Source organism: Mesorhizobium sp. M0145 (assembly GCF_040322355.1).
GTDB lineage: Bacteria > Pseudomonadota > Alphaproteobacteria > Rhizobiales > Rhizobiaceae > Mesorhizobium.
Genome location: NZ_JAMYTK010000020.1, coordinates 57,672 through 104,618, shown reverse-complemented (window position 1 = coordinate 104,618; position 46,947 = coordinate 57,672). Strand labels below are relative to the sequence as shown.

Genomic DNA, 46,947 nt, shown 5'->3' with positions numbered 1-46,947 from the left:
AGCCAAACCTGCTACCCAACCAAAACTCCCTTGACACCTCTCCGAAGCAGATGTGTGCGCACGCTAGCCCACAAGGGGAGAAGGGGGGCTGCGCTTGAACGTCAGTCGTTGCGCCTGAAATTGCGGATGCGGTCGAACAGGACCGCCAGTAGGATGGCGCCGCCGATGAACACGCCTTGCCAGAAGGCATTGATGCCGAGCAGGCCGAGGCTGTTGCGGATGACTTCGATCAGCGCCGCGCCAACGACCGCGCCGAAAGCCGTGCCCATGCCGCCGGCCAGGTTGGCGCCACCGATGACGGTGGCGGCGATCACCTGAAGCTCCATGCCGTTGCCGAGATTGGTGGTGACCGCGCCCAGCCAGCCGGTCTGGATGATGCCGGCAAGGCCAGCCGCCAATGCCGAGATCATGTAGACGACGACCTTGATCTGGCGCACCGGAACGCCGGTCAGCGTTGCCGCATGCTCGTTGCCGCCGATGGCGAAGATGTGCCGGCCGAATTTGGTCCAGCGCAGCACAAAGCCGGTGATCAACGCCAGCACGATCATGTAGAGCACCGGATTGGCGATGCCGAACACCCAGGCGCCGCCGCCCAGCGCCAGCAGCTTGTCGTGGTCCGGCCCGAACTGGAAGACGACGGTGTTGTTGGAGGCGACCATGGCTAGGCTGCGCGCAATCGACAGCATGCCGAGCGTCACCACGAAAGGCGGAAAGCCGAGATAGGCGATCAGAACCCCGTTGAAGGCGCCGATGATCAGCGCTGTGGCGATCGCAGCGCCAATGCCGATCTCGATGCCGTAGCCGGCATGCATGGTCACGGCCAGCACCATCGAGCACAGGCAAAGCACCGAGCCGACCGACAGGTCGATACCGCCGGTGATGATGACGAAGGTCATGCCGAGCGCGACGATGGCGACGAAGGTGACGTTGCGGGTGATGTTGTAGAGGTTCTTGGTCGTGGCAAAGGAATCCGTGACCACCGACAGGAACAGGCAGGCGAGGATGACCGCGATCACCACCCAGAAGGTCTGGCTGGCAAACACCTTGCTCAGCAAGGTGTGCTGCTTGTGCGCAATCGTCTGATCAAGGGTGACTGCCATTATCGACCTTTTTTACTCATGGTTGAGGCGTCAATCATACCTGTTCGATGGCGCCGGTGATGAGTCCGGTGACTTCTTCCGGCGAACTCGATGCGATCGTCTTGTCGGCGACCTTGCGGCCGCGCCGCATGACGATGACGCGGTCGGCGACGTCAAAGACGTCGGGCATGCGGTGGCTGATCAGCACGACGGCGATGCCCTGGTCGCGCAAATGGCGGATCAGGTTCAGCACCTCGGCGACCTGGCGCACCGAGATCGCCGCCGTCGGCTCGTCCATCAGCACGATCTTGGCCTGCGAAAGCATGGTGCGGGCGATCGCCACCGCCTGCCGCTGGCCGCCCGACATTTGCTTGACCAGGTCGCGCGGGCGCGTTTCGGATTTCAGCTCGGCGAAGATCTGGCCGGCACGCTTGTACATCGCGGCATAGTCGAGGATACGAAGCGGCCCGAGGCCGCGGCGCAATTCACGGCCGAGATAGACGTTGGCGGCGGCCGTAAGATTGTTGCACAGTGCCAGATCCTGATGGACGATTTCGATGCCGTGCTGGCGCGCCTCGACCGGCTTGTGCAGGATCAGCTCCTTGCCGTCCATCTGCATCGTGCCATGGCTCGGTGGGAAATTGCCGGCGATCATCTTGACCAGCGTCGACTTGCCGGCGCCGTTGTCGCCCATCAGACCGACAACCTGTCCGGCCTCGATCGACAACGAAACGTCGTTGACCGCCTGGATGGCGCCAAAATGCTTCGAGATTTTGGTGAGTTCGAGAACCGCCACCAGCCTTCTTGCCTCCCCGTGCTTTGCGGCCTGCGGTTCTGCCGCGGCCATTCGCTCTCCCCAGTTCCTCCCGGAAGCAGCGATTTTGCCCATTTACGCATAAGCCTCCTTGGCGTCAACCACGGCTTCTTTCGAAAAATCAGTTTTGTAGGACAAATAGCATTGACGTCGGTGACAAGGCGATATTAGCTAAGTGTCGGAGGAGCTTGCGCCGAGCCCCCGGGTTGCCGGAAGGAATCGGTGAGGGTTTGTCGGTCAGGGATTTGGTAACCAGCGATATCTGTCGGTGCCGGTCTGAGACTGAATATGAAAATGCTTATCGACCTGGCTTGGCGACACGAGTGCGACGTCCTCTGTCATCTTGCTCCGGGTCGATCTGTGTGTGGCGGGCACGCGGTGTCCGTTTGTTTCAAAAGGGAGGACTGACATGAGGAAATCACTATTGCTCGCTGCCGCCGCCGTCATGGCGTTGGGTGCCGGGCCGGCTATGGCCAAGAAACAGCTCGTCATCGTGGTGAAGGGTCTGGACAATCCATTCTTCGAGGCCATCCACCAGGGTTGCGAGAAGTGGAACAAGGAAAACGCCAGCTCGGAATATGAGTGCTTCTACACCGGACCGGCATCGACCTCGGATGAGGCCGGTGAAGCCCAGATCGTCCAGGACATGCTGAGCAAGCCCGATACGGTGGCAATGGCGATTTCGCCATCGAACGCGCCGCTGATCGCGCAGACGATCAAAAGCGCCAATCCGTCGATCCCGATCATGACCCTCGACGCCGACCTCAGCAAGGAAGATGCGGCGCTGCGCAAGACCTATCTCGGCACCGACAATTACCTGATGGGTCACAAGATCGGCGAATACATCAAGAAGGCCAAGCCGAATGGCGGCAAGATCTGCACCATCGAAGGCAATCCGGCCGCCGACAACATCCTGCGCCGCGCGCAGGGCATGCGTGACGCGCTGTCGGGCAAGGACGGCCTCGCGGCGCTGGCGGGCGAAGGCGGCTGGACGGAAGTTGCCGGCTGCCCGGTGTTCACCAATGACGACGGCGCCAAGGGCGTGCAGGCGATGACCGACATCCTCGCCGCCAATCCCGATCTCGACGCCTTCGGCATCATGGGCGGCTGGCCGCTGTTCGGTGCTCCGCAGCCCTACCGCGACCTGTTCAAGCCGATGGCCGACAAGATCGCCAGCAACGCCTTCGTCATCGGCGCCGCCGACACGATCGGCGACGAGGTGGCGATTGCTCGTGACGGGCTGGTGACCGCGCTGGTTGGCCAGCGGCCGTTCGAGATGGGCTACAAGGCGCCCTCGGTGATGATCGACCTGGTCGGCGGCAAGCCGGTCGCCGATCCGGTGTTCACCGGCCTCGACGAATGCACCAAGGACACGGTCGACACCTGCATCCAGAAGTAGGTCGGCAATTTCGGGGCGCCCTTCAACGGGCGCCCCGTTCGCACTGTCCATACAAAACGCACGAGGCGACGCTGCTTTGGAGCGTAGGCCGCTGCTTTGCCGTGCCCTGAGTTCAGGCTTTCGACAAGCAGTTGCCGGGGAATACCAATGCCGGACGCGACATCAAAAAAGCGACCCGCCAAATTCAAGGCAGAGGCTGAGCGGCCGGCAGGCGTTCGACGTGCCGATGCCGCACACTTTCCCGGCTCGAGTGTGCATGCGTCGCTGGCCAACGAAATCGGGCTGAGGATCGTGCGCGGCGACTATCCGCCGGGAACCATCCTGCCCAACGAAGCCAAATGGTCCGAGACCTTCGACGTCAGCCGCTCGGCGGTGCGCGAAGCCATAAAAATGCTGATGGCGAAGAGCCTATTGGCGTCACGCCCGAAAATCGGCAGCTGGGTCGAGCCGAAGGAGCGCTGGAACCTGCTCGATCGCGACGTGCTGGCCTGGTATGCGACCTCGCCGGACCGCGAGGTGTTCCTCAGGACCGTGCAGGAATTCCGCCACATCATCGAGCCGGAGGCCAGCGCCTTTGCCGCGATGCGGCGCACCGACGAGCAGATGGCCGAGATCAGTCAGGCCTGCCGCGAGATGGGCGAGGCAACCAATCTGCAGGAGCGCACGCGCGCCGACACGCGGTTTCACCTCGCCATCCTGCGCGCCTCGGGCAACGATCTGCTGGTGCCGCTCGGCGTGCTGATCGAATCGGCGCTCGACCATTTGTTCCAGTTCGTCACCCGCGAGACCAGCGATCAGCGGCGGGCGCAGGCACTGCACGAGGCGATCGAGAAGAACATCCGCCTGCAGCGGCCCGCCGCAGCCCGCGCCGCGGTGCACAGGCTTCTTGCCAACACCGACGATGTCATCGGCCGGTCGCGGCGGTGATTTATGCGCCAGGGCTGGCGTTGCTCCGAACGATTGCAAAACTCGCCTTCCTTCGCGCCCCTCTCTGTCCTGCCGGACATCTCCCCCACGAGGGGGGAGATTGGATGCCACTTCGGCTTTCGCTGATCATCAACGCTAGGCAATGAGGGCGGCGACCTCGGGTGGGAAAGGAATTCGGACTTTTTGCCGTCGCAGCTATTTTGTTCTTGCTTTGTGCCGGCAGCTATGCTACTAATTTCGGTATGGTGCTAATTGGCTCCAACGACCCGCCTCCCGAGGCGGGTTTTTTGTTTCTGGCGTTGCGCGTGCTGCCGATACCAACGTCGGATGGAACCCATTCTGCCCTGCCGGACATCGCCCCAACAAGGCGGGGCAATCGCATAGGGAGTTCCCCTCATCCGGCCGCGGAGCCTGTCCTCGGGCTTGCCGGAGGCAAGACCCGTGGGCGGCCACCTTCTTCCCGCTGGGGAGAAGAGGCTGACGCCGGCGCTGGCGACCTCCTCTCCCCTCGGGGAGAGGTCGGATTTCCCCCAATTTGCCGTTTGAATTGTGTTGGCAAAAAGGGTGAGGGGGCACCTGCCTACATGCGATTGCACTGCCTCAGGGGAGGTCGGCAGCTTCGCCAGTGGCGCTTACGCCTCGGAATGAAGTGAGCTTGCGTGGCAGAGAGCTGATCGGCCGCCTCAGATCGTCTGCTTCTTGCCATCCCTGGTCGGCATCAGGTCGACGCCGTTGACCTTGCCGATATGCGTCGCCAGCATCGGCACATACTGGTCGGCGGGGCCGGCCGCGAAGGCGCCGGCGAAGGCGTTCTTGGTGGCGTTGCCGAGCGGGTTGGCGATGCCGGCGGCACCCGCCATCGATTCGAGATAGGTGAGGTCCTTGAAGGCATTGGCGATGGTGAATTTGTGCGCGTCGCGGTCGCCTTCCAGCGTCCAGCGCATGAAGGTCTGGTAGAAGCCGCAATCCATGCGGCCGTTGCGGATGACGCTGTCGAAGCGCGGCGGCGAGATGCCGACCTTCTGCGCCAGCGCCAGCGCCTCGGAATAGATCGCGGCGTAGCCGAGCGAGATGAAATTGTTGAGCAGCTTCATGCGATGGCCGTCACCGGTGTCGCCGATATGGACGATACGCCCGGCCCAGGTTTCGAGCACCGGCTTCAGCCGGGCAAAGACCGCATCGGGCGCGCCGACCATGGCATCGAGCGTGCCTTCCCAAGCCTCTTTCGGGGTGCGGCTGAGCGGGGCATCGACATAGGCGACGCCGAGCGCCTTGAGTTCGGCGGCCAGCGCCACCGTCGAAACGGGATCAGAGGTCGAGCAATCGACGACAACCGATCCCGGCTTCAGGCCTTCCTTGAGACCGCCTGGGCCGCGAATGATGGCTTCGACCTCGCGCGAGCCGGTGACGCAGATGAAGACGATATCGGATGCCGCCGCGACGTCGCGCGAGGTCGCCGCTTCCCTGGCACCGCGGCCGAGCAGGTCTTCCGCAGGCGTGCGGTTCTTGCGGCCGAGAAACGTCAGCGGATAGCCCTTATCGACGATGTTCTTCGCGATCCCGTGCCCCATCAGGCCAAGCCCGATGAAGCCGATCTTTTCGCTCGCGGCAGTCGTGTTCATGTCGTTTCGTCCTATTTTGCAATGATGGATGACGGCGCTGCACCTTGCCGGCGAATTGTTGAAGCGGGTTTTTGCCGCACGCCATGGCAGGCGATTGCAGAGTTCGATATTGTCTGACAATACACATGAATCTTAGGGAGAGCAAAATGACGAAGCGGATCATGTTCACCGGCGGCAGCGGCAAGGCCGGGCGCCACGTCGTGCAGTATCTGGTCGAGCAGGGCTGCCAGGTGCTCAACATCGACACCAAGCCGCTCGACAATCCCAAGGTGCGCACGCTGATCACCGACATCACCGACAGCGGGCAGGTGTTCAATGCGCTGTCGAGCTATATCGGCCTGCACGAATTCGACCCGTCGCTGCGTACGCAGCCGGTCGATGCCGTGGTGCATTTCGCGGCGATCCCGCGCATCATGATCACGCCCGACAATGAGGTGTTCCGCATCAACGCGCTCGGCACCTACAACGTCATCGAGGCCGCGGTGAAACTCGGCATCCGCAAGGTGGTGATCGCCTCCAGCGAAACGACCTACGGGCTGGTATTCGCCAACGAGCCGCGCAACCCGACGCATTTTCCGCTCGACGAGGAGTACGACGTCGACCCGATGGACAGCTACGCGCTGTCCAAGGTCGTCAACGAGAAGACCGCGCGCGCCTTTGCCCTGCGCAGCGGCTTCGACATTTATGCCTTGCGCATCGGCAACGTCATCGAGCCGCATGAATATTCGCTGTTTCCGAAATGGTTCGCCGATCCAGGTTTCCGCAAGCGCATCGCCTGGAGCTATATCGACGCGCGCGACCTCGGCCAGATCACGCTGCACGCCATCGAGAAGGACGGGCTCGGCTATCAGGTGTTCAACGCCGCCAACGACGACACCTCGTCCGACCTGCCGACAGCCGAACTCCTGAAGCGGTTTTACCCCGATGTGCCGGTCAAGGGCGACCTTGGCGACTACGAGACGCTGCTCTCCAACCGCAAGGCACGCGACATGCTCGGCTTCCGGCCGGAGCACAGCTGGCGGAAATACGTCAAGACGAGCTGACGGGCGCAGCTGACGCGATGGCGGCACTGGGCCAGCCCCGACGCGCAACGTTGAGAAGGGCTCTGTCGTCTCGACCGACGAACTCATGTCCTATGGGTTATAGAGGGTGACGGGTACAAGCTCGGCACCGTGAGGCACTGCAAAAACATTTGATCGACGTTCTACAACGCCACCGGCGAATTCCTTTCGACCAATTATGTTGAGATTTTTTGGAGCCTGTTCAAGAACTCGGTTCGCTCGACCACATTCACGCGCCGGCCAAATACATGGATCGCTACCTTGCCGAATTCACTTTCCGGTCGAACTATCGCCTGATGCAGAACGCGATGTTGATCTGATCCTGTCTTGTGTTTGATGACTTTGGGATAAGAACGGCTTTATCCACAGGGCCAACGCCTTTGGCTTCCGTTGCTTGATGAAATCTTCCAATCGATTTGCTTGCAGGGCCTGACTCAAGCTCGAATCTGACATAGGCTATCTCCTGGCTGGTAATAACACATTTCCCCATTCGAGAGGAACGGTGCGGCCAGCGGGGGAAATTGTTGACTTTAAACGCAACTAACTCTATTTTGTATCGGGCGGTCGAAACCGGTCGGCTCGTCGCGCGGCCTGCGCTTAACCAGAAGGTGGAGGCCAAGCGGTTTCTGTATGTGACGCCAAATGTTTATAGAGGATTAGCTGGGAAGGATCCCGACTTAAGCCATTTGCCGATGGCGAAAATGGAAGAACTGATCGCGATTTTTTGTTTCGGTTGGTTCGTGACGGCAAGCCTCAAAGGAGACCCAGACGATCGGGGGCCAGACATCGAACGGCTGCATTCTGTTGACGAGGTCTGGGTAATTTGTGCGCGAAAGCCCAGGCATGTCCAAGTGCGTCTATTCGGTAGGTTCCTCGACGCCGGTGTATTCATAGGTTTAGGACTGCATTGCCGACACTGGCTAGGAATCAAAAAGAACTATAGCGAAACCGCCGCTGGAATCCCCGATCTTTGGGGCAACACCATGGGTAATGCGCAACCTTTTCGTGCAGCAACAGCGTTAGAGTACGTGAAGGGAATATGTCGAGATGTGGATGAAAAAATCTAATAAGGTTTCCGACCAAGCGTTCGTTCAAGAGTTCGAACGTGGGATGCTTCGTTCGGCTTTTGTGAGTGCCTTTTGGGCGGTCATCCAAGCCAGGAAAGCGGAAACAGGGCTCACCCTCAGTCAGCTTGCTGATCGCCTCGGAATTAACAAGTCTGCGGTCTCTCGCTGGTTTTCAGGAACAAAGCCGAACTGGGAAATAGACACTATCTCGGACCTCGCGATTGCCCTTGAGGTAGACGTAGAGGTTGTGGTCGTAGACAGAAAAATGAACCGTCGGTTTGGGCCCGCGGGCGAGATACAGCCGCTCACGCTCGGAGCGGGGACCACACCAAGTTCCGGGCAGCATCCCATCCTGCCGGGAACCGATACCGTCAGTGCGGTCTCAATACGCCTTGAGGCAGCATGATTTTGAACCCCCATGCTAGCGTCGTGTTTTGCGATGACCTTCGACAGGAGGCCAACGGGAAGCAACTGCACATAGGGGTCTATAATGATGCCGTTTTATTCGACGGACCTTTGCCGTGGGCGTTGCCCACTGGGCTATGGTGTCTGATTAAATACCTTGAGCCGTATCCAGAAACTTTGCCTACCCTCGCGATAAAAGTTCGTCTTGAATCCAAGGCCGGTGGGGTAGTTGATTTGATAGAAGCTCCAGTGCCGAAGACCGACATCATCCCCCAGAGAGGACCCCTCGAATTTGAGAAGGATGCAGTCAAATTATTGGCTCTTAGCATGAACATTCAACTGTCAACCTTGGTCTTCCAGGAGCCTGCAAAACTCGTGGTCGTAGTCGTTCGCGACGGGGAGGAAATCTCAGCTGGCCGATTGCGCATCTCGCAGTTGAGCAGGGATGGAACCGGCAACCCCATCCCCACTGCTCTTTAGGCCCAAAGGGGTTAAGGCTCCCCGATGATCCCCGCTTCACTTGTTTGAAGGGGACAATACTTTTAATCAATAAGTCCTGAGCCTAGCACTCACTCGTTTTCCCGCCGCGCGGCAATTGAGCTACTTGTCCTTCCAGAATTCGGCCTGGAGTTGCGCCGCTTCATCGGCAAGCAGCGGGCCGACGACTTCAGTCGGACGCTGCCCGGCTTCGAAGACGATCCTGCAGGGCAGGTCGAGCGTGGGATTCTCGACATGTGCGCCCGTCAGCCGCTTGAGGTCGTGTTCGCTCTGCCCAAAGACGACCCGTCCGATGCCCGCCCAATAGATTGTGCCGGAGCACATCGCGCAAGGTTCGGCCGAAGTGTAGAGGGTGCAAGAGGCCAGCTTTTCGAGACTGACATTCATCGCCGCCCACGAGGCCAGCAGCCTTTCGGCATGAGCGGTGCGGTCGCCCCCGTGGGCTTTGTAAGCGTTGGGCTGCTCGCGCAACACATTGCCGTCTTTGTCAGCGAGCAGCGAACCAAAGGGATGTTCGCCAGCATCGCGGGCCTTGCGCGCGACTTCGAACGCCTGACGGAGCAGGCGCTCATCATAGGGGCGTTGTGGCATCGGCGGATCTCCGGCAGCGCCGCTAGATCATAGTGCGGAACAATCCGCCGACTCAAGTCGGTAAGCGCGTCGCGTTCGACGGGCCTCGTACGACGCGCTTCAGGTGCCTGTTGTATGCATGTCGTTATCGCAAAACCGCTGCACACTTTGCGCGACATGCATTAGGCTCAAGCCTCGTTCCGACTAGGGCGTTGAGCCAGCCAGATGCTGCCGATGACGAAAACGACGCCGGCGATTTGAGGCAAGATCAGTGTCTGATCCAGGATTACCCATCCGAGCAGCACGGCGGTCACCGGGCTGAGGAAAAGCAGCGATGACGCCACCGAAGATTCGAGTCGCGCAATGCCCCGGAACCAGAGGACATAAGTCAGCGCCGCACCGATCAGGCCGAGCCACACCAGTCCAAGCAGGTTGGCCGCGGTCGGGAACGGGATGGGTGGTTCGAAAAGCAGGACCACCGGAACGAGAAGGAGACCACCGGCAGTCAGTTGCCATGCCGTAAAGGCGAGCAGCGATGCTGGCGGCTGCCACTTGCGGCTCAACACGCTGCCGAAGGCCATTGAGGCCGCCCCGGCGAGGCCGGCGGCAACGCCGACCGCATCGAGCGTCGCGTTCGGGGTCAGCACCAGCAATGCAACACCGGCTATCCCGACAAGGGCGGCGACAATCGCCAACCGGCGGACAGGGCTGGCAAGCAGGGCAGCGGCGAGGAAAATCACAATCAACGGCTGGACCGACAGCACGGTCGCCGCGACCCCGCCCGGAAGCCGGTAGGCGGCGACAAACAACATGCTCAGGAAGATCGAGATGTTGAGGGCTCCGAGGATGAAACTGCGCAGCCACCATATGCCCGTTGGCAGTTGCCGAACGATCGCCAGCAGCAGCAATCCGGCGGGCAGGGCTCGCAGCATTGCTACCGTCATCGGCGAGAAGTTCGGCAGGAACTGCGTGGTGACGATATAGGTGCTGCCCCATATCGCGGGTGCGATGGCCGTAAGCAACAGATCGGAACGGTGCGTTTTCATAAGATTTCCAGTACTTCGGCAAGAGGGCGGCGCGGCTTTTGCGGCCAGTTGCCGGGCGCGGCGCGGCCGACCGCGATGAGCATCACCGGCACTTCATTGCGCCCAAGGCCAAACTCGCGGGCCACGCCTTCGGCGTCGAAGCCGGCCATCGGACCGGAGCCGAGGCCCAGCGCTTCGGCCGCGAAAATCAGCGTTGCGGCGCCAAGCGTTGCCGAGCGCACCGCTTCGTCGCGGGCCGCTAGAGGATCGGCATATTGTGCGCGGGCGCCTTCCTGCCAGCCCGAAGCCATATCCACCGGCATGAAGCCGGCTTCCACGAAAGGACGCAGCCTTGCATTGAGGGCAGCGTGGTCGGGGAGTACGCCGCAGATGATGAAGGTGACCGCTGCTTCCTGCACCTTGACCTGGCCGTGGGCCAGGCTGCGCAACCGCGCCTTTGCTTCCGGCGTCCGCACGGCGATGAAACGCCAATTCTGAAGGTTGTAGGCGCTTGGCGCGCGCGTTGCGAGGCGTGCCAGTTCCTCGACCTCGGCATCCGTCAATGCATGCGAGGCATCGAACCGATTGGCCGACATGCGTCGCTCGATAAGGGAGATTGCGGGGTTGGTCATCATGTCATTCCGAAATTGAGCAAGCCGTTCGGATAGCAGATAGAGAATTTACCAATGAGCGATAATATGCGATAATTGAAAGACATTATTTACTAGAAGAGAATGGTGAGATGGATCGCCTGACTGCGCTGCAGGTTTTCCGCCAGGTGGCGGAACTGAACAGTTTTGCCGAAGCCGGACGGCGGCTCGGTCTCTCGCCTCCCGCGATCAGCAAGAATATCGCCGAGCTGGAGGCGGATCTGGGGGTGCGGCTCATCAACCGGACAACGCGGCGCATGGCGCTGACTGAAGAGGGCAGGATCTACCTGGAGCATGTCACGCAGGGGCTCGATGCGCTGGCCAGGGCCGACCAGGTGCTCGGCCCGATCAAGACGGCGCCGAGCGGCACGTTGCGGGTCAGCGCGCCGATGACTGTCACGTTGACGCGGCTTTCGGCTGCCATGCCCGCGTTTCTATCGCGCTATCCCGATTTGAAGCTCGATCTGCACCTTGACGACAGGCGCGTCGATATCGTGCGGGAGGGATTTGACCTTGCCATTCGCGGCAGCGACAATCTCGAGGATTCCAGCCTGGTCGCCCGAAAGCTTGCGATCATGCCGCATGTGATTTGCGCAGCTCCGTCCTATTTCGAGAAGCATGGCCGGCCCAAAACGCCCGCCGATTTGAAGGCGGCCAATTGCATCCGGTTCAGCCTCTCGGGGCATGCGGACATATGGGAGTTCCGCAAGGACGGCCGAGCCGAGCGGATCGCCATCGACGGACGATATTCGGTCTCGTCAAGCCTTGCCGTGCGCGATGCGCTGCGCGCCCGCTTCGGCGTCAGCCTGATCCCTTATCTCTATGTCGAAAGCGACCTGAAAGCAGGCCGGCTGCAATCGGCTCTGGATGACTGGGACAAGGTCGAAACCACGCTCTACGCGGTCTATCCGGCACGCCAGCATCTCGCCCCGAAAATCCGCGTCTTCCTTGATTTCCTGATCGAGGAATTCAGTCGGGACAAGGAGAAGCCGTTCGTGCCTCCCCGGCGTGAAGGCTCGGCAAAGCGCGGTGTCGGCGAGGCGACGGATGCGGAAAATCAAGCTGAGATATTGCCGGCGATTTCATCTCCTTGACACGCCTCCAAATCCGGACTTTGTGGAGCCATGCAGGACGCGAAGCCGAATAAGGGAAAGACAGCGGCCGAGGCGTTCGCCGAACGCACGAGCGGTATCCGCCGGGCCGATGCGGCGCGCATGCCGGGCTCGAGCGTGCATGCGTCGCTCGCCAACGAAATCGGGCTGAGGATCGTGCGCGGCGATTATCCGCCGGGAACCATCCTGCCCAACGAAGCCAAATGGTCCGAGACCTTCGACGTCAGCCGCTCGGCGGTGCGCGAAGCCATAAAAATGCTGATGGCGAAGAGCTTGCTGTCGTCACGTCCCAAAATCGGCAGCTGGGTCGAGCCGAAGGAACGCTGGAACCTGCTCGATCGCGACGTGCTGGCCTGGTATGCGACCTCGCCGGACCGCGAGGTGTTCCTCCGGACGGTGCAGGAGTTCCGCCACATCATCGAGCCGGAGGCCAGCGCTTTTGCCGCCATGCGGCGCACCGACGAGCAGATGGCCGAGATCAGCCAGGCCTGCCGCGAGATGGGCGAGGCGACCAACCTGCAGGAGCGCACGCGCGCCGACACGCGTTTTCATCTCGCCATCCTGCGGGCCTCGGGCAACGACCTGCTGGTGCCGCTCGGCGTGCTGATCGAATCAGCATTCGATCATCTATTTGCTTATACCACGCGGGAACTCGACGATTTGCAGCATGCGCAGAGGCTGCATGAGGCAATCGAGAAGAGCATCCGTCTGCAGCGGCCGGACGCGGCGCGCAATGCGGTGCGCAAGCTGCTGGCCAATACCGACAGCGTCATCAAGTCCAGATAGCCGCCGTTCGGCTACAGTGCTCAGTCGAAGGGTGCGGTCGCGAGATGCCGCCGGGTCAGCCCGATCAGCAGCGCCTGGTCGCGGGCGGCGTGTTCGGCTGGGTTGACGACCGCATCGCCATTGACGATCGCTGCCCAGAAGCCACGCATCTCTTCGACGAAGGCTTCGGCGTAACCGGCACGCAAATCTTTCTTCGACAGCGTGTGACCGTCCGAGGTCGTCACCGTCAGCCGGGTCGGATGATGGTTGAGCCAGGGCGAGGGGAATTCGAGCTCGAGGCTGGCATCGTCGAAGAACAGCGTGATCCGCTCCTTGTAGTCGGCGAGCTTGGGCACGGTGAGGTGGGTCATGGTCCACAGCGCCTGCCCATCCAGCAGCTTGACGGCGCCCTGGCCGCCGTCGCCATTGGCAAAGATCTGCGCGCCGACGACCTCGCCGTCCGGCACGCCGAGCGCGTCGAGCAGGCCGTGGACGGCATTGACGTCGTGAATCAAGGCCGAGCTGTAAGCACCGGTAAATCCACGGAAAGCGAGATCGGTCAGATGCACGCCGACGGCCTCTTCGACCTGGCGCTTCTGCTTGGCGGCGACAGTGGCGATCATGTCTTTGGGGATATCGGTACCGCGCCTGTAGGGCTGATGGGCGATGAACGGCCAGGCGTCGGGATCGTTTACCTCCACCGAGACCGCGCGCAGCGTGCTCGATGTTCCAGGCAGCGAAGCGAGCGCCAGCCGGTAGCTCGGGTCGAAGCGCTTCATATAGCCGACCTGAACGATTTTCCTGGCGGCATAGCGCGCGGCGATGATCTCGGCGATTTCCGCCAGCGAATAGCAGAGCGGCTTTTCGCAAAAGACATGCAGGCCGCGCGCCAGCGCCACCAGCACCTGTTCATGATGCAGCGGGTCCGGCGAGCCGATCACCACCGCGTCGAGGCGTTGGTCGAAGAGCTGGTCGATCGTTTCGAAATTGGCAATGCCATGGGTGTCGGTGACGAACTGCCGCGAAATCCTCGAGGGATCGGCGACGCCGACCAGCTCGAACAATTCACCAAGGCGCAGCAGATTGGGGATATGCTCGACCTGCGAGACCATGCCGGCGCCGACGACCCCGACGCGTAACCTGCTCATGCCATCATTCCCCGCAATGTCCGATTGTCAGCTCAAGGCGCCGCAGGCGGCCGGTTGCCGATCTGGGCGAGCAGGCCGGCAATCTCCGCCTCGACCGCCTTCAGATCCTCGCCGCCCGACATGATCGAGATGACCTCGTCGCGTGAGATTTCCGATTTGGCGTAGGTACCGCGATTGCGGCCGCGGTTGAGCAGCGTGAAGGTGTCGCCGACCGGATAGGCATGGTGGATGTTGTGGCTGATGAAGATCACGGCCAGGCCCCGCATGCGCGCTTCGATGATGAATTTCAGCACCATCGCCGCCTGGTGGACGCCGAGTGCGGAGGTCGGCTCGTCGAGGATCAGCACGCGCGCGCCAAAATGCACGGCCCGGGCGATCGCCACCGACTGGCGCTCGCCGCCCGACAGCGTGCCGACGGCCTGCGTCGGATCGCGCACGTCGATGCCGATATCGGCCATCGCCTGCCTGGCGATGGTGTTGGCGCGCTCCTTGTCGATGCGCGAGAAGGGCAGGCTGCTTTTGGTCGGCTCGCGGCCGAGGAAGAAGTTACGGGTGATCGACATCAGCGAGATCATGCCGAGGTCCTGGAACACCGTTGCCACGCCGAGCTCCTGCGCGTCGCGCGGGCTGCGGAAGGTGACCGGCTTGCCGTCGACCAGGATTTCGCCCTTGCTCGGCCGGTAGACGCCGGACAGAACCTTGATCAGTGTCGACTTGCCGGCGCCGTTATCGCCGAGCAGGCAGTGGACCTCGCCCGGATAGACCTTGATGTCGATGTCCTGGAGGGCGCGCACCGAGCCGAAATTGACGCTGACGCCGCGCAGTTCCATTGCCGGTTCGGTCATTTGGGCCGGTTCGGTCATTTGCCACCTCCGCGGCCGAGCGCCTTCAGCCTGATGTAGTTGTTGACCAGCACGGCCATCAGGATGACGATGCCGAGGAAGACCTTGAACCAGTCGGTGTCGATGCCGGTGTAGAAGATGCCCATCTGCACCAGCCCGAAGATCAGCGCGCCGAACAGCACGCCATAGACGGTGCCGTAGCCGCCGGTGAGCAGCACGCCGCCGATGACGGCGGCGATGATCGCCTCGAATTCCTTGAGCAGGCCGCGCGTGGTGTCGGCGGAGCCCGCCTCCATCACCTGGATGGTCGCAAGCAGCGTCGCCGCGCAGGCGGTGTAGACGAACAGGCTGATCTTGACGCGATCGACCGGCACGCCGACGTTGCGGGCTGCGATCAGGTCGCCGCCGGTGGCGAAGATCCAGTTGCCGTATTTCGTCTGGGTAAGCACGTAGCCGGCCAGCGCCGTCAGGCCGAGCCACCAGACGATCGACATCGGAATGCCGGCGACGAAGGGAATGCCGTCGCTGCGGGTGGCGATCCAGCCTTGCGCGCCCATCCAGCGGAACAGGCCGGTGAGCAGATGGCCGTTGAAAATGCCGGCCGTTGCCGGGTCCGGTACGCCTTCGAGTATGTAGGGGATCTGGGTGCGGCCGGTGACGGCGCGAGTGATGCCGATCGACAATCCGCGCAGGATATAGAGCGTGGCGAGCGTGACGATGAAGGAGGGCAGGCGCGTCTTCACCACGATCAGGCCGTTGAGATAGCCGGTGAGGATGGCAACGGCGAAGGCACAGGCGATGCCACCCCATAGCGGCAGGCCCCAGTACTTCACCGTCAGCCCGATGACGACACCGGCAAAGCCGACCATGGAGCCGACCGAAAGATCGAACTCGCCGGCGATGATGAGGAGTGCTGCCGCGGTGGCGACGATGCCGAGCTCCGCCGACAGCGTCAGGAAGGTCATCGATCCCTGCAGCGAATAGAGGTTCGCCGCGCCCGGCAGCAGCGCAAAGATGATGATCGTCGCAAGCAGCCCACCGGCGGCACCGGCTTCCGGCCGGCGCAGCCACTGGGTCAGCTTGCCGGTGCTGGCCAGCCGCTCGTCGGCGCCGGCGGCCCGCTTCGACGTCATGCCGAAGCGGTCGGTCGCCTTCAGTTCGGCTGGAGGTATCGCCTTGTCTTCCACGACCGCCATTAGGCTCTCCAATCGCTCAATTCGCAATCTTCGAACGGATCGGGAGAGCGCTTGGCGCATTCTCCCGTTCCGTCGGAGTGCTGGCTTAGCGGATGCCCTCTTTGGCGAGCGCCAGGATCGCCTTGGCTTTTTCCGGCGAGTCTATGAACAGCGGTCCGGTATAGGCGTTGTTCTGCGGCCAGAAGCCGTGCGTCGCCTGCTCGACCAGATAGATCACCGGCAGATAGCCCATCAGATATTGCTGGGCGTCCATGCCGAAGCCCATTTCGCCGGCCACGACCGAGTCGAGGACCTCCGGGCTGATGTCGAATGTGTAGAGCTTGAGCTTGCCGAACAGTTCCTTGTCGCGGAACATCGGGATCAGCGGATTGGCGGCGGTGGCGCCAAGCGCAAAGACCGCCTGTGTGTCCGGATGCGCCGACAGATAGGCCTCGGTGCGGCGCTGGATGTCGGCCGGATCCGGCGCCACGGCCAGAACCTCGGTGCCGCCGCCGGAGGGCTTCAGCCCGTCATTGAGGCCCTGGCAGCGCTGGTCGAGGCTGACATTGCCGACCTCGTGGTTGATGCAGACGACCTTGAGCGTGCCTTCCTTGGCCAGCCGCTCGCCGGCCTTCTTGCCGGAATCATATTCGGAAACGGTGCCGACATAGAGCGTCGTGCCGAGCTCGGCGCCTTCCTTTTCGCCGGAATCCAGAACCACCATGGGAATATTGGCGGCAAGCCCGGATTTGACCGATTTGCCGAGCGCATTGGCGTCGGCGATGGAGACGGCGATACCGTCCGGCTTGGTGGCGATGGCGGCGTCGAGAAGACGGGCCTGCTCGACCACGTCGAAGACCTGCGGCGCGTAATATTCGACCTTGGCGCCGGTAAGGGCGGCCGCGTCATCGACGCCGCGCTTGACCACCGACCAATAGGGATCGGACGCCGACCCATGCACCACGAAGGTGATGCGGACGTCCTTCGGATCCTTGAGCCCCGCGGCATGCGCAATGCCTGTCATCAGGCCCGCCGAAACGAAGGCGCCCAATGCCACTTTCAGAAGAGTTTTCATCTTATTCTCCCATTTGTCGTTGCAGTTCCAATCCCTCTGGCGCCGTTTTCCGGCCGCGACGATCGGCTCACGTCGCGGATCGGGTGGCCGCTTTGCGGGCCTTTGCCGACGCCAATCGCTGTTCGCCCGCGTTGTTGCCGCGGGTTGATGATCGCCCGGCCGAGAGCGTGGCGCGAAGCTCCTCGCGCAACGGCTTCATGCCGATGACGTCGATCGGCTGTGCGGCGAGCCAGTCGCGAAAGCCCTGGTCTCGGAACAGCTCGTACTCTTCGGTGCGAATATAGGCGGAGCGCGGCTCGATCAGCTCAAGTTCACCGGGCGCGTTGCAATGCAGGCAAAAGAAGGTCAGGCCCTCGCGCACACCCTCGATGAGCGCTTTGTAAGCCGGCTCGATCGGCCTGGAACGCGGCCGGCCCCAGGTCGTCTGGATGGCGGCGTCGAAAATGGCAAAGCCGCCGGCACGGGCCAGCGCCACGCCGCGCTGGAACGCCTCCTCGGTGACGCCGACCAGATTGTCGTTGGGGGAATAGGCGGACAGGGTCTTGGTCAGCAGCACGGGCAGCTGATATTCGAGCCCGAGCTTGATGTAGATGTCGCAAAATTCCGGCGACAATGCCGCGCCCATATGCGTGTCGAGATGGGTGACGTCGATGCCGGCGCGATAGGCGGTGTCGATCTGGGCGCGAAGCTCGGCCTCGACCGCCTGCGGCACCGCCTTGCGGCGCGTGGTCGCCACATCGGGCCAGAAGAAGCCGAACTCGTCGGTCAGGCCGGCCGCCCGCGACGGCGCGGTCAACGGCCGCCATTTGTAATGCTGCTTCTCGCTGTTCAGCGTCAGGTGAACGCCAAGGTCAACGGCAGGTTTGGCGACGGCGCTCTCGGCCATTTCGAGGAACCACGGGCACGGCACCATCACCGCGCCGGAACTGCAGACACCCAGCCCGCTCAATTCGAGGAAGGCGCTGTTGGCGCCGTGGCACATGCCGACATCGTCCTCGTGGAGCACGATCCGTTTGCTGGAGCCGGCGGCGTTCACGACCGGCCGCCTTCCCGCCGGCGCGCCGGTTTCGAGGGTCTTCCAAAGTGTGTCCCGTATTTCATGGAACCAACCGTTTGCCCAACTGGCCGGAATGGAACGCCGAAAGCTGGGTTTCCGACAGGGCCACTTTGGCGAATTCGGATGGGTACGATTTGCCTGCCGGCTGAGACACTTAGCTACCGATTTCCCCAATCACGGTTCAAAACCAGTCATAGGAACCGTCTTCCGGGCGCAGATGGCTTGGTCGAATAGCGGCGGAGTGGTTCTTTCAAACTGTGCCGACAAGCCTACAGCTGTCCACACCATCAAGCGACCACATTATCAAGTGACTTGGAGGCCTGTCATGTACACCGCCGGCGAAGAGGAAATCGAAGCCATTGCCAGGGTGATCCGCTCGGGCGCGCTGTTTCGTTACGGCAAGGACAGCGAATGCGACCGCTTCGAGGCCCGCTATGCGCAGCATCTTGGCGTCGGGCATTTCGCGCTGGCCGCCAGCGGCACCTATGGGCTCGCCGCCGGCCTGATCGGCCTCGGCATCGGCCCGGGGGACGAAGTGCTGGTGCCCGCGCACACCTATATGGCGACCGCGACCGCGGTGCTGTCGGTAGGGGCCATTCCCGTCATCGTCGACATCGACGAGAGCCTGACCATCGATCCCCTCGCCTTGCGCGATGCCATCGGGCCGCGCACCAGGGCGGTCATCCCGGTGCATATGTGGGGCGCGGCCTGCAACATGAATGCGATCATGGACATTGCTGCCAAGCGCGGCTTGCTGGTGCTGGAGGATGTCTGCCAAGGCATCGGCGGCGGCTATGAGGGCCGCAAGCTCGGCTCGATCGGCCATGCCGGCGCTTATTCCTTCAACTACTTCAAGAACATGACCTCGGGCGAGGGCGGCGGCATCGCCACCAGCGATCCGAAAGTGGCGGAGCGGGCGCGCTGCGCCATCGACCCTTGCCATTTCTACTGGCAGGGCAGAAGCGACAGCATCAAACCCTTCGCCGGCATCGGCGCGCGTGCTTCCGAACTGATGGGGGCGATGCTCAACGTCCAACTGGACCGGCTGGACGGCATCATCGAGGCGATGCGGGCCGAGAAGAAGACGGTGCTGGCCGGTACCCGCCACCTCAGCAATCTTGGGCTGACGCCGTCGCCGATGAACAGCGCGGACGACGATTGTGCCGCACAGGTGATGTACCTGCTGCCGAGCGAGCAGGCGGCGCAGACTTTTTCGAAGACCATTCCGAGCGTCGTTGCCGGCAAGACCGGCCGTCACAATTTCACCCAGTGGGACCAGGTGCTGATGCATGAAGGCGCGCATCATCCGGCGCTCAATCCTTACGCACTGCCCGAGAACCAGGGCCTGCGGCTGGATTATTCCGACGACCTCGGCAAGCGCTCGCTCGACATCCTCAACCGCACCGTGATGGTCGCCATGAACCCGGCGCACAGCGATACCGACATTCAGGACATGATCCACAACATCGACGCGGCGGCGCGGGTGGCGCTGGAGAATGCTTCGCTCGATGATATCGAATTGCGCAAGGCGGCACCGGTTGATCTGCAGAAGTTCGACAGTGTGAACTAGACCAGATCCGGCGCGGTTTGCTACCCTGCGGCCGAGTTCCTTGTCCGGCGGCCGGGCGAGGATTCCGGCCGGCATTACCGGTCGCCAAAAAATCCGCAGGCCCGTGTCGGATAGGCCGGGCTCCGCTCGTCCTAGGGGGCATCGATCACCAACACGGAGGATTAACGATATGCCCGGCACCGTACGGCTGCACCGCGTTCTGACAACAAGCCCGGAGAAAGTCTACCGCGCGTTCCTCGAAGCAGATGCACTTGCGAAATGGCTTCCGCCGAACGGCTTCACCTGCACGGTTCATCACTTCGAGGCGAAAGTCGGCGGTACGTTCAAAATGTCCTTCCGCAACTTCACCACCGGCGACAGCCACTCGTTCGGCGGCGAATATGTCGAGCTCGTCCCCAATGAGCAGCTGCGCTACACCGACCGCTTCGACGACCCCAACCTGGCCGGCGAGATCGAGGTGACCGTGACATTGAAGAAAGTGTCGGTCGGCACCGAAGTGAATATCACGCAGGCAGGTATTCCAGACGCCATCCCGGTTGAGGCCTGCTATCTCGGCTGGCAGGAGTCGCTGCGAAATCTGGCGAAGCTCGTTGAACCCGAGATCAACCAGTAAGATAAAGCGCTGCCCTGGCGGGTTGGCGTCGCTAACCGGAAACCCAGGGATGACGCCGTTCTTCCCACCCAACATGCGCCGGGGCCGGAAAGGCGGGATCGGCGAAGCAGCCGACCGCGACGGCGATCCATTCAGGCTTTCGCTCGGGCTCCCAGAAGACGCTCGAGCCGCAGCCCGGGCAGAAATGGAAAATGACGTGATGGCCGCTCCGAGCCGATCGCCTGTAGGTACTGGCGTCGCCTTCGGCTTCTACCTTGTCGCGCGCAAAGAAGGCGGCGACGCCGTATGTGCTGCCGGTCCGTTTCTGGCAGTCGAGGCAGTGGCACTGTGCGACCAGCTGCGGCTCTCCGTTACAGGAGATCCTCAGTTGCCCACAGGCACAGGATGCGGTTCTCATGGCAATCCTCATGGTTCAGATGAATGCGTGCCCGCCGTACCGGCGGTGGGCATGCTTCTGGTTTTCGGGGTGGTTCGGCCTTGGGAAGCGCGCTTTGCGCGAACGCCGAAAAACAAGGACCGACGCCCCATCTTCCTAATCACTGCGGGCGATTGACTCAACCCCGCGGTGAACGAGATGGAGAGCCGGCTCTAGCTTCTGTCCAATCTTAGAAACGCGGCGCGCAGCGCCAGCACGGCGCGCAGGATCTGGCGTTCGTCCATCGCTGCATAGCCGAGCAACAGGCCGTGCTCGGGTTCTGTGGAATGGTAGTTGATCGAGATGCCCTGGACGTCGAGCCCTTCCTTGACGGCCGCGGCAACCACGTCGCTGTCCTTATAGGGCCTGACGAAGCTCGCCAGCAGCTGCATGCCGGAATCGTTTTCCGTGACGGTCAGCCATTCGGCCAGATGCTCCTGGCATAGCTTGACGAAGTTCGCCTGCCGGCGCGCATAGAGCCGGCGCATGCGTTTGAGATGCGTGGCGAAATAGCCCTGGGTGATGAAGTCGTTGACCGTTGCCTGCAGGATCAGCGGCGCGAACTGACCGGTGATGCTCACCGCCCGGTCGAAGGGCACCGACAATTCGCGCGGCACGATCAGATAACCGATGCGCAGCGCCGGGATCAGCGTCTTGCCGAAGCTGCCGATATAGACGACGCGGTCGGCATGATCGAGCCCGCGCAGCGCCGGCACCGGCCGGCCGCGGAACCGGTATTCGCCGTCATAGTCATCCTCGACGATCCAGGCGCCGTTGCGTTCGGCGATGTCGAGCAACTGCAATCGCTCCTCGATGCGCATGATGGTGCCGAACGGCCACTGGCAGGATGGCGTCACATAGATCAGCCGCGGCGGCGGCAGCTCCGGATCGGCAAGATGCCAGCCGCGCCGGTCGACCTTCAACGGTGCCAGCCTGGCGCCGCTGGCGAGAAAGGCGCTCTTGGCGCCGAGATAGCCGGGCTCCTCCATCCAGACATGGTCGCCTTCGTCCATCAGCACGCGCGAGACGAGATCGAGTGCTGCTTGCGCACCGGTGACGATGATCACCTGGTCGGCGGTGCAGCTGATGCCGCGCGACAGGCCGATGGTCGAGGCAATGGCCTGACGCAGGCCGGGGTGGCCGGCAAAGGAGAGATAACCAAGCAGGCTCTCGTCGCGGCTGCGTGCATTGCGCACCAGAAGGCTTGACCAGATGGTGAACGGAAACGATGCCGTTTCAGGCACGCCCGGATGGAAATTGATGACGCCGGCATTACGCGGCGGTTGCGGGCCGTTGACGATGGTCTGACCGCGCCGCGACAGCTTTTGCGGCGCTGCCAGTCCGGCGCGCAGGGATGCCAAGGGGCGGTTCTGCTGGATCGGCGCCACCCAGGTGCCCGATCCGGCACGCGCCTCGATAAAACCTTCGGCAAGGAGCTGGTCATAGGCGGCGATGACCGTGTTGCGCCCGACCTTCAGATCTTCGGCCAGCGAGCGCGTCGACGGCAGCAGCGTGTTCTGCGGGATCTGGCCGTCAAGGATGAAGCGTCGCAAGGCGCCGTAGATCTGACGATGCATCGGTTCTTCCGAAGCACGGTCGACCGACATGATGTCGAGGGAAAGGCGCATGTGGTCGGCCACGGCACTATCCCCCGACGGACCGGGCGGCGCGGGCGATCTTTTCCTCGTTGAGCCGGCAGACAGTGTCGAGCACCAGTCGCCTGGTTTCGGGGCGGATCTCGCGGCTGTTCTTCAGCGCGCGATGCACGGTGGCGGCGCCAAGTTCCGCCTTCTCGGCAATCTCCCGGATGGTGCAAAGCCGTTCCATGCCAAGCGCAGCTTCGAAAGCCATGTCGCTCCTCCTCGGTTGCATCAAGGCACGGCTTCCGGCCGGCCTCAAGCTTGAAAGTCGGGGTTTTAATCCAGAGCCGGGATTCTGCGATCCGCGCCGCGCAGGGAGCAAGGCGGCGCGGATCGCCGGGCGCTTTCGCGTCGCTAACCCCATCGAGGCGCGCGCCCATTATGTTCCTCCGGCTCGCAATGCGGGCCGGTCAGCCTGCCTTCCGAGTCGCCACTTCGAAGCCGGCCTCGCGGGCGGTGGCGAGCAGCGAGAAATAGCCTTTGCTGGCATAGGTCAGCGGATGCGCCTTGGCCGGATCCTGCTCGGCTTCGACAACGAGCCAGCCTTCATAGCCGCGCGCAGCGAGGGGTTTCAGCAATGACAGGAAATCGACCGAGCCGTCGCCGGGCACGGTAAAAATGCCGTCCATTACCGCCGCCATGAAGCTCATGTCCTCGCGGCGTGCCCGTTCCAGCACCGCCCTGCGAACGTCCTTGCAATGGAAATGCACGATACGGTCGAGATGCCGTTGCAGCAGCGATTGCGGGTCGCCGCCCGAAAACAGGCAGTGGCCGGTATCGAACAAAAGGCCGACGCTTCGGCCCGTCGCCGCCATCAGCCTGTCGACTTCATCGTCCGTCTCGACGATGGTGCCCATGTGGTGGTGGAAGGCCATGCCGACCCCGAATGCAGCCATGCGGTCGGCGAGGGCGGTCAGTTTCTTGCCATAGGACGGCCAGTCCCTGTCGGCGAGGCGCGGACGCTCGGAGATCGGTGCGAAAATGCCGTCATGGCGACCGCGCGAGGTGTCGGCGTAGACGACGATCCTGGCGCCAAGGTCGCGCAACAGCTGAAGATGTGGGGTGATCGCCGCGAATTCCTCGTCGACCGTGCGGTCGAGAATGCGGCCATCATACCAGCCGGAAACGAGTTCCAGGCCATAGGAAGACAGGAGCGGCCCAAGCACTTCAGCCTGGCGCGGAAATTTGCCGCCGAGTTCGGTGCCGCGGTAGCCGGCCAGCGCCGTTTCCGACAGGCAAGTCTCCAAGGACGTATCCCCGCCAAGCGCCGGAACGTCGTCATTGCTCCAGGTGATGGGATTGATGCCGATCTTGACCGTCATGACGCCAGGCTTTTGCGGGCTTGGGAAGACAAGCCGAGCCTGCAGACTGGCGACAAAGAGGCCCTGTCACTAGGTCCAGTTCAGCCGAATTTGGCAGAACCAATTAATGGTGACCGATTCTAGTCTTCCTTTGGGCGGCCAAAAAGGACGCGCAGTTCATCCTTTGCGTCCTCCAGCACTTCCTTCTGCGCCGCCGGCAGGTTCTTGCCGGCGCGGTTGATGTAGAAATTCAGCATCGACATGGCGGATTGAAACGGCCCTGCCTTGCGTCGGTCGCTGTGCTCGGCCGATCGCTTCAACGAGGCGGCGATTTTCCTTGGATCGTGGGATTCGAAGATATGTTCCTCGAGGTCCAGCGCGTCACTGTGCTCGGTGACGTCGGCGGACCATTTCCGTTGCGCGGTCATGGCAAACTCCTTCCACTAGGTCGTTGCCGGAAAACGCCTTATGGCGCACCCCTGTTCCACTTCGGCCCGAATCGCTGGAGCCACGGATTTGCCTGTCGTGGCGCTGCTCGGCGATGCGAATGCGCCGATAGTGGTCAGAACCGCCGATTCAAGAACTGCGGACAGGAAACGCTCTTGACCCCAATCGTCTCAAGCCAGGCAGGAAGTTCCGGCATCGACAGTGCCTATGCCTGGATACGGCTCGGCGTCTCGATGCTGCTGGCAACGATCGGCGGGGTCGGCATGTGGGCGGTGGTCGTGGTGCTGCCTGCCGTGCAGGCAGAATTCGGCGTCGATCGCGCCGCTGCCTCGATGCCCTACACCGCGACCATGGTCGGCTTTGCCGCGGGCAATGTGCTGTTCGGCCGCGCCATCGACCGCATGGGGTATTGGATCCCGGCGCTGATTGCCGCGATTACACTTGGCGCCGGCTTCATGCTGGCGTCGTTGACCAGTTCGATCCTGCAGTTCACCCTCGTCCAGGGCCTGTTGATCGGCGTCGGCTCGTCGGCGATCTTCGGCCCTTTGATCGCCGATATCTCGCATTGGTTTAACCGTCGCCGCGGCGTCGCGGTGACGGCTGCCGCGTCCGGCAACTATCTCGCCGGAGCGATCTGGCCGACGGCGATGCCCTATGTCATGCAGACCGAAGGCTGGCGCTTCACCTATGCCGCGATCGGCGTCGTCTGCCTGGTCACCATGGTGCCCTTGATCCTGCTGCTCCGGCGCGGCGCACCGCCCCAGGCGGCTCCGGGATCGCCGGGCAGCCGCGTGGTCCAGCCGATCTCCCTGTCGCCGGCGGCCTTGCAGGCGCTGCTCATCGTGGCCGGGCTCGGCTGCTGCGTGGCGATGTCGATGCCGCAAGTCCATATCGTCGCCTATTGCATGGATCTCGGCTACGGCGTGGCGCATGGCGCCGATATGCTGTCGATCATGCTGGCGGCGGGCGTCGTCAGCCGGCTTGGCTCGGGTTTCCTTGCCGATCGCATCGGCGGCGTGAAAACCCTGCTGATCGGCTCGGTGCTGCAATGCCTGTCGCTGTTGTTCTATATCCCGTTCGACGGGCTTGCCTCGCTTTATGTCGTCTCGCTGGTCTTCGGCCTGTCGCAAGGCGGCATCGTGCCCTGTTATGCGATCATCGTGCGCGAATATATGCCAGCCAAGGAGGCTGGCCAGCGCGTCGGCATCGTCATGATGGCGACCATTTTCGGCATGGCGATCGGCGGCTGGATGTCGGGCTGGATCTACGATCTGACCGGTTCTTATGCCGCCGCGTTCCTCAACGGCATTGCCTGGAACCTGCTGAATATTTTGGCCATGCTGCTGCTGCTGTGGAAGGCCCGGCGCAGCGCTGCTGTGGCGGCCTGAAGCACAGCGGTACGGATACAGTCTCTCCGGCCGTCGCTTGACAACAGCCGAAGGCTGCGCGACGCCAGACAAGGTGTGGCAACGGGCCAGTTTGGCATGGCAGCAGTTTCAAAAACGCTGAACATCGTTTCACGGTCGCGTGTGGGCGGTTGCCCGGCGTCCGGACGAGTACGGTGATCAAGCCGCGCTCGCGCCGCGGCGGCGGCCGCCCGACCATCGCCGATGTCGCCCGCAAGGCCGGCGTCGGCGCCATTACCGTATCGCGCGCCCTGCGTGAGCCGGGGCGTGTCTCGGAAGATCTGCGCCGCCAGATCGAGTCGGCCGTGAACGAGCTCGGCTATGTGCCCGACCCGAATGCGCGGGCGCTGGCTTCGGCGCGCGCCGAGGTCTTTGGCGTTCTGGTGCCGTCGCTTACCAACAACGTCTTTGCCGAAGTGGTGCGCGGCATCTACGACAGCCTGTCGGACGGCCCTTTCCGGATTCAGCTCGGCAACACCCACTATTCCGGCCTCGAGGAAGAGCGGCTGCTGCAGGTGTTTGGCCCGCAACGCCCAGCGGCGCTGATCGTGGCCGGCATCGACCAGACGCCGGCGTCGCGAAAACTGCTGGAAACGGCAGGCTGTCCGGTGGTGCAGGTGATGGAGACCGGGCCCGATCCGGTCGACATGATGGTCGGCTTCTCGCATTTCGAGGGCGGCAAGGCGGCTGCGGAACATCTGATCGAGGCAGGCTATCGCCGGATCGGCTTCATCGGTGCGCGCATGGATCCGCGTTCGCAGCGGCGGCTTGCCGGCTATCGCGCGGCGATGGAGGCGGCCGGCCTGTTCGATCCGAGGCTCACCACCACGACGCCGGTGCCCTCCAGCGTCACCCTCGGCCGCGAATTGTTCCGCGACGCGCTGGCCAAGGTGCCGAGCCTCGATGGGGTGTTCTGTAACAATGACGATATCGCCCTTGGCGTGCTGTTCGAATGCCACCGCGCTTCGATCGCCGTGCCGAAGACGATCGGTATCGTTGGCTTCAACGATCTCGACATGATGGAGGTGGCCTTTCCGTCGGTCACCAGCGTTCGGACCTACCGCTACGAGATCGGCCGGCGGGCGGTCGCCATGGCGCTTGCGGCGATCGAAGGCAACAGGCCAGAGCAGCGGGTCGTCGACCTTGGCTTCGAACTCAAGCGACGTGAGAGCACGGCGCGCTGAAGCGAGCTTCGACGCAATGGCGCTTTACACTACGTCATGGTAGCGCTACCAGTTATCGCCGGGCGATACTTCGCCCCGACGATGGGAGGCTGTTTATTATACATAAGCGACAGCTCATGCTTGTTTATTATGTATAATATGATAGTTTTTGTGGGACTAGCCGGGCAGCAAAGGAGGGGATCGGGTCGGCATTCGGCCACCTGAACGCGCGACGGGTACGGCGGGAGGTGCCGGGCCGGAAACGCGCAAATTCATCGGCGTAACAACAAACAAAACTGCAACTGGGAGGAATATCGATGATCAAGTCACTCGTTGGCGGTATCGTTGCCGCCACTGCTTTCGTCATGCTGAGCTCGTCGGCGATCGCCGATCCTGAAATCGTCAAGGGGCCATCGGCCGAGCCTGACTGCTTCGCGCCCTGGTCGGCCGATACGCAGTTCTTCAAGTTCCCCAAGAAAGACGGCCCGTACCGCATCGCTCTGGCCAACGGCTATATCGCCAACACTTGGCGCATCCAGATGGTGCAGACGGCAAAGGCCTATGCAGCGCAGCCGGACGTCGCGGCCAAGCTCAAGGAATTCAAGGTGGTCTCGACCGGCGAAGACGTGCCGGCCCAGATTTCGGCGATCAACAATTTCATCGATTCCGGCTATGACGCGATTGTCGTCAACGCCCAGAACCCGACCGCATTCGGTCCTGTCATCAAGCGGGCCAAGGAAGCCGGCGTGGTGCTGGTCGCCTTCGACAACATCCTCGACACCAAGGATGCCATCAACGTCAATGTCGACCAGAAAGGCCTTGGCGAATTGTGGGCCAACTGGCTGGTCAAGCACGTGCCGAACGGCGGCAAGGTGCTGGAAGTGCGCGGCGTCGCCGGCACGTCCGTCGACACCGATCGCCATAACGGCATCCACGAGGTTCTCGACGCTTCCGGCAAGAAATGGGATGTCACCGAGGTCGTCGGCAAGTGGGATGACGGCGTTGCGCAAAAGGCTACGGCCGATGCCATTGCCACCAACGGCCCCTTCGACGGCATTACCGGACAGGGCGGCGATACCGGCATCGTGCAGGCGATGATCGATGCCAAGCATCCGTTCGTGCCGTTCGGCGGCGAGACGGAGAACGGCTTCCGCAAATTCTGCGCCAAGTTCGCCGCTGACGGCCTGAAATGCTCGTCGGCCGGCACCGGCCCGGCTCAGGTCGCGGTTGCCATCAAGACGGCGATTGCAGCACTTGAAGGCCAGGTCGTGCCGCAAGCGGTCAAGCTGCCGCTGGCGATCGTCGAGGATCCGAACTTCAAGGCAGGCCAGGATTTCTTCCCCGATCAGTCCGACAATTTCTTCGTCGGCAATTCCTTCCCGACCTGCGGCATCAATTTCACGGCGCAGGAAATCATGGGCCAGAGCAAGGAAAACCAGTAAACTCCGACAGCCCGACGCCGCGGGAATCCCGCGGCGTCGGCGCTCGACATCCTGATTGCCAAGCGCCTGGGGAGGGCCGATGGACGGTGCGGTTCCGCTCTTCCGCATGGAAGGCATATCCAAGCGCTATGGCGGCGTGCGGGCGCTGGAGAAGGCCGAACTGTCGGTCACTCCAGGCAGCATCCACGCCATTCTCGGCGAGAACGGCGCCGGCAAATCGACGCTGATCAAGGTTATGGCGGGGGTCGTTGCGCCCGACGAGGGCCGCATGATGCTGGACGGAAGCGAAGTTACCTTCGCTTCGCCGGCCGCTGCCAATCAGGCCGGCATCGTCTGCATCTTCCAGGAACTGTCGCTCGTCCCCGAACTCAGCGTTGCCGACAACATCGTCATTTCCGATCCGCCGAAGCGTTTCGGCATGATCGACCGCAAGGCGCAGCGCCGCATCGCCGAAGAAGCCCTTGCTCGCGCCGGCGCTTCCGATATCCATCCGCTGGCGCTGGTCAAGGATCTTCCCCTTTCAAGAAGGCAGATGGTCGAGATCGCCAAGGCACTGGCGCGCAAGCCACGCATCCTGATCCTCGACGAGGCGACCTCGGCGCTGACTGCGGCTGACGTCGCCAGAGTTTTCGCCGTGTTGAAGCGGCTGCGTTCGGAAGGGCTGGCGCTGCTCTATATATCGCACCGCATGAACGAGATCGCCGAGCTGGCCGACCAGTGCACGGTGTTCCGCAATGGCCGCAATGTCGCCAGCTACGCGGCCGGCACCAAGAGCGACAATGAAGTCGTCGAACTGATGATCGGGCGCGAATACAGCCACATCTTTCCGCCCAAGCCCGCGCGGGCGGCTGCTGCGGCCACGCCGGTTCTGGAGGCACGCAGCCTGTCATGGACGGATCGGCTGCACGATGTCTCGCTGTCGGTCGGGGCGGGCGAGGTGGTCGGGCTTGGCGGCCTCGACGGCCAGGGCCAGCGCGAATTGCTGCTCGCCTTCTTCGGTGTGCTGCGCGGCCTGTCAGGCCAGATACTGATCGACGGCAAGCCAGTTGCGATCGCCAGCCCGGCCGCCGCGCGCGATGACCGGATCGGCATGGCGCTGATCCCGGAGGACCGCAAGACCGAAGGGCTGATGCTGCCGATGACGGTGCGTGAAAACCTCTCATTCGCTGCCCTTGACCGGCTGTCCAGGGCCGGCATCATCGATCGCGCCGCCGAGCAGCGGCTGATCGACGACATGGTCGGTCTCCTGGCGATCAAGACCGCCGGCCTCGACATTCCGGTCGGCGCGCTATCCGGTGGCAACCAGCAGAAGGTCGTCATCGCCAAATGGCTGATGCGGCAGCCGCGCATCATCCTGCTTAACGACCCGACGCGCGGCATCGACGTCGGCACCAAGCAGGAGCTTTACCAGTTGATGCGCAAGCTTGCCGACCAGGGTGCGGCGATCCTCTTCTATTCGACCGACTATGACGAGCTGATCGGCTGCTGCGACCGCGTGCTGGTGCTCTATGACGGCGCCGTCAAGCGCGAACTGGTCGGCGCCGAAATCACCGAGCGGGCGCTGATCGCCAGCGCGCTCAACATTCACGAAGAGATGCCAAGGCAAGGAGCGGACGCGTGAAGGATTGGCGCTACTGGCTTGCCGAACAGCGCGGAACGCTGCTGGCGTTCGGCATCTTCGTCGTCATGTTCGTCATCTACACCTCGAACCATCCGGCGGGCTTCACCGCCAATGTCGTACAGACGGCCTCGAACAAGGGTGTGCTGCTCGCCTTCGTCGCCATGGCGCAGACGCTGGTGGTGATCACCGCCGGCATCGATCTCTCGGTCGGCATGATCTTCACGCTGACCAACTGCCTGGCGTCGTGGCTGGTCGTCGGCACCGGCATCGAGACCGCCTTCGGCGTCATCGCCGTGCTCGGCACCGGGCTGCTGTGCGGGGCAATCAACGGCGCCATCGTCATCTATGGACGCCTGCAGCCGATCGTCGCCACCATTGCCACCGGCGCGGTCTATTTCGGCATCGCGCTGCTGCTTCGGCCGTTTCCGGGCGGCTCGGTCAATGAAGGGCTCGCCGATGCGCTGACCGGACGCCTGTTTGGTTTTGTGCCGGCGAGTCTGGTGACGCTGCTGGCGGTCGTGCTCGTGGTCTGGGTGCCGTTCAGCCGGTCGGTGCTAGGCCGCGCCGCTTATGCAGCCGGCTCCTCGGAGATGGCGGCCTACATGTCCGGCGTGCCGATCCGGCGTGGAAAGTTCGCCGCCTATGCGCTTGCCGGTCTGCTTGCCGCGATCGGCGGGCTGTTCCTGACGTTCTTCACCTATACCGGTGATGCGGCCTATGCCAGCGGCAACGCCTATACGCTGTTTTCGATCGCCGCGGTCGTGCTTGGCGGCGTGTCGCTGTTCGGCGGCAAGGGCAGCGCCATCGGCGCGATCTTCGGCGCGCTTGCCTTCCGCACCATCGGCGACCTGCTGTTCGTCTTCGATTTCGATCCGCTCTGGCAGCCCCTGTTCCAGGGCGTCATTCTGCTGATCGCGGTCAGCCTCGGCGCGTTCGCCCTGTTTCGGGTCCGCAACCGGCTGGAGTGGTTCCTGTGAGCGAAACGACTGTGAGTGGTCTCGCCGGCCGCATGCCGAAATTCCTCCGCCGCGCCGACCCGGCGGTGCTGACGGCGTTCGCCTGCATCGTGCTGCTGCTGTTCCTCGGCAGCCTCTATTCGCGCAGCTTCCTGTCGCCTGAATACCTTTTGCAGCAGCTCAAGGTGGCGTCGTTTCTCGGCGTCATCGCGACCGGCATGATGCTGGTCATCCTGCTCGGCCAGATCGACCTGTCGGTGCCCTGGTCGGTGGCGGCCGGCGCCATGATGGCCTGCGCCGCGGCCGCATACGGTACCGTCGGCGTGGCGCTTGCCATTCCGTTCGGCATCTTCTGCGGTGTTCTGATCGGCATCGTCAACGGCATCGGCGTCGCCTATCTGCGCATTCCCTCGATGATCATCACGCTTGCCACCAACGCCGTCGCGCAGGGGCTGATGGTGGTCTACACGGGCGGTTTCTCGCCGCAGGATTCGGCGACCGGTGCGATGCGCTATCTGGCGACCGGCTTTGCCGTTCCTGCCGTGCCCAACGCCGTCCTCATCTGGGCGCTGATCGGCGCCGCAATGGTGTTCGTGCTGACCCGCACCGGCTTCGGCCGCACCGTCTACGGCATCGGCAATCGCGAGCGTGCCGCCTATCTTTCCGGCATCGATACAAGGCGCGTGGTGATGATCGCCTTTGCGGTTTCGGGCGGGCTCTCGGCCTTCGGTGGCGTGCTTTTGGCCGGCTATGCCTCCAAGGCGGCGCAGTCGATGGGCGATGCCTATCTGCTGCCGTCGATCGCCGCGGTGGTGCTCGGCGGCACCTCGATCCTCGGCGGGCGCGGCTCCTATCTCGGCACCGTCGCCGGGGTAATCCTGATCACCCTCTTGCAGTCCATTCTCTCTGTCATGCAGATGCCGGAGGCGGGACGGCAGATCATCTACGGCGTCGTCATCGTAGCCATGCTGCTGCTCTATGGCCGCGCGCCGGCAAGCCGCTGACCTGCATGACCGGTAAAGACGTGGCATATAAGCCGGCGAGCACTGTTCGAACGACACCCGCCATCGTGGTGATGGGCGTCGCCGGCTGCGGCAAGTCGGTCGTCGGCGAAGCGCTTGCAGCGGCATTGGGCGCCGTCTTTATCGAAGGCGACAGGCTGCATCCGCCCGAAAACGTCGCGCGCATGGCGAGCGGGCAGCCGCTTACCGACGCGCTGCGCGAGGGCTGGCTCGACGCGATCGGCCAGCGGATGGCCGCGTCGGTCGCAAGCGGGCAAGGTGTGGTCGCCGCCTGCTCGGCGCTGAAGCGCAGCTACCGCGATCGCCTGCGCGGCTTTTGCCCGGATATCGTTTTCGTTTACCTGGAGATCGACCCGGCAACAGCAAAACAGCGCGTCGGCAATCGCAAGGGTCATTTCATGCCGGCAAGCCTGGTCGACAGCCAGTTCGCCACGCTCGAGGCGCCAGCGGCGGACGAGGCGGCGATAACCTTGGATGGCACGCGTCCGGTCGCCGACACCGTTGCGACTGCCTTGAGCCTGCTCGCGCGCTAGATTTGCGACGTCAGTTCGACTGGGAAATCGTCATTGTCGGCGTCGCGCATGGCCGCGAGGCTGCGGTTGTCCAGCACCTCGGCGATCGCCTGCCGGACCTCCAGCATCATGTGCCGAACCTGGCAGGTCGCCTCGTCGCAATCCTCGCAGCGCTGGTATTGCGTGCGGCTGGCGCAGGGGATCGGCGCCAGCGGCCCGTCGAGGACACGCACGACATGGCCGATCTTGATCTCGGAAGCCGGCCGGGCAAGGCGGTAACCGCCTTCCTTGCCCTTGCGGCTCTGGACGAAGCCGGCGTTACGCAACTCGCCCAGGATGGCATCCAGGAATTTCTTGGGGATGTTATTGGCGACCGCAATGTCGTTGACGAATGCGAGCTGGCCGACCGGCAGGCCCGACAGATGCACGAGGGCCTTGAGGCCGTATTTGCCTTTTTTGGTAAGCATGCCCCGAGTCAACCCATGAAGCCCCAACCACCCGCGTCTGGCGGCTGTTTGTGTGCAAATCATAACGGTTTGATCACGCGAAGCCGTTCGCGAAAACAAGCCGTCCGTTCTCACGGTAGGCACAAACGCGTTGATTCTTTGTAACGTTTTGGACGGAATGCGCCCGGAAAGTGCCAGAAATCACCTTTCGCGGCGCGAAAGCAAAGAAGCCGGCAAAGCCGGCTTCTGTCAAAGTTGGAAGATCGCCTCAGCGGCTACCATAAGTCTGGTCGAGCAGACCGCCCGCTGCAAAGTGCTCGGCCTGGACCTTGGCCCAGCCGCCGAAGACGTCCTCCACCGTCAGCAGGCGGACATCGGGAAACTCAGCCTTATATTTGGCGGCGACCGCCGCGTCCCGGGCCCGCAGGCCGTTGCGGGCGGCGATGTCCTGGCCCTCCGGCGTATAGAGGAAGTCGAGATAGGTCTTGGCGAGATCGCGCGTGCCATGCTCGTCTGCAACGGTGTCGACGATCGCCACCGGAAATTCCGCCAACAGGCTGACCGAAGGCGTTACCTGCTCGAACTTGTCCTCGCCATACTCCTTGCGGACGCCGCGCGTTTCCGACTCGAAGGTGATGAGTACGTCGCCGATTTCGCGCTGCACGAAAGTGGTGGTCGCGGCGCGCCCGCCGCTGTCGAACACCGGCACGTTGTTGAACAGCTTGGTGACGAACTCCTTCACCTTGGCGTCGTCGTCCTTGAAGGCTTCCTTGGCGTAGGCGGTGGCCGCAAGATAGGTGTAGCGCGCATTGCCCGAGGTTTTCGGATTGGGGAAGATCACCTGCACGTCGTCGCGCACGAGATCGCTCCAATCCTTGATGTGCTTCGGATTGCCGGCGCGCACCAGGAAGGACGGCAGCGAATAGAAAGGCGAGGCGTTGTCCGGAAAGTCCTTCTGCCAGTCGGCGGAGATGAGGCCCTTTTTGACCAGGAAGTCGATGTCGATGACCTGGTTGAACGTGACCACGTCGGCGCCGAGGCCTTCGGCGATGGCGCGTGCTTGTGCCGAGGTTCCGGCATGCGACTGATCGATGGTGACGCCGGGGTGGCCGGCGACGAACGCCTTGTTGACCTGCGCAAACAGTTCGCGGCCGACATCATAGGAAGCATTGAGCAATCTGTCGGCCGACCAGGCTTGGGAGGATGCGAGGAACAAGCCGGCCAACGTGGCGACGCCAAGCAAAAATCGCTTCATCAAAACAGGCTCCAATGCCATGAGCTTAATGCCGGACCATAGCGGCAAGGCATCGTGCGCGACGAGGCACGCAGAGCGGCCGCTCCACGTTGTCGATAGAAGAAATATTCCCGCTGTGGGCGATTTCTAGTCTTTTCTTTCAAGCAGAGTCTCAGGACAGCTTGGCAGCGGCGCCGATGCCGTCGGCGTGCACGATGGTTCCCGGCCGGCCAACGCGGTGCAAGGCGATTGCATCGCCGCCCTGTCTGGCATATACAAATAGTATATACAAGGAGCTGTTGTCATGTCTCAACACCGCCATTCAACAACCCCGCCGAAGGAGGCGAAGCTGTTTCGTAACAATCGCAGCCAGGCGGTGCGCATTCCTGTCGAGTTCGAACTTCCCGGCGAAAAGGTCTTGATCAGCCGTGAAGGCGACCGCCTGATCATCGAGCCGGTCCGCAAACCTGGCCTCACCGCACTGCTCGCGCAATGGGCGAAAGAGCCGCCGCCCGATGCCGAGGAAGACTTTCCCGAAGTCGAGGATATGCCTGTCAAATCCGAGGAATTTTTTTGATGCGGTTCATGCTGGACACGAACATTGTCAGCGACATGATCCGAAATCCGGCCGGGAAAGCCGCAAGCGCTGTCCTGCGCGTGGGAGACGCCGCCGTGTGTACCAGCATCGTGGTCGCGTCGGAACTGCGATATGGCTGCGTCAAGAAAAGATCAGCCAAGTTGCACAAGAAGGTCGAGGAATTGCTGGCTGAGATTCCCGTCTTGCCGCTCGATGTGCCGATGGATGCCGAGTACGGCGCGATTCGCGCAGAACTGGAAGGCAGGGGCCAGACCATCGGCCAAAATGACCTTTTTATTGCTGCCCACGCCCGTGCGCTTGGAACTACCCTGGTGACCGCCAACACCGGGGAGTTCAACCGGATCAAAGGCCTGAAGGTCGAGAACTGGCTGGTGTAGCGCCTGATAGAGGATCAAGCGGCCGGAAAAAGCTTCCAGCGCCGCGGCCGAAAAGCCACTCGACTTTTCTGCGCCGCCGGATGGTCGATGGGCAATTCGATCTCGACCCGCTGGCGTTCGCCGCCGATTTCGAGCTCGACCCGCCTGGTGCCGGCGACGCGGCGGCTGGCGGCGACCGTGCCGGCGATGCAGCCGTTGCATTCTTCCACCAGATCGACGTCGTGCGGGCGAAAGAACAGCGTCGCTTCGCCTTGCGGTGCGTGCGGCGCGGAAAGCCCGATCGGCCGGTCGGCGATCCAGACCTGGCCGTCCTCGACCTTGACCGGGATCGAGCTCGATTCGCCGATAAAGCCATAAACGAACGGCGAGTTCGGGGTGTCGTAGATCTCGTCGGCGGTGCCGACCTGCTCGATGCGGCCCTGGCTCATCACCACGACGCGGTCGGCAAGCTCCAGCGCCTCTTCCTGGTCATGGGTGACGAAGACCGTGGTGTGGCCGGTGGCGTCGTGGATGTCGCGCAGCCAGCGGCGCAGTTCGCGGCGCACCTGCGCATCGAGCGCGCCGAACGGCTCGTCGAGCAAAAGCACGGCCGGTTCGATCGCCATGGCGCGGGCCAGCGCCACGCGCTGGCGCTGGCCGCCCGAAAGCTGTGCCGGATAGCGTTTTTCCAGACCGGAAAGCTGAACGAGGTTGAGAAGTTCCGAAGCGCGGCGGCGGATTTCCTTCGCCGACGGGCGTGACGGCCCGTGCCGGACCTTGAGGCCGAAGCCGATATTGTCGGCGACCGTCATGTGGCGAAACAGCGCGTAGTGCTGGAAGACGAAGCCGACATTGCGCTCCTGAATCGACTTTTGGGAGGCATCCTCTTCGCCGAAGAAGATCTTTCCGCGGGTCGGCCGCTCCAAGCCGGCAATCAGCCTGAGCAGCGTCGTCTTGCCGGAACCGGAAGGTCCCAGCAGGGCGATCAGTTCTCCCGACTTGATGTCGAGCGAAACGTCGCGGAGGGCCGGAAACCGCTCAAACTCCTTGCGCACGTTGGCAACGCGAACTTCCATGCAAATCCCTTTTGTAGTTGATGCATGCCGTTATCCCAAAACCGGTTCCCACTTTTGGGCGACATCAAATCTTTGTTTTATGCATGTCGTTGTCCAAAAACCGCTACACACTTTTGGGCGACATGCATTTGTCAGTGTCCGCGCGTCGCGGCGATCTCGGCGCCGTAGCGCATCTCGAGAAGTGTTTTCAAGACCAGCGTGACGAGCGCCAGGCCGGCAAGCAGCGAAGCGACGGCAAAGGCGGCGGCGGCATTGTACTCGTTATAAAGGATTTCAACATGCAGCGGCATGGTGTTGGTTAGCCCGCGTATGTGGCCCGACACGACCGAGACCGCGCCGAACTCGCCCATGGCACGGGCATTGCACAGCAACACGCCGTAGAGCAATCCCCATTTGACGTTGGGCAACGTCACGTACCAGAACGCCTGCCAGCCATTGGCCCCGAGCGACAGGGCTGCCTCCTCGTCGCCATTGCCTTGTTCCTGCATCAGCGGGATCAATTCGCGGGCGACGAAGGGGAAGGTGACGAAGATCGTGGCCAGCACGATGCCCGGCACGGCAAACAGGATGACGATGCCATGCGCCTTGAGCCAGGCGCCGAGCAGGCCTTGCGCGCCGAACAGAAGTACATAGACCAGGCCGGAAATGACCGGCGAGACCGAAAAGGGCAGGTCGATGAGTGTGGTCAGGAACGCCTTTCCCTTGAACTCGAACTTGGCGATCGCCCATGCGGCGGAGATGCCGAAAATCACATTGAGCGGCACCGAGATCGCCGCGACCAGAAGCGTCAGGCGGATCGCCGAGCGCGTGTCCGGTTCGCTCAGCGCCTGTGTGTAGGCCTCGATACCTTTGGCGAAAGCTTCCTTGAAGACGATGATCAGCGGCAGGAGCAGGAAAATGCCGAGGAAGGCAAAGGTCACGATCATCAGCACGGTTCTCGCCGTGCGGCTCTCGGTCACCGCCGGCGACTGGCTTTCATGGTGCGGCGCGTAGGATTTGATCTCCGGGTCAGCCATAGCGCTTGCGGCTCCAGGTCTGCACCAGGTTGATGACCAGCAGCATGACGAAGGACAGCGCCAGCATGATCGCCGCTATCGCGGTCGCCGCGGCGTAATTATATTCCTCCAGCCGGATGACGATCAGAAGCGGCGCGATCTCGGATTTGAACGGCAGGTTGCCGGCGATAAAGATGACGGAACCGTACTCGCCGACGCCGCGCGCGAAGGCCAGCGCGAAACCGGTGACGATGGCAGGCGCCAGTCCGGGTAGTAGAACGCGGCTGATGATCTGGAAGCGATTGGCGCCGAGCGTGGCGGCCACTTCTTCGACCTCCTTGTCGATCTCCTCCATGATCGGCTGCACGGTGCGCACGACGAAGGGCAGACCGATGAAGACCAGCGCGATGACGATGCCGAGCGGCGTATACGCGACCTTAATGCCGAGCGGCGTCAGCAGGCTTCCGATCCAGCCATTCGGTGCGTAAAGCGTGGTCAGCGCGATGCCGGCAACCGCCGTCGGCAGCGCGAAGGGCAGGTCGACCATGGCATCGGCGATGCGGCGGCCTGGAAAGCTGTAGCGCACCAGCACCCACGCGACGATCGTGCCGAAGACGACGTTGACGGCGGCGGCAATGAAGGCGGTGCCGAAGCTGATTTCAAGCGCGTTGATGGTGCGGCGGTCGGTGACGATCGCCCAGAAGTCGGTCCAGCCGAGCGCCGCCGAGCGCCAGATCAGCCCGGACAGGGGAATGAGGATGATGAGGGTGAGGTAGGCAAGCGAGAAGCCGAGCGTCAATCCGAAACCCGGAATGACGCTCGGCTGCCTGAATCGCCACCCCGCCTTGGCGGGTGCTGTGGTCATGTCGTCCTGATCTAAATGCTACTGGGCCGGTTTGTAGATCTGGTCGAATATACCACCATCGCCGAAATGATAAGGCTGTGCCTTCTTCCAGCCGCCAAAAAGCGGGTCGTCGATGGTGATCAGCTTGATCTCAGGCAGCTTGGCCAAGTCCTCCGCCGGCACCAACTCGGGCTTCGAAGGGCGATAATGGTTTTTGGCGATGAGCGTCTGGCCTTCCTTGGAATAGAGATAGCTCAGATAAGCTTCGGCAACTTTCCGCGTGCCTTTGGCGTCGACATTAGCGTCGACCACGGCGACCGGCGGCTCGGCCAGGATCGAGGTCGGCGGGTAGACGATATCGAAATTGTCGGCGCCGAACTCGTCGAGCGCCAGATAGGCCTCGTTTTCCCAGGCGAGCAGCACGTCGCCCAGCCCTTTTTGCGCGAAGGTCACGGTTGCGCCGCGCGCACCGGTGTCGAGAACCGGGACATGCGCATAGAGATTGCCGACGAATTCCTTGGTCTTGGCCTCGTCGCCGCCATCCTTGGCGCTGGCATAGGCCCAGGCGGCGAGATAGTTCCAGCGCGCACCACCGGAGGTCTTGGGATTCGGCGTGATCACCTGGACGTCGTCCTTGACCAGATCGCCCCAGTCATGGATGCCCTTGGGGTTTCCCTTGCGGACGAGAAAGATGATGGTCGAGGTGTAGGGCGCCGAATTGTTTTCGAATTTCGTCCGCCAGTCGGGATTGATCCTCTTCGCTTTCGAGACAATGGCGTTGATATCGCCTTCGAGCGCCAGCGTCACCACGTCGGCGTCGAGGCCGTCGATCACGGCGCGAGCCTGCGCGCCCGACCCGCCATGCGACTGCTGGACGGTGACCGTCTCGCCTGTCTCGGCCTTCCAGTGGGCGGTGAAGGCCTCGTCGAATTGTTTGTAGAGCTCACGCGTCGGATCATAGGACACGTTGAGAATGGTGGTGTCGGCAAACGCGAAACCGAGCGTGCCGAACTGGACAGACGTGGCGACCAGTGCGCCGAGCAGTTTCCTGAAATGAGGTTTGGTCATTTCCGCCTCCGTTGAACTCGCGCCAATCTACCGAATTGATAGAATTTAGATGCATTCAATGTTGCCTTTTTTGGCCTATTGAAGCAATTTTTCGCCTAGTTTCGGCGATGCGAGAAACTATTTTCCCCGCATGGACCATGATCGCGCTCCCGACGCGATTATCTAGAGACGGCTAGCTTTTCGGCAATGGCTGCGTCGCGCCCGAAGGTTTCGGCCGGCTATTCGGCGGTAACGGGAAAGTTGAAGCGCTCTTTTGGAAACGGCTCGTTCTCCAGCGTGAAGTGCCACCATTCGCGGGCGTAATTCTTGAAGCCGCCGGCACGCATCGCCTCGACAAGTCTTTTGCGGTTAGCCGCCGCTTCACTGGCTATGGATCGGTGAGCCGTTTCGCTCGCTGGATCGAAACAGTCGAAACCCGTGCCGAAATCGAGCGTGTCGGCATCGGTCGCGCCGCAGGACGGTTTCGGAGCGCTCTTGCGGTCGGCTCGCGCGATCGCGACATCGACCGTCGATCCGCGCGAATGGGTGGACAGTTCGCCGATATAGCCCTTGGCGATGAGATCCTTGCGCTTGACCTTTGGGTACCACTGCGGGTCCGGTGGTCCACTCGTTTTTGTCCAGTCACCCATGTCGGAGACAGCCCGCGCAGGGCGATAGCAGTCGAACACGACCAGCGTCAGCCCTTCGGCGGCAATCGCTTTCTGCACTGCCGAAAGCGCTTGCGCCGCTTGCCTGGTGAGGACGCATACCGGCGCATCGTAGCCGCTTACCTTGCGATGCAGGAAATTTTCGAGGCCGGCATAGCGGATATCCTGCCGGATATTGGGATCGATGTCGGCTAGCCGAACAAAGCTGGCGGGCAGCGCGTCAGCAGACGCCGAGAAAGTACCGGCGGCCGAAAGCAAGACGTAAAACACAATCCCCTGAATCACCTGCCGGAAATTATTCAAGGGAAACTTTCACTCGACGAAAACCTTCACACTGGCCGCGCGTCCCGCCGCGTCGATCACGGTTAGGGTCGAATAGCCGGCGCCGTCCGGCTGCCAGGTCGCGGTGCGCCGCCGGTCGATGCCGACCAGCGGCTTGCCGTTGGCCAGCCAGCGGAATGGTGCGCGGCCGCCTTGCAGCTTGAGCACCAGCGGCGAGGGGTCGGCCGAGGAAGTGCCGAGATCGACGCGAGCGCCGTCGGGCGGAAAGATGATGGTTGGCGCAGGTTCGGTCGGCATCGCCTGTACCAGCCCATCGGCGCCGGCGCCGAAGCGCGTCAGCGTCACCGGCAGCTCCTCGCGCTTCGGACGCCGGACGCCGGACGGCTGGCTCGGCAGCGGTACGGCGGCCAGGCTGGAACGGACAAAACCTTCGAACAGGATGGGCGCAGCCGAGACATAGCCGGACAGGCCGGGCACAGCGCCGGCGTCGGGGCGGCCGACCCAGACGCCGAGCACGTAGCGGCCGTCGAAGCCGACCGACCAGGCGTCGCGATAGCCGTAGGAGGTGCCGGTCTTGTAGGCGATGCCGCGTTGGGCGGCACCCTGGGGAGGCTTGACGCCTGACAGGATGTCGGTGATCTGCCAGGTCGCCTGCCCGTCGAGGATGGTGGTGGTCGAGCGTTCGGCATTCGCCGGCTCGGTGCCGTCATGCAGCGTGTGTGCCTTGCCGCCATTGGCAAGGCCGGCATAGAGTTGGACCAGGTCGCGCAGGGTCACCCCGACGCCGCCGAGGCCGATCGCCAGGCCGGGCGCTTCGTTGACGGGCAGGATAGGGGTCACATCGGCCTGGCGAAAGCGTGCCATCAGCCGGGCCGGGCCGACCGCGTCGAGCACGCGGATCGCCGGCACGTTGAGCGACAATTGCAGCGCCTGCCTGATGCTGACATCGCCCTGATAGCCCATGTCGAAGTTCTTCGGCCGATACCCGGAGAAATCGGCTGGGCTGTCCTCGATCAGCATCTCCTGCGCCACCAGGCCCTGTTCGAAGGCGAGGCCGTAGATGAACGGCTTCAGCGTCGAGCCAGGCGAGCGAACGACCTTGGTCATGTCGATCCAGCCCGAACGGCTGGCATCGAAGAAATCGGCAGAGCCGACCTCACCAAGAATATCGCCGGTACGGGCATCGGCCAGTACCATGGCCACCGAGAGGCGAGGGCCGAGCCTGGCGGCCGCATCCTTGGCCACCTGCTCCAGCCCTTCCTGGACACTCTTGCGGATCGTCAGTTGCAGCTTCTGGCCGGGAATGGCCTTGGACAGCATCGTATAGGCCGCATGGGCAGCGAGCGCCGGCAAGGTCCGCCGGAGCCCCGACACATCGTCGAGCGCGGCACGCGCGGCCTCACGTTCGCCGAGCAGGCCCGCCGAGACCATGCGGGTCAGCACGCGGTCGCGGGCGGCATGGGCGACGTCGAGGTTGCGGTCAGGGCGCCGCTTTTCCGGCAATTGCGGCAAAGCGACGAGCAGGGCCGCCTCCGAGACCGTCAGCCGTTTCGGCTCCTTGCCGAAATAGGCAAGCGAAGCCGCGCGCACACCTTCGAGATTGCCGCCATAGGGCGCCAGCGTCAGATAGCGTTCGAGGATCTCGCGCTTGGAAAGCCGCCGTTCGATCTGGAGGGCGCGCAGCATCTGCTTGATCTTCGAGCCGAGGCTGCGGCTGTCGCGCGGTTCGATCAACCGGGCGAGTTGCATCGGCAGCGTCGAGCCACCGGACACGATATGGCCGCTGGTCGCGAACTGGCCGGCGGCACGCGCCAGTGCCAGCACGTCGACGCCTTGATGATCCCAGAAACGCTTGTCCTCATAGGTGACCAGCATGTCGACGAACTGCTTGTCGACCTGGTCCAGGCTGGTAGCGAGCCGCCAGTAGCCATCCGGCGTAGCGAAGGCGCGCAGCAGCTGGCCGTCTCGGTCCTGCACCTCGGTCGAGACCGTCAAAGCAGCCGGCAGCGGCGGCGGAAATGCGCGGTCGAGCTGCCAGAGGGCGGCGGCGGTGATTGCAGCGAGACCGGCCAAGGAAATGCCCGTGATGGCCGCTCGGCGCAGGAATTTTCTGGAGAGCACGGCGCTGCCCTTCTTCCTTCTCCCCTTGTGGGAGAAGGTGGATTGGCGCGCAGCGCCAAGACGGTTGAGGGGTGCTGGCGAGAGCGCTATTGGTGCCAAGCTGGAACACCCCTCATCCGACCTCGCTTCGCGAGGCCACCTTCTCCCACAAGGGGAGAAGGGAGAGCCGGCCGCGACCTCGGCTCCCTTTCTGCATCGCTGAAGATTGGCAAAATCCTTTGCGAAGGCGCCATCGCCATATTCCTATCCGCCATTTTTTGCCTTACGGCGCCTTGACCTCCATCATGCCGGTGGCGGTGCGGGCCGAATATTGCGGCCGGTACATGTCCTCGATCGTTGCCGCCGGGTGGGCGTAGGTGCCCGGCGTCACCGCGCGCACGACGTAGGCGAGTGTGATGTTGCGGTCGCCGTCGCCGTCGTTGGGATTGAACGCCGCGACGAAACGGTCGTCGCGGAATTCGAGATGGGCGGCATCGGTCTGCGCCAGCCAGGAGAAGTTCGTCAATTGGGCGCTGGAGACCAGGCCCGGATTGTCGATCTCGAAGCCGGCCGGCAACAGGTCGCTGATCAGCAGTCGCGAAGGCCAGGTGTTCTGCTCGTAAACCTTGAGCACGACGACATAGCGTTCGTTCTGCTTGACCTCCGTCACGTTGGCCTCTGTGCCGTCTAGCTTGTAGTAGGTACGGCTGATGGTAAAGCCGTTGCCGCCGGCCGGCAGAGGCTGGATCGGCGAAGCCACGGTGGTGACGACCGCCTGCAGCGGATTTCTGCCGGTGTTGACGATGGTCAGCGGACTGTCGGCCAGGTCGCCACCGGCGATCTGGTCCGAATAGCCGCCGGCATGCGGTGCGCCGTTGACGGTCAGCGCGATCGAATCATTGCCGGCCTTCAGCGCGCGGGCCGCCAGCAGCATCCAGGACTCGTCCTGTGTGCTGGTCCACCTGGCGTCGGCGCGTTCCCTGGTCACTAGTTGGATCAGCGCCGGCACGATGGTCGGCACCGGCTTGCTTTCCGCGGCAAGCGCCAGGATCGCCGCGCCGTCGCGCAGTGGCGAGCCATAGTCGGACCGGTAATAGTCATATTCGGGCGTCGACTTGGCCAGTTGCAGCGCGGCCTGGAAGGTTGCCTCCGAGCGCTGGGTGTCACCGTAGAGCGCGAGAGACGCCGCCAATTGGGCGACGGCCATCGGGCTGGTAAAGGCTTCGAGCTGGGTGTCGGCATAATAACGCAGATCGCCGACCGAGGCCTTTTTGTTGCGGGCAAGCACATAGAGCGCATAGGCGATCTCGCTGCCGCGATCCTGGACGTCCTGATCGTAGCCGATCGCGTTCTGCAGATTGCTCAGCGCCTGGTTCATCGCCAGGGCCGGTACGTCGTACTTCTGCTCGCGCGCCCGGGTGAGGAAATCGGTGACATAGGCGTCGAGCCACAGATCGCCGGAACCCGGACCCCACAGGCCGAAGCTGCCGGCCGAGGCCTGATAGCTCAGCACCTTGTAGATAGCGTCCTGGACGCGGCCATGCAGATCGGGGTCGCTGGCCATGCCGATGCCGGAAGCCATCTCGTTGACGTAGAGAAGCGGCATGGCGCGGCTGGTGGTCTGTTCGGCGCAACCATAGGGATAGCGGTCGAGCGTCATCAGCAGCGACGGTACATCGAAGGCAGCCGCCTGCGAAACGCCGACGCTGACCGAAGCGCCATCGAGCAGGCTTGCCGCCAGCAGTTCCTTGTCGACGCGCAGCGCGCCGCCATTGCCCTTGAGGTCGACGACCATGCGGGTGGTCACCGGTAGTTGCGCCGGGCGCACCGGCACATAGAGCGTCTGCTCGACGGCGGTGCCGTCGGCATGCGCAAGCTTGATGGTGATCGAGGCGTTGCCTGCGGTCTGCGCAATCAACGGCACGGTCAGCGTCTGCCGCTTGCCTTTGGCCAGCGTCAGCTTTTCAGGCAAGGCGGCACTGCGGGTAGACAGGTCGCCCGTCGTGTCGATGGTCAGCTTGTAGTCGCCAGCGGGGCCGTCGGTGTCGGCGACGTCGAGCCGCATGACGGCGGAATCGCCGGGCGCCAGGAATCGCGGCAGGCCGGCGGTGATCACCACCGGATCGCGAACGATGACGTCGGACTGGGCATGGCCGACTGCTTCCTTTGTCCAGGCGACGGCCATGACGCGCACGGTGCCGTTGAACTGCGGTATGTCGAAGTCGATCCGCGCCTTGCCGTCGGAGTCGAGCTGGACCGGGCCGGAGAAGAAGGCGACCAGCTTTTCGGTCGGCGGACTGCCTTGCGATTGCATGTTGGCGCCGTCGCCGCCGGTGCGCAGCTTACCGGTTGTGCCCAGCGAGCCGTCGATCAGCCGGCCATAGATGTCGCGAACCTCGAGACCGAGCATGCGCTGCCCGAAGAACCAGTTCTCCGGATCCGGCACCTTGTAGTTGGTCAGGTTGAGGATGCCGACGTCGACGGCCGCGACCATGACATAGGCGTTGGTGCCGGGCTGAACGCCGGCTACGGCGACCGGGATCGACAGCTGCTGGCGCGGCATGGTCTTGTCCGGCGGCGCCAAGCTGACGGCAAGCTTCCGCGAGCCGGGATCGAGCTTCAGCCATTTGACGCCGATGGCGCGCGCCGGCATACGTGTCTCTTGCGCATCGCCCGGCCTGAACAGCGTTGCCGTGACGTAGGCGCCGGCACCCCAGTCGTCGCCGACCGGGATGTCGACGGTGCTGCCGCCGGCCGGCACGCTGGCGGTGACGGTCTTCAGGAGCTTGTCGGCGCCGATGGTGACGAGCAGCTCGCCGGCAAAGTGCGGCGACACTTTGAGCTTGGCCACTTCACCCGCCGCATAGGTATCCTTGTCGAGGGCGATCTCGAGGCCGTCGGGCGTTTCGGTGGTGGTGGAACTGACATACCAGCCGGCGTCGAACTCGTAGCTGGTGGCCGGGCCTTCCGGATCCGCTGTCTCGATCTCGAGCCGGTAGCGGCCCCAGTCGACCGGGAGCGACACCGTCGCCTCGCCATCGGCGCTCAGGTCGACCTGGCCGTTGGCCACCGCCTTGGTGAAGGTGACCGGCTCATAGTTCCAGGAGTTGCTCGAGCGGTACCACTGGTAGCTACGCTCGACCTTGACCAGCGACCACTGCGCGCCCTTCAGCGCCTCACGCTTGCCGTCTGGGTCGACAGCGATCAGGCTGAACTTGGCCGTGCCGTCTTGCGGCACCTCGTCGTCGTCGAAATCCGGGCGGATGCCGATCATGTGGCCCTGCGGGCGGATGCCGATATTCAGCGAGCGCTCGACGGCACGGCCGCCGGTTTCACGCATCCTGACAGTGACCTTTGCATCGACCAGCTTGGTGGTGGATGGCAATTGATCGACCGAGACCGGGAAGGTCGCCTTGCCGTCCTCGCCGACCACCGGCAGGCCGGTGAAGGGCGTCACCGTCGGTTCCGCCGACTGTTCGTCGGCCAGACCGAAGGAATAGCCTTTGAAGCGGTCCCAGTCGCGGGCGGTCGACAGCGTCAATTCGCCTTCGAGCGCGAGGCCCGCGGCCGGCGCGCCGTAGAGAAAGCGGCCGTCGACGGTAATGTTGGCGGTCTCGCCCTGCGCGATCTCCTGCTTGTCGGAGGACAGGTCGAACTCGATGCGGTCCGGTACGAAGTCCTCGACCAGGAACATCTGGCTGGCGACCGCCGCCTGCTTGGGATCGGTATGGATCGCCACCGTCCAGGTGCCGCGCATGGCGTTGGGTTCCAGCGGCAGGTCGACCGCGTGACCGCCGGCCGATGCGCCGTCGCTGACGATGCGGCGGTCCTCGACGCCGTCGGGCCGCGAGAAGATGAAGGTCAGCGGCAGGTTCTCGACCGCCTTGGCGGCACTGTCGCGGGCAAGAGCCGCGACATGGACATCTTCGCCGGCGCGGTAGATGCCGCGCTCGGTCCAGGCATAGACGTCGAGCGCGCCAGGTGCCGGCCGTCCGGCGACGCCACGGTCGGACAGGTCGAAGCCGGCGCGGCCCATATCGAGGAAGACGAAATCGTCGTCGCCCTGTTTGGCCATCAGCACGGCCGGGGCCATGCCGCTGTCGCCGCGCGTCAGGCCGGGATTGAACACCGCCCGCCCTTCCGCGTCGGTGGTCGCGGTGCCGAGGATTTCATTGTTCCTGGCCAGCAGCGTCAGCTCGGCGCCGGCGATCGGCTTGGCGGTTGCGAGCGAACGGGCAAAGACGTTCAGCCCATCCTGTCCGGTATAGGTCGACAGGCCGATATCGGAGACGACGAACCATTGCGTGGCGTGCGAATCATAGTCGTCGCTGCGATCGTTGACGGCTTGTGCGGTCAGCACATAGACGCCGGGCTTGCGCTTCGGCAAAGCCTCGTCGATTGGGAAGGAGGTAGTGACTTCCTTGTTGAGGTCGTTGGCGATGTCGAGCTGGCCTTGCCAGACCGGCTCGCCCATCTGTTCGGAGATGTTCGAAATGTCGTAGCCGTCAAGCTGGCGCAGGAACTGATATCCCGACAGAAGCTGGGCCAGCGAGCGGTCGCCGATGCGGAAGAGCTTCATTTCGGCGGCATTCATGTTGACGGTGACGACCGGTATGCCGCGGCGTGCGCCTGCGGGCAGCACGAAGCTGTCGCCGGTGAAGCGGGCCGAAGGCGCGCGGTCCTGCACGTAGATCGACAGAACCACCGGTGCCGCGGTGACTTCGCCAATGGCGGCCGGCAAGCCGGCGCGGAAGGTCACGTCATAATGTTGGCCGTGCTCGAGTCCTTCGACGCAGATCTGCTTGTCCTTGGCTTCGACGCCCTTGGGAGCGGCGTTGTCGACAGTAACGAACTGCGAGTAGTCGACGCCGGTCTTGACCAGTTCCTCGGAGAACTGCGCGC

Annotated in this window: 44 protein-coding genes and 1 pseudogene (1 of these 45 cut by a window edge); 20 read left to right on the top strand and 25 right to left on the bottom strand. The window is 63.0% G+C overall.

Annotated features, from left to right (window positions below; genetic code table 11):
- Nucleotides 1-101: 101 nt before the first annotated feature.
- Both NKJ28_RS24845 and NKJ28_RS24840 read right to left on the bottom strand, forming a co-directional pair.
- Nucleotides 102-1,100, bottom strand: coding sequence for an ABC transporter permease (locus tag NKJ28_RS24845; RefSeq protein ID WP_352637301.1), 999 nt, complete (start codon nucleotides 1,098-1,100; stop codon nucleotides 102-104).
- 34 nt (nucleotides 1,101-1,134) lie between these two features.
- Nucleotides 1,135-1,875, bottom strand: a complete 741-nt coding sequence (locus NKJ28_RS24840) for an ATP-binding cassette domain-containing protein (protein ID WP_352637304.1) — start codon at nucleotides 1,873-1,875, stop codon at nucleotides 1,135-1,137.
- A 427-nt stretch (nucleotides 1,876-2,302) separates the two neighbouring features.
- Between NKJ28_RS24840 and NKJ28_RS24835 the strand changes: the two genes are divergently transcribed.
- Together NKJ28_RS24835 and NKJ28_RS24830 are read left to right on the top strand one after the other, a co-directional pair.
- Nucleotides 2,303-3,292: a sugar-binding protein gene (locus NKJ28_RS24835; RefSeq protein ID WP_352453763.1), complete on the top strand. Its 990-nt coding sequence runs from the start codon at nucleotides 2,303-2,305 to the stop codon at nucleotides 3,290-3,292.
- Between the two features lie 147 nt (nucleotides 3,293-3,439).
- A complete protein-coding gene (locus NKJ28_RS24830; RefSeq protein WP_352453764.1) occupies nucleotides 3,440-4,219 on the top strand; it encodes a FadR/GntR family transcriptional regulator in 780 nt (259 codons plus the stop codon).
- Between the two features lie 683 nt (nucleotides 4,220-4,902).
- Here the strand turns inward: NKJ28_RS24830 and NKJ28_RS24825 are convergent.
- Nucleotides 4,903-5,841: an NAD(P)-dependent oxidoreductase gene (locus NKJ28_RS24825; protein ID WP_352595406.1), complete on the bottom strand. Its 939-nt coding sequence runs from the start codon at nucleotides 5,839-5,841 to the stop codon at nucleotides 4,903-4,905.
- Between the two features lie 146 nt (nucleotides 5,842-5,987).
- On the opposite strand from NKJ28_RS24825, the gene NKJ28_RS24820 reads away from it, so the two are divergent.
- The 5 genes and pseudogenes from NKJ28_RS24820 to NKJ28_RS24800 all read left to right on the top strand — a co-directional run bounded on the left by NKJ28_RS24820 (nucleotide 5,988) and on the right by NKJ28_RS24800 (nucleotide 8,854).
- Nucleotides 5,988-6,884 carry an NAD-dependent epimerase/dehydratase family protein gene (locus NKJ28_RS24820; protein WP_352595404.1) on the top strand — a complete coding sequence of 299 codons (897 nt, stop codon included), beginning with the start codon at nucleotides 5,988-5,990 and terminating at the stop codon, nucleotides 6,882-6,884.
- Between the two features lie 43 nt (nucleotides 6,885-6,927).
- Nucleotides 6,928-7,222: pseudogene (locus NKJ28_RS24815) on the top strand (transposase); the annotation flags it as partial.
- 204 nt (nucleotides 7,223-7,426) lie between these two features.
- Nucleotides 7,427-7,969, top strand: coding sequence for a hypothetical protein (locus tag NKJ28_RS24810; RefSeq protein ID WP_352637298.1), 543 nt, complete (start codon nucleotides 7,427-7,429; stop codon nucleotides 7,967-7,969).
- Nucleotides 7,956-8,375, top strand: a complete 420-nt coding sequence (locus NKJ28_RS24805) for a helix-turn-helix domain-containing protein (protein WP_352595398.1) — start codon at nucleotides 7,956-7,958, stop codon at nucleotides 8,373-8,375. The genes NKJ28_RS24810 and NKJ28_RS24805 overlap by 14 nt, the downstream gene beginning before the upstream one ends.
- Nucleotides 8,372-8,854, top strand: a complete 483-nt coding sequence (locus tag NKJ28_RS24800; RefSeq protein ID WP_352595396.1) for a hypothetical protein — start codon at nucleotides 8,372-8,374, stop codon at nucleotides 8,852-8,854. Before NKJ28_RS24805 ends, NKJ28_RS24800 begins: the two co-directional genes overlap by 4 nt.
- Before the next feature lie 120 nt (nucleotides 8,855-8,974).
- Here the strand turns inward: NKJ28_RS24800 and NKJ28_RS24795 are convergent, their stop codons facing one another.
- From NKJ28_RS24795 to NKJ28_RS24785, 3 genes are all read right to left on the bottom strand, one after another.
- Entirely contained in the window at nucleotides 8,975-9,463 is a 489-nt protein-coding gene (locus NKJ28_RS24795; RefSeq protein WP_023675810.1) for a nucleoside deaminase, read from the bottom strand.
- 167 nt (nucleotides 9,464-9,630) lie between these two features.
- Nucleotides 9,631-10,488, bottom strand: coding sequence for an EamA family transporter (locus NKJ28_RS24790; RefSeq protein WP_352637297.1), 858 nt, complete (start codon nucleotides 10,486-10,488; stop codon nucleotides 9,631-9,633).
- Nucleotides 10,485-11,099 (bottom strand): nitroreductase family protein, encoded by a 615-nt coding sequence (locus NKJ28_RS24785; RefSeq protein WP_352595392.1) that lies wholly within the window; start codon nucleotides 11,097-11,099, stop codon nucleotides 10,485-10,487. Before NKJ28_RS24785 ends, NKJ28_RS24790 begins: the two co-directional genes overlap by 4 nt.
- A gap of 110 nt (nucleotides 11,100-11,209) precedes the next feature.
- Here NKJ28_RS24785 and NKJ28_RS24780 point away from each other — a divergent pair, with 110 nt between their 5' ends.
- Together NKJ28_RS24780 and NKJ28_RS24775 are read left to right on the top strand one after the other, a co-directional pair.
- Entirely contained in the window at nucleotides 11,210-12,211 is a 1,002-nt protein-coding gene (locus NKJ28_RS24780) for a LysR family transcriptional regulator (protein ID WP_352637296.1), read from the top strand.
- Between the two features lie 30 nt (nucleotides 12,212-12,241).
- Complete coding sequence (locus NKJ28_RS24775; RefSeq protein WP_352453268.1) at nucleotides 12,242-13,015, top strand: FadR/GntR family transcriptional regulator; 774 nt, start codon at nucleotides 12,242-12,244, stop codon at nucleotides 13,013-13,015.
- 20 nt (nucleotides 13,016-13,035) lie between these two features.
- Here the strand turns inward: NKJ28_RS24775 and NKJ28_RS24770 are convergent, their stop codons facing one another.
- The 5 genes from NKJ28_RS24770 to NKJ28_RS24750 all read right to left on the bottom strand — a co-directional run bounded on the left by NKJ28_RS24770 (nucleotide 13,036) and on the right by NKJ28_RS24750 (nucleotide 18,270).
- The gene (locus tag NKJ28_RS24770) at nucleotides 13,036-14,142 is read right to left on the bottom strand and encodes a Gfo/Idh/MocA family protein (protein WP_352637295.1); all 1,107 of its coding nucleotides are present in this window, start codon (nucleotides 14,140-14,142) and stop codon (nucleotides 13,036-13,038) included.
- Nucleotides 14,143-14,174: 32 nt separating this feature from the next.
- A complete protein-coding gene (locus NKJ28_RS24765; RefSeq protein ID WP_023675815.1) occupies nucleotides 14,175-14,987 on the bottom strand; it encodes an ATP-binding cassette domain-containing protein in 813 nt (270 codons plus the stop codon).
- Nucleotides 14,988-15,001: 14 nt separating this feature from the next.
- Nucleotides 15,002-16,117, bottom strand: a complete 1,116-nt coding sequence (locus NKJ28_RS24760) for an ABC transporter permease (RefSeq protein WP_352465372.1) — start codon at nucleotides 16,115-16,117, stop codon at nucleotides 15,002-15,004.
- Nucleotides 16,118-16,265: 148 nt separating this feature from the next.
- A complete protein-coding gene (locus tag NKJ28_RS24755) occupies nucleotides 16,266-17,234 on the bottom strand; it encodes a rhizopine catabolism ABC transporter substrate-binding protein (protein WP_023675817.1) in 969 nt (322 codons plus the stop codon).
- Nucleotides 17,235-17,301: 67 nt separating this feature from the next.
- A complete protein-coding gene (locus tag NKJ28_RS24750; protein ID WP_352637294.1) occupies nucleotides 17,302-18,270 on the bottom strand; it encodes a polysaccharide deacetylase family protein in 969 nt (322 codons plus the stop codon).
- Between the two features lie 346 nt (nucleotides 18,271-18,616).
- Here NKJ28_RS24750 and NKJ28_RS24745 point away from each other — a divergent pair, with 346 nt between their 5' ends.
- A complete protein-coding gene (locus tag NKJ28_RS24745) occupies nucleotides 18,617-19,861 on the top strand; it encodes a DegT/DnrJ/EryC1/StrS family aminotransferase (RefSeq protein ID WP_352637293.1) in 1,245 nt (414 codons plus the stop codon).
- Between the two features lie 169 nt (nucleotides 19,862-20,030).
- Complete coding sequence (locus NKJ28_RS24740; RefSeq protein WP_023675820.1) at nucleotides 20,031-20,474, top strand: SRPBCC family protein; 444 nt, start codon at nucleotides 20,031-20,033, stop codon at nucleotides 20,472-20,474.
- A 31-nt stretch (nucleotides 20,475-20,505) separates the two neighbouring features.
- Here NKJ28_RS24740 and NKJ28_RS24735 read toward each other — a convergent pair whose 3' ends face one another.
- The 5 genes from NKJ28_RS24735 to NKJ28_RS24715 all read right to left on the bottom strand — a co-directional run bounded on the left by NKJ28_RS24735 (nucleotide 20,506) and on the right by NKJ28_RS24715 (nucleotide 24,258).
- Nucleotides 20,506-20,871, bottom strand: coding sequence for a GFA family protein (locus NKJ28_RS24735; protein ID WP_031211544.1), 366 nt, complete (start codon nucleotides 20,869-20,871; stop codon nucleotides 20,506-20,508).
- A gap of 191 nt (nucleotides 20,872-21,062) precedes the next feature.
- Nucleotides 21,063-22,529: a rhizopine catabolism transcriptional regulator MocR gene (gene mocR / locus NKJ28_RS24730; protein WP_245274662.1), complete on the bottom strand. Its 1,467-nt coding sequence runs from the start codon at nucleotides 22,527-22,529 to the stop codon at nucleotides 21,063-21,065.
- A 4-nt stretch (nucleotides 22,530-22,533) separates the two neighbouring features.
- Nucleotides 22,534-22,740 (bottom strand): LacI family DNA-binding transcriptional regulator, encoded by a 207-nt coding sequence (locus tag NKJ28_RS24725; RefSeq protein WP_023675823.1) that lies wholly within the window; start codon nucleotides 22,738-22,740, stop codon nucleotides 22,534-22,536.
- 199 nt (nucleotides 22,741-22,939) lie between these two features.
- Nucleotides 22,940-23,851 carry a myo-inosose-2 dehydratase gene (gene iolE / locus NKJ28_RS24720; RefSeq protein ID WP_352505532.1) on the bottom strand — a complete coding sequence of 304 codons (912 nt, stop codon included), beginning with the start codon at nucleotides 23,849-23,851 and terminating at the stop codon, nucleotides 22,940-22,942.
- A gap of 119 nt (nucleotides 23,852-23,970) precedes the next feature.
- Nucleotides 23,971-24,258 (bottom strand): DUF3175 domain-containing protein, encoded by a 288-nt coding sequence (locus NKJ28_RS24715; protein WP_352505533.1) that lies wholly within the window; start codon nucleotides 24,256-24,258, stop codon nucleotides 23,971-23,973.
- Nucleotides 24,259-24,432: 174 nt separating this feature from the next.
- Here NKJ28_RS24715 and NKJ28_RS24710 point away from each other — a divergent pair, with 174 nt between their 5' ends.
- The 7 genes from NKJ28_RS24710 (at nucleotide 24,433) to NKJ28_RS24680 (ending at nucleotide 32,420) form a co-directional block, all read left to right on the top strand.
- The gene (locus NKJ28_RS24710; RefSeq protein ID WP_352637292.1) at nucleotides 24,433-25,665 is read left to right on the top strand and encodes an MFS transporter; all 1,233 of its coding nucleotides are present in this window, start codon (nucleotides 24,433-24,435) and stop codon (nucleotides 25,663-25,665) included.
- A 173-nt stretch (nucleotides 25,666-25,838) separates the two neighbouring features.
- Nucleotides 25,839-26,867 (top strand): HTH-type transcriptional regulator GntR, encoded by a 1,029-nt coding sequence (gntR, locus tag NKJ28_RS24705; protein WP_352571764.1) that lies wholly within the window; start codon nucleotides 25,839-25,841, stop codon nucleotides 26,865-26,867.
- Nucleotides 26,868-27,163: 296 nt separating this feature from the next.
- Nucleotides 27,164-28,288, top strand: a complete 1,125-nt coding sequence (locus NKJ28_RS24700; protein WP_352571765.1) for a sugar ABC transporter substrate-binding protein — start codon at nucleotides 27,164-27,166, stop codon at nucleotides 28,286-28,288.
- Nucleotides 28,289-28,367: 79 nt separating this feature from the next.
- Entirely contained in the window at nucleotides 28,368-29,909 is a 1,542-nt protein-coding gene (locus NKJ28_RS24695; RefSeq protein ID WP_352637291.1) for a sugar ABC transporter ATP-binding protein, read from the top strand.
- On the top strand, nucleotides 29,906-30,886 hold the full coding sequence (locus tag NKJ28_RS24690) for an ABC transporter permease (protein ID WP_352564358.1): 981 nt from the start codon (nucleotides 29,906-29,908) through the stop codon (nucleotides 30,884-30,886). The genes NKJ28_RS24695 and NKJ28_RS24690 overlap by 4 nt, the downstream gene beginning before the upstream one ends.
- Complete coding sequence (locus NKJ28_RS24685; RefSeq protein ID WP_352456242.1) at nucleotides 30,883-31,869, top strand: ABC transporter permease; 987 nt, start codon at nucleotides 30,883-30,885, stop codon at nucleotides 31,867-31,869. Before NKJ28_RS24690 ends, NKJ28_RS24685 begins: the two co-directional genes overlap by 4 nt.
- A 5-nt stretch (nucleotides 31,870-31,874) precedes the next feature.
- A complete protein-coding gene (locus tag NKJ28_RS24680) occupies nucleotides 31,875-32,420 on the top strand; it encodes a gluconokinase (protein ID WP_352637290.1) in 546 nt (181 codons plus the stop codon).
- Here the strand turns inward: NKJ28_RS24680 and NKJ28_RS24675 are convergent.
- The gene (locus NKJ28_RS24675) at nucleotides 32,417-32,866 is read right to left on the bottom strand and encodes an RrF2 family transcriptional regulator (protein WP_006202816.1); all 450 of its coding nucleotides are present in this window, start codon (nucleotides 32,864-32,866) and stop codon (nucleotides 32,417-32,419) included. The two genes, NKJ28_RS24680 and NKJ28_RS24675, sit on opposite strands and share 4 nt — an antisense overlap.
- Nucleotides 32,867-33,113: 247 nt before the next feature.
- Entirely contained in the window at nucleotides 33,114-34,100 is a 987-nt protein-coding gene (locus tag NKJ28_RS24670; RefSeq protein ID WP_352637288.1) for a sulfate ABC transporter substrate-binding protein, read from the bottom strand.
- A 283-nt stretch (nucleotides 34,101-34,383) separates the two neighbouring features.
- Here NKJ28_RS24670 and NKJ28_RS24665 point away from each other — a divergent pair, with 283 nt between their 5' ends.
- Both NKJ28_RS24665 and NKJ28_RS24660 read left to right on the top strand, forming a co-directional pair.
- Nucleotides 34,384-34,656: an antitoxin gene (locus tag NKJ28_RS24665; RefSeq protein WP_352595373.1), complete on the top strand. Its 273-nt coding sequence runs from the start codon at nucleotides 34,384-34,386 to the stop codon at nucleotides 34,654-34,656.
- Entirely contained in the window at nucleotides 34,656-35,054 is a 399-nt protein-coding gene (locus NKJ28_RS24660; RefSeq protein WP_352637287.1) for a type II toxin-antitoxin system VapC family toxin, read from the top strand. Before NKJ28_RS24665 ends, NKJ28_RS24660 begins: the two co-directional genes overlap by 1 nt.
- A 14-nt stretch (nucleotides 35,055-35,068) precedes the next feature.
- Here the strand turns inward: NKJ28_RS24660 and NKJ28_RS24655 are convergent, their stop codons facing one another.
- The 7 genes from NKJ28_RS24655 to NKJ28_RS24625 form a co-directional block, all read right to left on the bottom strand.
- Entirely contained in the window at nucleotides 35,069-36,109 is a 1,041-nt protein-coding gene (locus NKJ28_RS24655) for a sulfate/molybdate ABC transporter ATP-binding protein (RefSeq protein ID WP_352637286.1), read from the bottom strand.
- 131 nt (nucleotides 36,110-36,240) lie between these two features.
- Nucleotides 36,241-37,125 (bottom strand): sulfate ABC transporter permease subunit CysW, encoded by an 885-nt coding sequence (cysW, locus tag NKJ28_RS24650; RefSeq protein WP_352637285.1) that lies wholly within the window; start codon nucleotides 37,123-37,125, stop codon nucleotides 36,241-36,243.
- Nucleotides 37,118-37,969 (bottom strand): sulfate ABC transporter permease subunit CysT, encoded by an 852-nt coding sequence (cysT, locus tag NKJ28_RS24645; protein WP_023675839.1) that lies wholly within the window; start codon nucleotides 37,967-37,969, stop codon nucleotides 37,118-37,120. The genes cysW and cysT overlap by 8 nt, the downstream gene beginning before the upstream one ends.
- A gap of 18 nt (nucleotides 37,970-37,987) precedes the next feature.
- On the bottom strand, nucleotides 37,988-39,016 hold the full coding sequence (locus NKJ28_RS24640) for a sulfate ABC transporter substrate-binding protein (RefSeq protein WP_023675840.1): 1,029 nt from the start codon (nucleotides 39,014-39,016) through the stop codon (nucleotides 37,988-37,990).
- Nucleotides 39,017-39,234: 218 nt separating this feature from the next.
- Entirely contained in the window at nucleotides 39,235-39,933 is a 699-nt protein-coding gene (locus NKJ28_RS24635) for a M15 family metallopeptidase (RefSeq protein WP_352621236.1), read from the bottom strand.
- A gap of 42 nt (nucleotides 39,934-39,975) precedes the next feature.
- Entirely contained in the window at nucleotides 39,976-42,066 is a 2,091-nt protein-coding gene (gene pbpC / locus NKJ28_RS24630) for a penicillin-binding protein 1C (RefSeq protein WP_352637284.1), read from the bottom strand.
- A 262-nt stretch (nucleotides 42,067-42,328) separates the two neighbouring features.
- Nucleotides 42,329-46,947: the 3' portion of an alpha-2-macroglobulin family protein gene (locus NKJ28_RS24625; RefSeq protein ID WP_352637283.1), read on the bottom strand. Its footprint extends 862 nt past the window's final position; only the last 4,619 of its 5,481 coding nucleotides appear in the window; the start codon falls outside the window, past its right edge; the stop codon is at nucleotides 42,329-42,331.

Excerpts from the sequence above, each read along its gene's own strand:
- NKJ28_RS24760 (WP_352465372.1), bottom strand. The coding sequence starts at position 16,117 with ATGACGTCGAAGCGGGCCGCCGGCGCCGACGAGCGGCTGGCCAGCACC.
- NKJ28_RS24755 (WP_023675817.1), bottom strand. The coding sequence starts at position 17,234 with ATGAAAACTCTTCTGAAAGTGGCATTGGGCGCCTTCGTTTCGGCGGGC.
- NKJ28_RS24655 (WP_352637286.1), bottom strand. The coding sequence starts at position 36,109 with ATGGAAGTTCGCGTTGCCAACGTGCGCAAGGAGTTTGAGCGGTTTCCG.
- NKJ28_RS24785 (WP_352595392.1), bottom strand. The coding sequence starts at position 11,099 with ATGACCAACCCCGCAATCTCCCTTATCGAGCGACGCATGTCGGCCAAT.
- NKJ28_RS24660 (WP_352637287.1), top strand. The coding sequence starts at position 34,656 with ATGCGGTTCATGCTGGACACGAACATTGTCAGCGACATGATCCGAAAT.
- NKJ28_RS24745 (WP_352637293.1), top strand. The coding sequence starts at position 18,617 with ATGTACACCGCCGGCGAAGAGGAAATCGAAGCCATTGCCAGGGTGATC.
- NKJ28_RS24765 (WP_023675815.1), bottom strand. The coding sequence starts at position 14,987 with ATGACCGAACCGGCAATGGAACTGCGCGGCGTCAGCGTCAATTTCGGC.
- NKJ28_RS24780 (WP_352637296.1), top strand. The coding sequence starts at position 11,210 with ATGGATCGCCTGACTGCGCTGCAGGTTTTCCGCCAGGTGGCGGAACTG.
- cysT (WP_023675839.1), bottom strand. The coding sequence starts at position 37,969 with ATGACCACAGCACCCGCCAAGGCGGGGTGGCGATTCAGGCAGCCGAGC.
- NKJ28_RS24740 (WP_023675820.1), top strand. The coding sequence starts at position 20,031 with ATGCCCGGCACCGTACGGCTGCACCGCGTTCTGACAACAAGCCCGGAG.
- cysW (WP_352637285.1), bottom strand. The coding sequence starts at position 37,125 with ATGGCTGACCCGGAGATCAAATCCTACGCGCCGCACCATGAAAGCCAG.
- NKJ28_RS24715 (WP_352505533.1), bottom strand. The coding sequence starts at position 24,258 with ATGACCGCGCAACGGAAATGGTCCGCCGACGTCACCGAGCACAGTGAC.
- NKJ28_RS24825 (WP_352595406.1), bottom strand. The coding sequence starts at position 5,841 with ATGAACACGACTGCCGCGAGCGAAAAGATCGGCTTCATCGGGCTTGGC.
- NKJ28_RS24735 (WP_031211544.1), bottom strand. The coding sequence starts at position 20,871 with ATGAGAACCGCATCCTGTGCCTGTGGGCAACTGAGGATCTCCTGTAAC.
- NKJ28_RS24725 (WP_023675823.1), bottom strand. The coding sequence starts at position 22,740 with ATGGCTTTCGAAGCTGCGCTTGGCATGGAACGGCTTTGCACCATCCGG.
- iolE (WP_352505532.1), bottom strand. The coding sequence starts at position 23,851 with ATGACGGTCAAGATCGGCATCAATCCCATCACCTGGAGCAATGACGAC.
- NKJ28_RS24805 (WP_352595398.1), top strand. The coding sequence starts at position 7,956 with ATGAAAAAATCTAATAAGGTTTCCGACCAAGCGTTCGTTCAAGAGTTC.
- NKJ28_RS24665 (WP_352595373.1), top strand. The coding sequence starts at position 34,384 with ATGTCTCAACACCGCCATTCAACAACCCCGCCGAAGGAGGCGAAGCTG.
- NKJ28_RS24640 (WP_023675840.1), bottom strand. The coding sequence starts at position 39,016 with ATGACCAAACCTCATTTCAGGAAACTGCTCGGCGCACTGGTCGCCACG.
- NKJ28_RS24820 (WP_352595404.1), top strand. The coding sequence starts at position 5,988 with ATGACGAAGCGGATCATGTTCACCGGCGGCAGCGGCAAGGCCGGGCGC.
- NKJ28_RS24695 (WP_352637291.1), top strand. The coding sequence starts at position 28,368 with ATGGACGGTGCGGTTCCGCTCTTCCGCATGGAAGGCATATCCAAGCGC.
- NKJ28_RS24770 (WP_352637295.1), bottom strand. The coding sequence starts at position 14,142 with ATGAGCAGGTTACGCGTCGGGGTCGTCGGCGCCGGCATGGTCTCGCAG.
- NKJ28_RS24775 (WP_352453268.1), top strand. The coding sequence starts at position 12,242 with ATGCAGGACGCGAAGCCGAATAAGGGAAAGACAGCGGCCGAGGCGTTC.
- NKJ28_RS24795 (WP_023675810.1), bottom strand. The coding sequence starts at position 9,463 with ATGCCACAACGCCCCTATGATGAGCGCCTGCTCCGTCAGGCGTTCGAA.
- NKJ28_RS24670 (WP_352637288.1), bottom strand. The coding sequence starts at position 34,100 with ATGAAGCGATTTTTGCTTGGCGTCGCCACGTTGGCCGGCTTGTTCCTC.
- NKJ28_RS24680 (WP_352637290.1), top strand. The coding sequence starts at position 31,875 with ATGACCGGTAAAGACGTGGCATATAAGCCGGCGAGCACTGTTCGAACG.
- NKJ28_RS24845 (WP_352637301.1), bottom strand. The coding sequence starts at position 1,100 with ATGGCAGTCACCCTTGATCAGACGATTGCGCACAAGCAGCACACCTTG.
- NKJ28_RS24830 (WP_352453764.1), top strand. The coding sequence starts at position 3,440 with ATGCCGGACGCGACATCAAAAAAGCGACCCGCCAAATTCAAGGCAGAG.
- NKJ28_RS24675 (WP_006202816.1), bottom strand. The coding sequence starts at position 32,866 with ATGCTTACCAAAAAAGGCAAATACGGCCTCAAGGCCCTCGTGCATCTG.
- NKJ28_RS24700 (WP_352571765.1), top strand. The coding sequence starts at position 27,164 with ATGATCAAGTCACTCGTTGGCGGTATCGTTGCCGCCACTGCTTTCGTC.
- NKJ28_RS24790 (WP_352637297.1), bottom strand. The coding sequence starts at position 10,488 with ATGAAAACGCACCGTTCCGATCTGTTGCTTACGGCCATCGCACCCGCG.
- NKJ28_RS24800 (WP_352595396.1), top strand. The coding sequence starts at position 8,372 with ATGATTTTGAACCCCCATGCTAGCGTCGTGTTTTGCGATGACCTTCGA.
- NKJ28_RS24835 (WP_352453763.1), top strand. The coding sequence starts at position 2,303 with ATGAGGAAATCACTATTGCTCGCTGCCGCCGCCGTCATGGCGTTGGGT.